Genomic DNA, 57671 nt, shown 5'->3' with positions numbered 1-57671 from the left:
TGGCAAATCTCCATGATTATAACGATCATATGGTTTTCCAGTTTCTGCTTGTATACTAAATTTTTCTATATAACTAATAAAATCTTCAAACCCCTGATAAAAATTTTTATTAGCAAAACTAGGTTTCATTACTTTTCCAAGATACTCAATTCCCCAATCACTAAAAACATCTATTGCCTTACCAGAGGTTGAAATATACCATTCATTACTCTGTAAACTTAATACTATAATCAATCCATTTTTAGCTAAATCAATTCCATAATCATTTTCATCATAATAATCATCAGCTAAATCCATCATACTTTTACCATTATTTAAATAAGTTGTTAAAATAACAACATCCATCTGATAATCATTAGTGATTTTAATAATTTTTTGCTCTAATAAATCTATTTGTTCAAGACTCAAGATATTTGCCATATCCACGACATTTCTCGACGACTCAACATTATTGATAGCTAATGATATCTGATAGACAATTGACTGAATCTTATATACTATATTTTCAACACTATCACTACCTTTAATTAGCATATTTATATCAATAGTATCATTTAAATATTGCCCAGCATTGCCAAAGGCATTCATATATTTACCATAATCACTACCATTACTAAAGTTGATTGCAAAAACTATACCATCTGTTTCTCCAAAATTCTCCTGATATAACTGATTTGCATAATCACCAAGATTAAAATCTTCTTGATTATTTTTAACTGACACAACTACAATATTGATCTTATATCGTTCATAAAAGTTCTCTGATAATTGCTCTAGTGAACTACATAAATATTTAAACGAATTACCATTATCATAAACATATTTGGATCCTGCATGAACTGGTGTAATAGTGGTAACAAAAAGAAGCAATACTAATAAAATACATTTAAATTTTTTCATCCTTTTATACCCCACCTAAAAAAATATAAATAATTATCGCAGAAATTGCAGTAATTATTAAAACTGATTTCCAAAATAGTTTCATATCAGCAGGTAGATCACCAATTAATTTACCTGTTTGCCCATTCATCATTAAAGGATAGATCTTATCATTCCATTTTAAATTTAAAATCCAAACTGGCAATAAATAATAATCAACATGTTTATTTTTTAATTGAATAGTTGAATGTTCAATTTGTGAGGTTGAATATCCTGTAACTGTAGAGCTAAAAATACTCTCTGTAGAATTTTTAATTCGCTTATTTGCCTTAGGTTCACTATCTTTACTACCTTCATCATACTTATCAGCAAAATAACCAGCTAAATAAGCAGTATCAAAATCTACTGCATCATTAAAATCAAATGGTTCAATTGACTGCATATATTCATCATCAATCTTAGAAGAACCATCAACAGGAACATTATTAAATTCTACTGTCCCTTCTCGAGTCAATGAATAATATTTAGTTTTTGTATAATGATATTCATCATCACTATAATGACTAATCCGAGTTGCTTTATATTGTTGTTTAACATCTGCAAGACAATGATATGTCCAAAACGGAACATAAATCCCTTTTATCTCATCAAGCGTACTGTCATTTTTAAAATTACGAGGCAAAAATGCTTTGCCTTTAAAAAAATTCAATAATTGTTCTTTTGCATCCTTCGAATCTAATTTAAATGGTATCACATAATTAGGCCTTAACTGTCCTGATACATTTTTATTCATGATTACTGGACTTGCACAGTATGGACAACTTGTAGCAATAGTCTCTTTATTACCAATTATTTCTCCCCCACAATTTTCACATGAATACATTACAATATCTTCATTATCCAAGGTATCATGTTCAAAAGCATCACTCCATTCCATTTTATCCTCTTGTGATTCTAGAAGCTGTTCCTTATACATTTTCAATGTTTCAACTTCAAATGCAGTATCACAATAAGGACAAACTAGTTTTTGATTATCACTATTAAAACTTATTTCACCACCACAGCAAGGGCAGCGATATACTGTCATTGTTGTCATCTTGACCCTACCTTTCTTCATTATAAAAAATTATTAAAGTTTTATCTTAATTGACCCCCTAATCTTTTTAAGTTATTTACTATAATTATAACTAAATACTATCTTAATGAGAATCTTTATTTTCTTTATTATATGATTAATTTTATATAATTTATTAATAGTTAAAAATTTTTACTATCATTATATTTGACAAATATTATTTAACAGATTAAGATATTCACATAGTTAGTCAAAACTAACTATTTGAAAGGATGAAAAAATGAAATTTATATATCACAGTATAAGTGATTACAATATATTAAATTATTACAATAAAAAGAATAACAGTATTGAGCTAAGTTTAAAAAATAACAGGTTAATTTTTAAACTATGATCATTACTTTAATATTTTTATTACTGTTAATCTTATTATTATTTTTTATTAAAGCTTATTTAAAAAAAATTGTTTATAAACGTTTTCACTAGTAATCATGTATTTTTAAAAACAGTATCCAAATAAAAAGGTCTCAAACTATTAATAGTTTTGAAATCTTTTTTTATTTCTATAATAACAAAAAACTGCTAACATTTTTATTTGTCAACAGTTTTATTAACATTATCAATTATCTATAAATCATCTTCAATAGCACTCGATTTTGCATATGCGGTTGATTTTGCTTCAAAAAAATCTGTTTTAATATTATTAGCATTACTATATATGCTAACCCATTTCATTGATTCCGGCTCTTTTTCAAATCCATCAAAAAGCGGTTCAAAATTTAATGAACGAGCCCGAAGATTACCTAAATAGTGAATATAATCACTGATCATTTCCATCGTTAATCCTTCGATATCATTACCCAAAACATATTGACCCCAAGCAATTTCCTCTTTAACTCCGCGTTTTAACATATCACGATATACTGCTACCTTATCAGGAGTAAAAAGTTCAGGTTCTTCTTTTTGCAGTTCAATGATCATATTTCTAAATAACCAAAGATGTGTATTTTCGTCACGATTTATGTATCGAATTTCTTGGGCAGAACCAGACATCTTGCCCATTCGTCCTAAGTTATAGAAAAACATAAAACCTGAGTAAAAATAAATTCCTTCTAAAATATAATTAGCCATGATAGTTTTCATTAAATGAAAACTATCTTTATGTTCAAGAAAAGCATTATACTGTTCACCAATAAATTCATTTCTTTTTAATAAATGCTCATCATATTTCCATTGGTATAAGATTTCATCTCTTTTGGCTGGTGAACAAATCGAATCAAGCATATAACTATAACTTTGAGAGTGAACAGCTTCTTGAAATGCCTGAATTGTCAAACAAAGATTAATTTCATTAGCAGTAATATATTCTCCAATATTAGGAAGATTAGCTGTTTGTAATGAATCTAAAAAGACTAAAAAAGACAATATCTTGTCATATGCTTTTCTTTCCTTATCATTTAATAATCGATAATCACGTATATCCTGGGTTAAATTGATTTCTTCAGGTATCCAAAAATTATTCATCGCTTGACGATACCAGTCACTAACCCAAGCATATTTCATATTATTAAAATCATTTAGATTTGTGGTATTACCATTAATCATACGTCTTTTTCTTACTTCTATATCACCACTTGCATTAAATAAAGCTTTTTTCTTTAATTCCATGATTTCCTCCTATGCACTACATGATTCACATTCTTCAACTTCAAGTGACTGACTTCGAACATAATAAATAGTTTTTACTCCATATTGCCAAGCTTGAAGGTATAAATCAAGCAGTTTTCTAAATGTAAACTCATTTGTCATATATAAATTAACCGATTGTGCCTGATCAATATGTCGTTGTCGAATTCCAGCAGCTTTAATTATCCAGCTTTGATCAATATGATGAGCATTTTTATAAAGCCAAAATGTTTTCGTATCCAAATCTGGGGCTACTCTAATAATCATACTGCCCTTCTTTTCTTCCATAAAATATTTTTTCATAATCGGATCGACGGCTGCACTTGTTCCAGCAATAATTGAAGTTGAACTGGTAGGTGCAACTGCTAAAAGATAACCATTTCTAAGACCATTCTGCTGAATATCTTTTTGTAATGTTTGCCAAGCATTACTTTGATAGTGACGTTTTTTAAAATAAGCACCAGTTTCAAAATCACTTCCTTGAAATAACTCATAGCTTCCTTTTTCTTTAGCTAAATCACAAGAGGCGGCTAATGCAAAATAATTTATTTTTTCATAGAGCTCATCGACAAACTCCAAATGTTCATCACTTTCAAATGATATTCCCTGCTTTACTAACATATGATGATAACCACTTGTACCTAAACCAATTGGACGATACTTTTGATTTGTTATTTTAGCAAAGGGAATTGGATAATAATTTAAATCAATTACATTATCTAATGCCCTAACAACTACCGATATTGTATGTTTTAATTTCTTATCATTTCTAACATCAAGCCTTCCTAGAGTCAATGAAGCAAGATTACAAACAACAAAATCACCAGGAACTGTTTTTTCAACAACAATCTTTTCACCATCAATTTCAATTACTTCATGAGGCAAAATTTCCATTGCTTTCATATTTTGGGCAATTTCTGTACATAAATTACTACAATAAATCATTCCTTGATGACTATTTGGATTCATTTTATTAACATGATCTCGATTAAATGTAAATGGTGTTCCTGTTTCCACTAATGATTTAATAATTAAACGAACAATTTCTTTAACTGTCATTACTCTTTTTGTAATTCGCTCATCCTCAACACATTCATAATATTTTTGCTGCCAATTTTCACCATAATAATCTTCTAAATAATATCCTTTGACTTCATGAATTTCATGGGGACACATTAAATACCATGGGGCATCAAGATCATTTTTAGCTAATTTCCAAAATAAATCAGGATAACAAACAGCTGGAAATATATCATGTGCCTTCATTCGGTCATCACCATTATTAGTTTTTAATTGTAAAAATTCTGGTAGATCTCGATGCCAGACATCTAAATATACAGCGGCTGCTCCCTGCCTTACACCAAGTTGATCAACTGCAGTAGCCGTATCATTAACCAGCTTTATCCAGCGAATCACGCCTCCTGCTGCTCCTTTAAAACCTCTAATACTGCTGCCATTAGCGCGTACTTTTCCAAAATACAAGCCCATACCGCCACCATTTTTAGAAACTTTAGCAAAGTTATCGATACTTTTATAGATTCCTGCCAATGAATCATCAACAGTATCAATAAAACATGAACTCATTTGATGAAATGGTTTTCTCGCATTAGACATAGTCGGAGTTGCCATGGTTACTTTTAAAGTACTTAAAATATCATAAAATTCTTTAGCCCATTTAACTCTATCAGTCTCTTTCATTGCTAGATGCATCGAGATCAACATAAACATTTCTTGGGGTTTTTCCAGTATCTCACGCTGATGATCTTGAATTAAATACCGCTTCATAATTAGTTCTAAACCACTGTATGTAAATAATTCATCACGTTTATCATCTAAATAATCACTTAATTTTTCAACCTCTACCTGTGAGTAATGTTCTAAGATATATGTACCATAATATCCCTGATTTGTTAGATACTGAATTTTATCATATAAACTTTCTATATTGTATCTAGACATCTTTTGCTTAACACGTCGATTGATTTCATAACTTAAAAACCGGGCTGAAATCATTTCCCATTTAGGAGCTTCTTTACTAATTAGCTCATTACTTGCTTTAGCTAAAAGCATTAAAGTATCTTGTAAGTCCATATTTTCTTTATAAAAAGATTTAAATTTCACTAATAATAATTGTAATGAATATTCACTTTGAGGATAATCATCTTGTATAGTTAATAATAATTTTTCTAAACCTTCATCTTTTAATAATTCTAACAGTTCATTTATAATCTTTCTTTGTTCAGTATGCTTTTGTCGATATAAAATATATGCTTTTGCTACCTGGAGATAACCATGTTTCATTAATGATTCTTCGACAAGATCTTGAATCATTTCAACATTTATTTGATCATATAATGATTGTTCGATATCTTTAATAATAAGTTCTAAATCATTTTCTTTAATTAATTGATCAAGGCTTTTGAATGCTTTTTCAAGTGCCTTTTTTATTTTATTGTTATCATAGTCTTGATATTGACCAGTTCTCTTCTGTATTATCATCTTCTCACGTCCTTAGGATGTCATTCTAGCATATATGATTTAACAGCTTCAATTAATATGCTTCTTATTAAAAAATATCTATTAATGATTTTAATAGATATCCTCAAATTAATAATTCTGTTCATAAAAATTTTCACATAGTCTCAATAAAAAATTACTCTTTTCATATTTATGATAACGATGAATCAAGATAATTACAATTATTCCTGCTACAAGTGCACAAAGCATATCAGTCATAGAATCATGAACTCCTGTTTTATAATGATTAATACAATCATTATTAAATAAAATCAGCATCATATACTCATAAAGTTCCCATAACATAGCAATTGCAAGATTTGTATTATTAACAAATAATACAAATATATGATAATCTTTAATTTTATTAATTCTTTTTTCTTTTTTAATCCTGCAAAATAAAATTATTGCTAATAATGATGCAAAGATCCCACTTGAAAAGTGTAATGCTTTATCAAAAAAAGGAAGACTATATCCATTAAAACAACTTCCAATCAATGAAGCAAAATAAATAAAAACTATGTTTATAATATATATTTCATCTGTTGCTGTTAATTTAAATAATTTAAATAATCCTGGAATTATCCATGGTGTCAATAATGCTATAACCCCCATAAATAAAGCAGTCGAATTATTATTTACATAATTTATATAGAAACCAAATATTGATGTGAGAATATATATCACGATACATATTCTTAATATATATTTATACTTACTTTTATTATTCATATCTATAATCACCTATCATTTTTATATTTAATCTTAGTATACCCATTTTAATCCCCTTATTACAACCCTTTTATCAATCACCTTTAATAATAATATACAAAACATCTAAATTTATGCTAATCCTAACAAAACTAGAATATTTATTAAAAATTAATCTAAAAAGTGCTAAAATATAAATAGATAATAAAGAAAGAAGGTCGTTTATATGAATAATTTAAGTGATGATTTAAAAAAGGTTCTACTAGCAGGAATTGGTGCAGCTGCTGTAACAATCGAAAAATCAAAAGACGTGATAGATGAGTTAGTTAAAAAAGGTGAATTAACTGTTGAACAAGGTAAAGTATTAAATAAAGAGCTAAAACATAATTTAGCTAAAAAAATGGAAAAACCTATATCAGTAGAAAAAGTCAGTAAAGATTTAGAAAAAATCGATCCAAAAGATTTAGAAATATTAAAAGTAAAAATTGAAGAATTACAAAATGGCACAAGTGAAACAGAATAATCAAAATACAATAAGTAGTAAACAGCGCCTTGTCCAAATTATTTGTATTTTAAAAAAACATCATTTAACTAAAGGAATTGATCCCATTAAGTTTAGAATTATATTAGAAGACCTTGGTCCTACTTTTGTAAAAATTGGGCAAATCATGGCTTCTCGTCAAGATATGTTTTCAGAGCGCTATTGTAAAGAATTAATTAAACTTCGTGATAATGTTGCTCCACTTGATATTCTAACTGTACGTAATGTTATTGAAAATGAATATGGCTGTAATTTAGAAGATGTTTTTTTAGAGTTTAATGAAATTCCTTTAGGAAGTGCATCAATTGCACAAGTTCATAAAGCAGTTTTAAAAAATGGAAAAGAAATCGTTGTTAAAGTCCAAAGACCTAATATTTATGAAACAATGGAACAAGATATTTCATTGATTCGTCGTGCTATCAAGCTACTTCGAATCAATGAAACATTAGGTAGTGTTGTTGATTTAAATATCGTTTTAGATGAATTCTGGTATACTGCTAAAGAAGAAATGGATTTTTTAAACGAAGCTGCATTTGCAAAACGGTTCGCTAATTTAAATAAAGATATTGCTTGTATTGGGACACCTGTTATTGAAACCGATTATACTACTAGTAAAATATTAGTGATGGAATATATTGATGGTTTAGAAATTGATAAATTCGATATTTTATTAAAAAATGGATATGATCGTAAAGAAATTGCTGCTAAATTAGCAGAAAATTATATAAAACAAATCGTTGATGATGGTTTCTTTCATGCCGATCCTCATCCTGGTAATTTACGGATTAGAGATGGCAAAATTATTTGGATTGATTTTGGCATGATGGGAATATTAAATGCTGTAGACAAAGCGTTAATGAAAAATGCTGTTATTGCAATTGGTAGTAGTGATGCCCAAAAATTAGCAGATGTTATTTTAACCTTAGGTAACCATGATAATCGTATTGATTATGCTTTGTTTTATGACGATATTGAAACATTTATGAATCATTATGTTAGTGCTAATTTAAAGGATATTAATCTAGGTGATGCTATTCAAGAAGTTTTTACGATTGCCCATAAGCATTATATTTCTATCCCTAAAGGAGTCAGCATGTTAGCACGAGGATTAGTGACTATTGAAAGTACTGTAATGCTGATCGATCCTGATATTAGTATTATTGAAATTGCTGCTAACCATGTATCTGGACATATGTTTAATCATTTTGATATAAAAAAAGAGCTATCTACTACTGGTAAAAAAGCTTATGATGCTTTTAAACATTCATTTGATCTCCCTATTCAATTATCAGAAGTTATTAATATGATTATGAAAGGTCGCATCAAAATTAATTTGAATATTATGGATTCTAGTGTACCTTTAAAATCTGTAAATCATATGGTAAATAAGCTTACTGTTGGAATAGTGAGTGCTGGTTTATTAATGGCTAGCAGTTTATTATGTACTACCCAAATGACTCCTAAAGTATTTGGGATCCCAGCTTTAGGTTTCATTGGATTTATTACAGCTGTAGGTCTTGGTATTTGGCTATTATATACTGTTTTAAAAGAAAGAAAACATCCAAAATGATTGATAATTAAAGAATCTATTTAGATTCTTTTTATCGACATTATTTTTAGGTGTAATAAATTAATACTTAACAAGGAGATAAAGACATGAAATATGATTTTAAAACTATAATTGATCGTAGTCATAAGGGTTCTAGCAAATGGGATATTATGAAAGAAACTAAATCTAATATTCCTAATAATATCGTACCATTATCTGTAGCCGATATTGACATCCCGTTAGCCCCTGAAATTAAAGATGGCTTAATTCAATTTTTAAATAATGATGTTGTTTTAGGATATACTAATCCGACTGATAGATATTATCAAGCTGTAACAAACTGGATGTTAAATAAACATGATTATAAAATTGAAAAAGACTGGGTCGTGATATCAAATGGTATCGTCCCTGCATTATTTGATGCTGTAGCAGCATTTACAAATATAAATGAAGGTGTGATTATTTTTACACCTGTATACCATCCTTTTTATCATGCTATTGAAACAAATGATCGTCAAGTCATTAAATGTTCATTAATCAATCAAGATACTAATTATACAATCGATTTTGATAAATTTGAAAGTTTAGCCAAAGACCCAAATAATACAATGCTAATTTTATGTAATCCTCACAATCCTATAGGCCGTGTTTGGAAAAAAGAGGAACTAGAAAAGGTTGCAAAAATATGTCTAGATAATAATCTTATTATTGTTAGTGATGAAATTCATCAAGATTTGATTATGCCTGGTTTTAAACATTATCCTATTGCAACTTTAAATGATAAAGTTGCAAATATTACGATTACTTGCACTGCTCCAAGTAAAAGTTTTAACCTAGCAGGTTTACAGGGATCAAATATTATTATTAAAAATCCTAATTTAAAAGATAAATTTATTATGCAGCAGGAAAAAAGAAGTTTTCATAGTTTAAATACAATTGCTTATGAAGCTACTATCCTAGCCTATGATAAAGCTGAAAATTGGTTAGAAGAGTTTAAAATATTAATTCATAAAAATTATCAAATATTAGTAGATTTTATAAATAATAATTTACCTATAGTAAAAGTCTATCCTTTACAAGGAACATATTTAGCCTGGTTAGATTTTAGAGATTATGGTTATCATTTTAAGGATCTAGAAAAGAAAATGATTAATGCTGATTTATATTTAGATGAAGGTTATATTTTTGGACAAGAGGGTGAAGGATTTGAAAGAATTAATATTGCTTGTCCAACTTCAGTTCTTTTAAAAGCTCTAGAACGATTAAAAAAAGAATTTGCTTAAAAAAATAAACCAGGCGTACAAACCTGGTTTATCTTATTATTATCTTTTATATTTTTTAAGTGCCTCTGGTTCCTCACCTTGATATATATGTTCTCTTGATGCAACGTTTACAGCTTGAATGGCTAAAATGAAAGCTGATGAAGCCGCTAATGTTAAAAGTTTATTATACATTTTTTTCATATCTGTCCTCCTTGTAAATAATTTTATTATATTTAATAATTTCCTACAAGTTAGTTGACGTAAAACACCCTGAATATAACGTAAGATTATAATTGCTTATTTTCAAGATAACCTAAAATAATTAATTGATCAATAACACTAATACTATATAAAACAATAGCAATCTGATTAAGATTTAAAACTAGTAATAATATAACTATTAAATCTATAATTAACATTCTAATAATACTTTTTATCTTAAAATATTTCTTTTCATCTTCTGATAATTTTTTATTTTGATGATCAACTGGACAAAGAAGCATTACAATAAAAAGATTAATTAAACAAACAAATAAGATACTATAAAAAGATATTACATTTAAATAAGGAAATAAAAGGACAAAGATTATAAAAAAGAATACATATGATAAAATACACCTAGTATATGTTTTACAATGATAACCGCCTGTATAAACACGAGTAAATCTAAATACACATTCATAAATAATAGCATCTAAAAAATGATTTGTAAAACCACCTACAATTAAAACTAAGATTGTACCAATCCAGGTTGAAATCATTAATTCAAAACCATATTCATATATTTCAATTTCCTTATTAATTATTTTATGTTTAATCAAATAATTAGTAATATATTGACTGAGTGTATAAATCATAAAGATCTCCTTTTATATATTTTTTAAATTACATACTTTACCATTCCAACAAAATAATCTAAAATATGTTAGAATGAATATGGGAGGTGGACTACTCATGTATAATATTACAATTATTGATGATAATCAACATGACCTTAATTCTATTTTTTCTTTAGTCAATGATTATTGTCAAATAAATAAACATGAAGTAAGGATTCAATGTTGTAATGACCCTTTACAAATAAAAGATCTAATAAACCAGGATCTTATCTTTTTAGATATTGATATGCCATCTATTAATGGAATTGAATTTGCAACTACTCTATCGAATAATACTATAATTATTTTTATAACTAATATGGAGCATTTAGTATTTGATTCCTTTAAAGTCCATCCATTTGACTTTATTAGAAAAAGAAGAATGGATAAGGAATTATTTTATGCATTAAAAGCAGTTTTTAAATTAATTAATGAAAAAAATAAATACTTGATCTTAAAAACATATCAAGGAAAAGCAAAAATAAAGATAAATGATATTTTATTTTGTGAAACAACTGATCATATAACAACTATTCATACAATTAATAAATCATTTCAAGTACGTAAATCATTGAAAGAGATCATAAAAATGATTAATTCTAATGACTTTTTTCATATAAATAAATCCTACTATGTAAATCTTGATTATGTAAAAGTATATGATTGTAAAAAAATCATCATGAATAATGATAAGATTATTTCTATTGGTAAAGATAAATATCATTTATTTATTGAGAGGTATTTATCATGCTAGTAAATCAAATAATAAATATAATTGAATCATTTATCGGTATTTATTTTATCGATAGATTATCTGACAAAAATTATAAATATCGCTACACCTATATTATTCTTTTTACATCTTTATCATACTTATTAGTAACTCTATATGATATTTATTATATAGATAATAATATCTTTTTAATTATCGATATTTTAGTTTATTATACTTTTGCTTCTCTGACTAGAAAAAACAGTTACTCTGTCAATATCTTTAATGCTTTTATGGTTTGGGTAATTTTGACTTTTTCTAATTCCTTAGCTATTTTTATTAGCAAGATTGTCTATTATGATAATTACCCTGGTATTACAATAGAAACTGCTATTGTTTCAAAAATAATATATTTTATAAGTGCTTATTATATTTCTAAAACAATTAAAAAATATCAGCATCATGCCAGTAAAACACTTTGGTATATTAATATCGTTCTAGCATGCTTAATTATTATTCATGTTGAGTTATTTGATATTATTTTTGAGACAGTTTCTTTATCACCTAATATTATTTTTGGATTACTTATTATAATGATTTTATCAATTGTCGTATTTTGTATTTTTAATGAATATTCAAAATATCAAAGGGAAAAACACTTTTTAGAATCGGAATTACAGCATCAAAAAGATAATTATCAAAATATTGTTGATAATGATAAAAAGATCAAGAAAATCAAACATGATTTAAATCATATTTTATTATCTACAATATATTGTATTGAAAACAATAATTCTCAAGAAGCATTAAATTATTTAAAGGAAAAATTGAATGAGACTAATTTAAAAAACGTTTATGATATTAATAATAAAGAATTTAATTTTATTTTAAATTATTATAAAGATAAAATAGATAAACATGGGATTGAATTAATCGTAACTAATCAAATGGAGATAACTCCATTTGATACAATAGATTTCTTTATTGTAATTGGCAATTTATTAGATAATGCAATTGAAAATATAAACCCTGATTATAAAAAGATCATTATTCATATTTATCAAGATCAGCAGTATACTACGATTATTATTAAAAATACTTATGATTCTAATAGTATTCTTAAAGAGGGTGCTGTTACATCTAAAAAAGATAAACAAAATCATGGAATTGGATTAAAGAGTATTAAAGGTATTATTAGACAATATAATGGTATATTAATAATTGATCATGATGATTTATTTTATAAGTGCATGATTAAAGTGCCAGTAAAAACAGTTAGTAAAAATAAACGAGCTTTGAAACTATAAATCAATTGTAATGGTAACAATAAATATCATGCATAAGTAAGCTTTATTTACATAAAATATAATGATGAGATTAAAAAAACTGATTAATAGATAATCAAAATAAAAAAACACCCAAGATTAAATTTGGGAAAGAATCCCTATATAGATAAGGAATATTTTAAACAAAGAAAACAAAAAGTACAAACACCAGTTGTTGCTGCTATAAATAGTGAAGAAATGCTTGAGCCATATGAGTGGGAAACTCTCATGTACGGTTCTTAGAAGAGGGAGTGGAAGTAATTCTACTCCCTTATTCGCTTACACATCAAAAAAACACAGAGAACTGACAAAAGATATGTTATGCAGTTATTCAGTAAAAGGTAATCTATGGGATAATGCATGTATAGAATCGTATCACTCGATAATAAAAAGGGAGTGGTTAAACCAATTTGGAATCATAAATTATGATCATGCATATAAATTGGTATTTAAATATCTGGAAAGATTTTATAACACAGTAAAGATATACTCGCATTGTGACTATCAGTCACCAAACAGGTATGAAGCGGACTATCAGTTAGCTTAAACTAATTAAAAATCTTATATTTAATCAGTCCGAAATATTGACATAGGACCACTTTGAAAAGACATATGGCTAGTCTTTGATTTTGAGCAATAAACATATATCGTACATCAGTTTTGCATAAATGAGCGATATCTCTAGTAGAAACATATCCGTATTCAGCTTTAGCCAATATAACAAGCTTAAACATCATAACACCATCGTACCCATGAGAATTTCTGTGAGAGAAATCGACATACATATTTAAGTTAACCTCCTCAGCAATTTCAATCAAAGTTCTACAAATATCATCCTGGGGAACATCCTTTTCAAAAGAAAAAGTAAAATCGAGTAGCATATATGGTTGATATGCGGTATAATCTGTCTTGTATATATTTGTATTTTGCATAACAAAATTATACTAGAAAAACGCACATCATGTGCGTTTTTGCGTTATTTGAAACTGTTTATGAGTTATTTACTCGTTACAGCCCCATATAAATAATGACTTTTAATATCACTTTGTAATTTAAGATCCATTAATATAATGTACTTGATCATATTTTATTAAAAATTATACATAACTATATTAATATTTTTTAAACATCTTAAATTATAATAAAATCAAGCTATAAACTCTCTGCTTGAAATCATTCATGTCTTTATATACATGAAACCAATTTCCCCGTATATTTTCATCAGCATTTGCCAAATGATTTAAAAAATTTACTTCTGTTATAATTTCTTTATCTATGCCTTGTTCCATTCTTTGCCTATCATCCCTAAGACAATTCATAATTGTTTCCGAAACAAATATATGATAATATTTATTCTTTTTATTTTTAAAAGTATAAAATTCCATCAACGATATAGATGGAGAATCAATTTTTCCCTTACTATCTTTTTTTATTTGTTCGCGTATTTTTTCATAATTAATTCCATTATAATTTCCACCATACTTTTTTCCAATTATAAAAATCAAATTTTTACAGCTTAAAGCTTCTTTTATGCAAATATCATGAGAATGTAAATTTAAATCAGATATATATCTAAAATCTTCATATTCACTCATGATTGGTGTTTTATTTAATTCAAAAATTCTATCTCTTAAAATAGATCTTTCATTCAACAAATCATTTACAGTAGAAGAAACAAAAATCTTTTCATCAGTCATTTTTTTATCATAAGTTTTAAAATTTCTCATAGCGCTTTTTATTTCAGAACTAGTAATAATATCACCATCGCTTACTATTAAACAATTATTATAATAGAAATTCAAATTTCTATTTCTTCTTTCTAAAGATACAAAATCTGTTAAGCACGGATGCAAGAAAAACAATTTATGATTAGTTAATGAGTGAGAGTTCAAAGAAATTATACTATAACCTTGTCTTGAAAAAAACATTTCATTTGTATGTTCTTTTATATATCCTAATAATCCAATATTATATAGAATAGAAAATGGTTGAAGACTTTGACAAGCAAGACAATTACGAGTACATCGACGAATATTATCTTTTGAAAGATTATATCTATCACATACATTCTTCATATAATTCAGACTAAACACATTTGTATTTACTCCCACAAGAACCTCTAGCAACTCATTAAAATCACATGACATAAATGGTTTTTGCTCTGCTAAATAATTTTTTAAATTTGCTCTAGCTGTTCTGTTAACTATTTGTCTCAAATAATGTTCATCTAAATAATTTAAATTATTACTAATTTCTTTACAAATATTCATAATATCACATGGTCTTTTCATTGAATGTCTATAAATATAATCAAAAATTTCTTCAGATTTATTTATATATTGATGATTAATTTTACTAAATCCAATAAATGCTTTTGACACATCATTTTTTAAAACAGATGGATTTTTTAATAACGCTTCATCTTCTGCTTTAATATACATTTCAAACATTTCCCTCAACTCTTGTTTGCTATAATCTAAATTCATAATATAACTTTTTACATTACGAAATGAATTTTGATCAAGTTTTTCAGCATCAATAAGTGCTTCATTTCTTAAAGTGAAATAAACTTTAATATGGTTGTTTATATTTTTTATATCATATGACATAATTGCTAATGAAAATTGTGCATACTGCCAAAATGAAGCATTTCTTGGACCAGTAGATGATTTTGTAGAACCAAATGGTGGATATTTATCTAAAGAAAAAGCTTGATCAATTTTATCAATAAAAAAACAAATACCATGATTTATTCTATCTAAATATAACAGTAATACATTAGTACTTCTTACTAATAAATTTAAATCATTTTTATCAAGTTGCAAAAGTTTTGAAAAAACATTTGTAATTGACAATGTTCTATTTTCCATTATAAATAATTTATTTAATATTAGCTCCACTTTATTCATATCATTAAAAGTGATTTTTTTATAATAAATATTACTTTCGGGATCCTGCATTAAAGTTATTACAAGAGCAAGTTTCCATATGTTTATCCACACCGAAAAATCCTCCAGATAATTATATATACTTTTTTTAATCGTAAGACTACGATCAAGAACAGAAACCATTCTATCAATAGGGTAACATAAAATTGATAAATCATTTTTATCACCGTATCCATTTTGAATCTTTTTTCTTTTCATTTTTATTAAAAAGGTTTTCCCTTGCCCTTTAATTCCACTAATTCCATGACTTTTAGATTTCTTTGATAAAAAATTATTAATTCTATTATTTACAAACAAAATATTTAATGCATCAGAATCCATTTCAATCGCATCCGCATCTGGTAACCATATACACATTTATAATCCCTAGTATATTATAAATGACCTATTTAGCAGTCATTAAATATACCTTCTCCTTTCTATCAACTTTTATTTCCGTAGTTGATTACGGTTATGTTTATATGTTAAATTGTTTTATGTGAATGTGGATTTGTATTTTTTCCTGTGGCTTTGGTTGGCTACTTCAAGGAGGTTTGAACCACTTGCATATTCCAAAATAACGATGAGTTAGATGGGTCTTTGAATTCGTATTTTGCACCAGGTTTTATGGTCTATGTATTGTGGATACCACAGACACATTTTTAGAAAGGATGATTACTTATGAACCTAGTTGGAATTGACATTGGAAAGAACTCTCACTTTGTAAGCATTATGGATAAGCTTACTGGTGAAATTATTCTTAACCCTATCAGCTTTAAAAATAACATTGAGGGATTTGATTCCCTTATGAAACTCTTAGATGCCTTTTCAAAGGATGATATTCTCATCGGTATGAAAGATACTGGTCATTACCATTTCGCCTTATCCTGTCTAAAGAATTCAATGTTGCTTTGATTAACCCTAAATCTACTGATCTAAATCGCAGATTAAATGGCGGTATTACTAAAAATGATAAATTAGATACTCTCAATATTTGTGATTTATTAAGTTCAAACAAACAAGATAAACCTTATCGTATAACACTAATTAATAAGTTTGATCTGTATGAACAAAAGCAGTTGACAAGACAGCATTATATGCTCAAGGAAGAAATAAATGTTCTTTCAAATCGTCTTCAAAAATCGATTGACTTAGTCTTCCCTGAATATAACACTCTTTTTAAATCTAAATACGGTTATGTTCATATGAATATTTTAAAAAAGTTCGGTAGCGCCCGCAGCATCTCTAATGCTGATATAAGGACTATTCGTAAATGTTTTGATATAACCGGAAGAGGACAACGTATTTCTTTAACGACGGAAAGATTAAAAGCCAAAACTAAAGAATCTATTGGTATTGATTCGTTTGCAGAAGAACTGCAAATCAAACATTTAGTAAAACAAATGACCAGATTAAAGGAATAGATAAAAAAATAGAAGAGTTCTCCGTCGAAAACAACTCTCCTATTCTCACCATACCAGGAATATCACATTTCTCTAGTACTTCTATTCTAGCGGAATTAGGAGGCGTTTGCAACTACTCAAAGCCCCCAAAAATAATAAAAGCTGCAGGTATAGCACCATATCATTATGAATCCAGTCAATTTGAAGCAAAACATAGTGCTATAGCTAAGTCAGAATCAAAATATCTGAGAAAAACATTGTATCAAATTATTTTACCTGTAATAAAATTCAACACAGTTTTTAAAAATTACTATGATTTAAAGAGATTACAGGGCAAGAGTCATAGATGTGCACAAAGTCACTGCATAAGAAAGTTATTAAGAATTATCTATCACCTAGAAACAATCGGTAACCAATTCAATCCAGAATTACTATGATAAAACATATTCACATTTCAATGATCTAACATAACTAAAAATCAAACAAATAAAATATTTCAAACTTTATATAAAAACACTTAATTTTTATATAGTTAGCTAGTATATACTTATTATACCATATTTCAGCCTGAAAGTGCTGATTTAGAGCCATTTTATTTAATTGTTTTCATAGAAAAAAGCTGTTAAATATTCATATTTTTTATGATGTTTTAATAGCTTAAAGTAAGCACAAAATAATCAATAATCTTTTCATATTCTCATTATAATTCATTTTTCCCTTGGATAGTAAAAATACCAAAACTAAATACATTTTATACTTCAACATAAACATCATTATCAACATTTTAATTGATTTATTATTTTTCTTTAAATTACTTTGACTATAAACCACTTTCATCATTTCACTATTACGGATTTTATGCAATTCTTCGTTAATCCTTTTTTTACCATATCCCGCTGCTAATTCATTTTGTAAAAGCATCGGAAGAGTATGATCAATAGTATATTGAGCCAAAGAAAATTCATATCCAAAAAGGTCATATTCTTTACAAATCTCTCTCTTTTCTTTCCAAAGATTTTCTAATTTTTCAAGTAAATCCTCTTTGTACTTTGTTTGTGTTAAACTACCATATGTCTGAACATAATTGTAAAGTGTATCATCAAGATAGTAAACTCTTTCCGCACATAAAAAAGCACGCATATTAAATGGTGAATCCTCTCCAATAAATAACTCTTCATTAAATTTTATATTGTTATTTAGAAGCATACTCCTCTTATACAATTTATTCCAAACAAACCATAAGAAACTTTGATTAGCTTTTCTAAAAATTAGTTTTCTCATTTCTTCTTTTCTAATTATTATTTCAGCAGGTAAATTAATCCTCCGTACTCGTATATCCCCATTAAATTGAATATAATTATATCCAGATATTACTACATCTATACATTCTCTTTCAGCTATTGTTACTAGTCTTTCAAGCATTTGTTTTTCAATGTAATCATCACTATCAACGAAAATCACATATTCTCCCTTTGCTTGAGAAAGTCCCTTATTCCTTGCCGCAGAGACACCTTTATTAGATGTGTGTATTACTCTAACACGTTTATCTTTATGTGCATATGAATCACATATATTACTACTTTTATCAGTCGACCCATCATTAACCAAAATCACCTCAATCCTATTTAAAGATTGCACAAGTATACTATTTACGCACCGTTCCAGAGATGCTTCTGCATTATATACCGGAATAATCACGCTAACTATTTTCATTGTTTTATCCTTTATCTTTCTCCGGTAGTGTCAAAAATTAGTATATCTAACATAGACCTACTACCAGTATTTTTTATATAAACAGTAAAAATGATTACTGATTTTATCATTGGCGACTCCCTTTCATATCTTTTAACTAAAAAAGTGAGCTATCCGTACTATACTTATTTTTTGATATTCTTCAAAATGATAAGGGATTTTCTAACTATCTTCTTCCAAAACAAAAAGGCGCAAGTTTATATGCCATTATGTCACATAGAACTGCTATTAATCAATATTTAAACTATGCTACAACAAAATTAAATATCCCTTTAAGTTCATTCAACTTTGGATATACATCAATAAGTTTAGTTGAAGTTTTTTTAAAATGGTGAAGAAAAACTTAATTGAAGTATTTCTACAAAAAATCAAAAGCTTGCAGTTATAAGATATTTCTATAAATATTCATCTAACCACAATATAGAATTGATAAGTTACTACAAAGAATTGAATGCTATTCCTGTAAAAAGTGATATCAAAAATAAGCAAGTATCTATTTTTTCCGTAAATGATCTTGAAATTATTTTAAAACATCACATCCCCATTATCTTCCTCATCAGTGATTACGTTTCACTGTTATAGATTATCTTCACTTTCGGACTACCTGATTATTACTCATAGTGATTTGCACTCTATAAACATTTCAGTCCTTCAGCATTTGCTACCTGTCAGATAGGGGAAATACTTTTCAGCACTTCCCCCTCCAAAGAACGGAACGTGCGACTTTCACCGCATTCCACTCACGCATCTATAACGTATAATATCCTATTACCATGGCTTTGTTTGATAACATAGCTTTTTTCGTCTCACTCGTCTTTCGCAATCCGCCTACCCACAACCTTGGGAATATATAGGGTTTACCTTGTTTCGATAGTTTAATAATTTGACATATTTAGACTCTGCCTATAGACCGAGGGTGTTTTGTCCTTCTCGTTACAGCACCATAGTAATTACCGTAACCCAACCCCTATACCTTTTTGGTTAAGGTATTTCAACCACTTTCACCTTTTCACGATTGACGACCCTTATAGCAGTTCAGTTACATTAATCATGTACATCTTTTCCTAGCAGTTGTATGATTGTGGTTATCACACTTTCCACATTGTCCCAAATTGCTTAACACCTTTCATTACTTACTAGGCATCAATTAGTAGAAATATCACAAGAAGGATGTGATAGCACTATATGTGCAATTAAATTATCGACTTTACAAGTCGCACACTATGACGTCTGCTGACTTCTTGTGATAAACCTTTTCCGACCAGTAGTACCATTACTGATTTTAAAGTTTATTGGGCTTCACTGTCCACAAGACCTCCCAGAGTAAGACATATATCTTTCTCTTCACAACCTCCTGATTTACTGTCTTGGTTTTACTTTTACCCTTTGGACTTCGGTTTGATTGGCAACCTCATCCACCATTTAGCCTCATCAGGTTTCTATTCGTAGGCTCAAAAGATTTGTTACACCACTTCCTTCACCCATGACATCACTATCAACGGCTTGTGGTTCACTACGCTTGGCGGTAAATACCCACAACTGGACTTTCACCAGTTAGATATATGCCATGCCTAGCACACCCACATAAGTAAGTTTATGTCGATATCAACATAAACTTACGTTTACCGTATTTCTGTCCATATTGGTACTGTTTTAGACAATTAAAGATTATTTCACAGCGTTTTTCCCACTTTCTTAATTTTTCATAGTCTACTTTCGTGATATGATATCACTTTGTCTTAGATATAAAAGATTTTATAATATTCATAAAGTAATTAAATACCGATGTCTTTCTGAAAATTAAAACTATTGTGCTCAAAAACAATATTGTCGAAAGTATTATATTAAAAATTAAGCTTAGTGCTCCTGATAACAATATAATATTATTTATAAATCTAATTACAAAAACTAGACAAAAAACTATAAGCAAATAATAAATCCATTGCTTAAAAAATTTAAACGGTTTCTTTTTTAATCCGTGTTTAAAAACAATATATGGATCATACCAAACATTAGTAACCACTCTTGTAAAAGTTGTTCCCAGCAACACTCCCAAAAGTCCCCAATATTTAGCAAACAAAATCGAAATTACAATATTAATAATTGCTGAAAAAATTGGTCTCCATTTACCGTATACAAAAAGTCCCATAGTTGATCTAAAAGTCCATATTGAATTCATCATACCATAAATGTATACATTCAAACAATGTATAAAAACAATCCAAAATTTTAAAGTATAGTCATCGCCAATCCATATTCCAATGAACGGTGATAAACAAGCTGTTAAAATAACAAAAGAACCACCATAAATTAAAAAATTAAGAAATGTAACCTTATTAAGCAATTCCTCATATCTACCTTCCTCCTCCTTAGCAATAAAATTTCCTATACTACCCGTCAAAGAATTACAAATTTGTGATAAAAGAAGTTGTACAGAATTACTAACCAATGTATAATTTGAAAAAAGGCCAACACTAATTATTCCATCGAAAACAGAAATGATTATATTATCCGTTCCATCCAATGCTGTACTACCAATTTTATAAATAAAAAGCGCCTTTATATTTTTAAATATGGTTTTCTTTTCTTGCTTGGATAAGTTCTCTTTTTTATATTTTCTCAAAAATCCATATTCTCTATCAGCATAAATTGATACTAATATATTTTCAAAAAATGTACATATGATTTGACATAAAAGATATATAATAAAATCATGAAGAAATAGCAATATTAAAATTTGTGCCAATGATCTAATTATATAAAATATCAAACGAAAAACATGCAAAACACTTTCTTTTTGATCTGCACTAAAAATAGATCTTTTATATGCAAAAAAATAGGAAAACACAGTGTTCGACAAATATAACAAATAAATCAATACCAAATTTGAAATATCTGATTGATTATAAATTATATTATTTAAAAAAGGAGTTATGCACAAACCGACAACAGCAACAATGCAACCTATAATTATATACGTTTGCTTGTAAAAATTCATTAATTTGGCAATCGTTTTTTCGTCATTATTCGCTATAGGCTTATACATATTATAAACAATTGCACTTCCAATACCCATCTCTGCCAAAGAAAGAACCGTCAAAATATTTGAAAACAAACCATTTACTCCTAAATATTCCCTACTTAAACAACGAATAAAAAAAGTTCTGACAATAAGACCCAATAAAACATTTGCAGCTTGGACTGTTACTCCTAATATAGAATTTCGAATAGAGTTTTCAATTCTTCCTTTATTATTCAATATCATCTTTCCTCTCGTTACTTTTATACTAACACTAATAGTTACCAAAACTTTCTTATTGCGTCAATGACTCATAAATTTCATAGAAGTATTCTTCTAAATCTACCATATGTTTCTCATCAGAAGTTAATCGAGATAACTCCTTAACACAAGAAATTACATCATCTATACTTGGTTGTCCATTATAATCAATAAGTCGAATATAATTAGACCTCTGAAGCCATTCCCAGCATCCTAAAATTTTATAATTATTTCCCCAAAAAGCAACACAAGGCGTATGACTAATATAACTTAAAATCATGCCGTGCAATCGATCTGTAATTACTACAGATGAGTATTGGAATTCCTTAATCAACTCATCTAATTTCTCATATAATTGATTCAAATTTTGAGTTTCTCCAACATGTGTATCTCTTTTTTTTACATCAAATATACTTTCTACTCTGGCAATCAATTCTGCCTTATAATTAGAATCCATACTATCCTCTTTATCTTGTCGAAAACACAAAACAATTCCAGAACGTTCTATTTCCAAAGATTCCAACCTTTTCATACTCATAACAATATCAGGCACTAAGACAATTTTTTCGAAAAAAATATCCTTGTACTTCTCATAAGAAAACTTCTCTCTTACAAAAATTTTCAAATCCTTATGTCGATTATAAATTTTCTTTGCTAAATATAATCTTACATTACCAATAAAGGAATCCGAAAAAGATATTGTTTGCGGGAAAATAACAATCTTATTCTCTGGAAAGTTTTTTATTATAAATTGCCTAGCAAATTCAATATCATCATACATATCACCCATATTACCACCACCTACGATAGTAATAATATCTCCCGGTACAATAATATCTTTCAACGCCTTCATTTTACAAAAAGTATCTGTAATCATAAATTCTAAAACTTCATAATTTGGAAAATATCTAGTCAAATATTGCTTTTGAGCAAGTGTTATAGCAACATCACCGAGATTTCCATAATTTGCAGCTAACGCGATTACTATTTTTTTCTTTCCTTGTTTTACATCAGGTATTTCTTTACATTTAGAAAGAAGATAACTTATAAACAATTTTAAACGTAATAACATCTTAACTTTTTCTCCCTGTAATATATTATTTTCTTGAAACAATAAGCCCCCAAATACCATCGGTTTTTAAAACAAAAATAACATACTTTTTCTCCCTTAGAGACAAATTTTAAAACTTTATTTAATGGTAACGAATGTAGTTCACAATTTTCAAATATAGGTTTGACCTCATTCTTGAATGCATTAAAAGAATCTAATCTCATAGCATTATCAATGCACTCCCAAATCATTCTTATATTAGCAAGATAAATTCGTTCATTATCTAATGCATCAACTTTCACTAAAAATTCTTTAATCTTATCAATTCTATTTTTTTCCATTTTATAGCGATTCTTGCGAAATATATGTGTCAATGAGCTAGAATTAACACAGTAATGATAAAGGCAACAATCTAATATTGAAATTTTTTTACAATATTTATACGTTTCTGCGTTAAAAAACAAATCTTCTGTGTAGACTTCTCTCTCCGAGACAAAGCAATCCTCTGAAATCACAGTTCTGTCAAATAGTCTAAGCCAAAGAAAATTAGGTATGGTTGTAGTATCATTAAGAACAGGATATACTCCTGGAAGTAATAATTTGTGGATAAATTCATTTTGTTCATATATATTTTTATCATGATGTAATTCAATTGAATTTGTAATACCATCTTTTTCTAAAAAATAGCAACATATAGATACTTCAGCACCAGATGTTATAATATTCTGATATTGTTTTGCAATATAATCTTCTTCTAAATAATCGTCACTGTCAATAAAGGTAATATATTTTCCTCTCGATGCTTCAAACCCTGCTTTGCGAGCAGTTGTGAGTCCTCCATTTTCTTTATTGATTACTTTCACACGACTGTCCCTTTTTTCAAATTGTCGGCAAAGCTTAAGAGATGCGTCCTTTGACCCATCATTCACTAGAAGTATTTCAAGATTATAATATGTCTGAGATAAAACACTCTCCACACAACGTTCCAAAAACTTTTGCATATTATAAACCGCTATAATGACAGAAATCAATTCTTGTTTATTCATAACTTTACCTTCCTAAGTAACAATTTATTGTAATAATCTGCGAACACTTTCTACATTTTTCGATAGCTCAAAAAGCTTTCCTCTTTCCTTTGCAGCAACTTTATATGATTTATATAGATTGGGATTTGTAATAATGTTCTCTATTCCATCTAAAAGATCTGCATCTGTATTTTTTGTGATAATTCCATACTCATTTTTACTACCTAGTATTTCTTCCATACCTGAACACATCGTTGTTACTATTGGTACACCTAAAATCAATGCTTCAATTACAGAAGTACTGTATCCTTCTCGATAAGAAGAACAGACATAAAGAGAAGCTTGCTTAATAATAGGATATGGATTTTCATAGAACCCAAGTAGCGTAATATAAGACTCTGCATTCTGCTCTTTTATAATTTTTTTCAACCTTATTTCCTCATTACCTCTCCCTATAATATACAGATGAACATTAATCTTTTTTCTAAGTTTTATGCAAATATTTACCAAACGCTCAAACCCTTTTACCTTAGATAATCTGCCCACAGTAACAATAGTAAACTCTTCTGAATTAAGTACTATTTCTAATTTTTCCTGAGCCTTTTTAATGATTTCTATATTATTAATAGGATTGTATACCACCCTACTTTGTATTTCATTCAACTCAGGAAAAACCTCAAAAAAACGTTGTCTTGCAGAATCCGCAACAAACACAGTATCTTTGTATTCAGACATACATTTTAAGAATTCTTTTCGATTTCGATAAGATTTTAGTATTACATTCTCCTCTGTCGGAGATGTATGTATCCAGTTAATAATCCTTGTTCCATCGGAGCACCCACTAACAATACGGGTGGTAGGTCCTTCTAAATACGAAATAATCACATCGTACTTTTCTTTAACTATTCTCTTAAAAAGAAAGGATGGATTAAAAATTTTAAAAAAATAGATATTTCCCCTAAACATCTTTGAAAAAACATATTTATACCGAATATTAGAATTAAGTTTAAAAATATGATTCCCTTCTTTAAAAAGACTCATAACTGTTATTTCATCATCTAATTCATAATGATTTACTAATTGTAGTAAAGCACGTTCCGCGCCACCTGAACCTAAAGTTGGAATTATAAATAAGATTTTCATTTTATACTACTGCCCTTCTTTCCTCAACCATATCATACTTTCCTACCAATATCCACTATATACTCCTCTTGTAAACTCACCTATTAAATCTGTATTAATATTCAAATAATAACTCATATATGGAGTATTTTTCACTTCAAACAAAAAGAAAATACTATACAAAACTATTAGTAAAATTTTCACTATCTTAATACTGTCCTTAGTAAAAACCTTTGAAAGTACATATGGATAAAAAAGTATGATGTAAATATGTAAATACATTGCTAATCGAGCAAATATCCAATTTCTTGCTGAAAATAAATAACAAATAGCATTTAGTATCATAATATTTGAATACACACGATATTCCATATCATTTTCATCAAAAATTTTCTTACCTAAAAAAGATATAAATACAGGAACTAACATTACAATAACTCTTAGATAATTTGCTCCCGAGCCAATGTCAGTTAACAATGAGTCACTATAATTTTCATATGCTGTTTTCTGTAATAATTGTGCAATCCATGGAAGTACAGAATTAATATTAAATAAAGCAAATGAAACTATACCTATTAACACTATAGTGCCACTTTTCCAAACTTTCCTACGAACAATAAAGAAAATGGGAATCATAAACAATGCCGAAGTGTGGACTGTTGACAAAATCAAAGCCACACAAATATATATGATAGGCTTATTTTTTATCAAACAATTTGTTAATAAAAATAATCCTACTACAACTATATACTGCCTAATACCATTCATCATACCTAAGTATAAACCAGATGTCATAAACAGCAACAAAGAGATACTAATGTCTTCACTATATTTGTTAATTACATAAAATACTCCACCTATAGTAATTATAGCTATAAATATTAAATATATTTGTGGATCCTGTGTAAATTTTCCCACTGAGGACATTATAAACGCATACCCTACTTCTTTTATATCTGTTCCGAATAAATTTCCAATTGGTAATGATTTGAATTTATTAAACCATGAAAGATAAAATCCAGTATCACCAATTCCAGACCTCATTCCAGCAAAAAATATTAATACTGCACTATATATAATCACAATCTTCTTTTCAATTTTTAATCTGTATCTCTGTGAACATATTCCATAGCAAAATAAAGTTAAAATGAACATCCCTATCCAAAAAATCATATACAACGCCTCTCTTATGTTCTCAGTGACAAGTAACAGTATAAAAAGATACCAGGAATAATCGCAGGTACCACAAATCGTTTCATTGGTACATTCCTTAACCAATGTTCTTCCTTATTGAGTAAACATTCTGCAACATAATGAATTGCAAATCTGAACTTATGTGCCACAGTTGCATTAGGATATGTCAAAATAAATTTTCTATAATATATATAACTATTTAAATTCTTTTTATATGATTTCATGATATTAGAAGTAAATCCATCTTCCATATATTCTACGATACATAACGGTTCGTTCAATATAAGCATATCGTAATTTAAATCTACCATATAATACTTATAGCAAGTAGGGAACAACCTCTCTTCCTCAAATTCCGGTGATTTAAAAGGACGTATTAACTCTGGACGATAAATCATTTTTTTATCTCCACTTCCATTCAACCTATTATAATAGTCATAAACCTTCATACTTTTTTTGTTTGGTAATGGTTTCCCAATTATATTTTTATCTGCCGTAATATCTAATCCTACAATACCAGCATATTGTGGGGTTTTATTTTTTTTCCAAAAATTCGTGATAAGTTCAACTGCATTATCTGTCATATAGTCATCAGAATCAATACATACAGCTAACTCAGTAAATATATTGTCATATGCCATATTATACCCACTGTGCATTCCACCGTTTTTTTTGTAGATATATGAAATAGGAATATGGTTCTCTTTTATCCACCCCTCAACAATTTCTTTTGTATTATCTGTTGAACCATCATCTATAATTAACCATTCAAAATCTTTAGAAGTTTGTCTTAATAAACTCTCATAACACTTGTTTAAACAATATGCCCTATTATATGTAAGTGTAAATACTGTAAGTAGTGCCATATTTATTCCTCTCTTAATAATTGTACAATCTCTTGTTTTTCTTTTTCTAATAACTGTAAACATGCTTTAATTTGTTGCTTGTTTTTTTCACAATTTAATGTAAGATCACAAAACTTTTTTATTATTTCTTCTCCTGTAACGGAATCTATAGAAATAGAATATCTTCCTAACCCTAAATCTTTCATAATGCCCACGCCCTTATTTCCGCCATATGTAATAGCTATTGCAGGTACACCTAGTGCAAGGGAAAAAATTATTGAATGAAATCTTGTACCAATGATATAATCAAACTCACCATATATTTTTTTCATTTGTGTACAAGTTAGCTCTCTATTTGAAAACACCGCATACTGGCATTCTTTTTTTAAGTTCTTTATCAATTCTGATATACATGTCATATCATTCTCATGACTCTTCTCATCATATACATGTTCAATAAAAACAGGAAAAAAATCATTATCTGATAGCCATTCAACTGAATGAACCAGACTTTCTTTATAATTTTGATATAATAAATCTGAATTTGCATATCCCGTAAATCTATAAGGTCTTGCTGTAATCGCAATGCATTTTTTTCTCCTATAGGAATTCCTTGTTCTATTAATTTCCTATTAGCATCAAAAGACTTATCTGGCTCTAAATGGAAAGCAATATCTGTAAACAAAAGAGAGTCTACTAAACACTCTTTTTTCAGTTGTTCCTGAGATATTTTTTCACGTGCCATTACCACCTTGCACTTTGACAATGTTTTATTCATCATTCTTTTTACAAATGGACTTTTAAATGGACCAAAGGAATTAGGTAAAATATACACCGTTTTTCCCAATGATAAGGCTAACCTAATATGGTATAAAAAGTAATAGATTTTATAGGTTTCAGATAGACCTCCATACGCATGCAGAAACCCACCACCTTTTACAAAACATGCACCAGCATCTCCAAAATCTTTCAATGAATATTGAACTGTTTTTTTATATAGTTTTTTTAATAAATTTCGTGTCCAACTATGTGTCAACGGCTCTTTTGTAAATATATCCCAAATTGCTACTATTCCCCACTTTAATTTTAATTTCCATGTATACTTTTCATTATCTAATTTTCTAAATTTTGTTGATGGATGCTCTAAAATCATATGTACATTCCCAATTCCTGCTTTTTGTGACTGTCTACTACCATCATGATTTGCGAGCATTAAGAATTTCCCTTTATATCCTGCAGCTTGGGCTAATGCAATCGTCTCCCAAATCAATGCTTGATCACCTCTATTTCTATCATCGCATCCTGGAAGAATTAAAAATTTATTCTCCATATCTTTAAACCCTCCAATCCTATTATCTTCAATTTATTCACATCTTAAATTATTTATAAACAAAATTCCCTTGCATTATTTCTATGTTTTATTACACAAGGATTTTCAATTGCAATGGAGTATCATGAAACATCACAATTTACAAAAGTATTTGGACCTATCACAGCATTATCACTAATCACAGTTTTTCCCACTACTGTAGAATTAACTCCAATCCCCCTATCACTAATTATTATTTCTGAATTAATTGTAATACAATATATATGGCCCAGAAATAGTCCTGCCCCTACATTTAAATCGGCAGGAAGTTTATCATGTTCTAATTTTCTCAAAACACATAACATTACTAAATGAAAATATTTTAATGGAAAAAATTTAGTAGCCAGTGCCCCCTGTGCCCATCTAAACGTTACTTAAAATAACAGTACTTCTCCATTCGGACTTCTTTTTCGACTTTCTATTAATCCTACGTTTTTCGTATCACTAATGAATTCTCCTTACTATTATTTAACCAATGCTTTTATTGTACATTCAACCATTTTTCTTTTATCAAATAACTTTTTCATCCTCTTTCTACCACAAATACTCATTTTTACTTTTTCATCAAAGGACAGTTGTATAAATTTCTTCATTACTTTATACAGACTATCTGAATTTTGTTTTTCACAGAGAAAACCATTAACACCATCTTCAACAGCTTCCTTACAACCATGTATATTACTTGTTATTAATGCTCTTCCCATTGATGCTGCTTCAAGTAGTGTATTTGCCATTCCTTCATGATATGAAGGTAAAACAAAACAATGACATCCTTCTATATACGGCTTTACATCTTCCTGATAGCCGTAATAGTTGATAATATCATTGTCTATATATTCCTTGATTATATTTTCATAATCATCTTCCATTGGTCCTACTATATAAAACTGAATATCTATATTTTCTTCCTTTATCTTCTTTGCTGCATACAGAAATTCATCAATTCCTTTTTCTTTCATTATCCTTCCGATAAATAAAAATCTGATTTCTTTTTCTTCTTCAGGATATTTTGTAAAGGGATATTCTTCAAGATTAACTCCTGCTCCATTTAAAACACATACTCTACCTTCTTCAGTTATTTTATTTTTAATAAATATATCTTTATTTTCTACATTTTCAAAAAATACAGTTTTTACTTTTTTTAGTGCTGTCTTATACATAAAGATAATCATTTTTTTTAATAGATTGTCACTTTGAAACATTGTTCCTAGACCAGTAATATTTACTGCGTAGTCTATATGTTTCATTCTTGCAATCAGACTTCCATAAATATTAGGTTTTATTGTATATGTAATGATTAGTTCTGGTTTTACATCTTTAATGACTTTTCGATATCTGTTTAATAATTTAAAATCAGTAATTGGGTTGATTCCTCTACGGTCTACAGGTGTATCAATAAATTTACAGCCCATCTGTATAAGAGGTTCTACTAATTTCCCGTTTGGTAGTGATATGTATACATCGTTATCTTTCAATAACTCCTGTATCAGCTCTTTTCTAAACTTATAAAGACCTACATCATTATTTGCTAGAACAAGTATTTTTTTCATTACTTTACCTTCCTAACTGGTATCCCCACATATGTGCCAGATTCTTCTATATCTTTAATAACTACAGATCCTGCACCCACGATTGTATCATTAATTATGCTTATACCCTGTATAATTTTTGTTCCAGTTCCTAATTCACAATTATTCTCGATATTTACATTTCCTGATACGTTAACTGAAGGATATATAGTAATAAAATTTTGCATACATACATCGTGCCCTATAGTACAACTTAAATTAATGTGATTAAAATTACCTAATCTAATATTTGTAGTCATAATTGTTCCTGAGCAGATTATATTGCCTACTCCCATTTCAACATGTTTTGATATAACTACATTTTTTGCAATTAAATTAGGAAATCTTATATTTTTATTATGCATTAATCGTTCAATAATCTTTCTTCTTATAATAGGATTACCAATTGCCACAATCACATTAATTTGCTCCGTTTTATCTAATAAAAAATCAACGTTTCCAATAACTGGAATACCATTAATTTTTTTTCCTAATATTAATCTATTATCATCAATAAAGCCAACTATATTAAAATCCCCTATCTCATCTATTACCCATGCAATTTCCTTTCCAAATCCAGATGCACCTACTATATAGACATTTTTCATAATTATTTATCTACTCCTACTATAAATACATAATTTGTAGTTGCTGACCCGCCTATATTCAGCATCATTGCATTCTTTACATTCCTTACCTGATAGTTACCGGCATTATTAGTTACCTGGCGATACAGATCCAGCATCATTCTTACTCCTGATGCCCCTACTGGATGACCACACCCAATCAGTCCGCCACTAGGATTGATTGGTTTTTTTCCAAAAAATGAAATAGTACCATCCTCTATGGCCTGATATTCTTCACCTGGTTCTGTTATACCAAAACAGGAAACAGCTGCGTATTCACTTGATGTAAAACAATCATGTGTTTCAAATACGTCTATATCATTTACAGTAAGACCAGCTCTTTGATATGCATCTACACATGCCTGTCTTGTCCACGGCAATATATATTTGGAATTTTTAGAATCTTCTATTTTTTTATCGAACTGCATAGGTGCTACTCTATGACCAAATCCTTTGATATCCGGCTTATTACTTTTAAAATTTTTTTCTTTATATTCTTCTGAGCATAAAATAACAGTTGCTGCTCCATCTGTCACCTGAGAACAGTCTGTTAAAGCAAGCCTACCTCCGATAATCGGATTAGACTGAGTCCCTCTGTTTTTAACCTGTATATCATCCATATACCAGTCCCTTGTTTGCGCTAAATCATTCTTTTTGGCGTTCATATAGTTCATATATGATATAGAAGATAATGCATTCATATATCTTTTTTCATCAAGTGCATATTTTTTGATTGTTTCATCTGCAAGTCTTGCAAACAATTTAGGAAATGGATAATCTATATTTTTTCCTTCATGTTCATAATATGAAGCTTTTCCTAAATAAGTGCCACCTACTTTCGAGTCAACAGTTTTCATAAGTTCGAAGCCAATAACCAGTGCAACATCATATGTCCTGTCTCTAATCTTGCTGCATGCTGCATCGATTGCAACTGAGCCTGATGCACACGCTGCTTCATATCTTCCCGAAGGTACACCATAAAAACAGGGATCCACCTCTGTCAGCAGTGCTCCTAAATGTCCCTGATCAATATAGTTTTCTGCAATAAAATTACCAACAAAAACAGCTATCTTGTTCTCTTTATTTAATCTAATAACATCCTCTTTAGTAAGTTTTACATTATGCATTGCATCAAAAATATTTTCCCTCAATAATGCAATGACATTCTTTCCCTCTTTAGACCAGTTTCTTTTAAAATCGGTCTGAGAACCTCCTAATATAAATACTTTATTCATGCTGTCCTCCTAATATCTTGCCTTTAGATACGGGCGATAATCGTATTTTGATTTTTCCGGCAGACAATTTATAATATCCTGATTATTAAATACTTCCAGATATTTGTCTTCTAAATATTTTTTTCCTAATTCAATTACTTTATCAATTCCCCCAAACAGATCTATCAGTGCAATTGGCGGAATCCATGAAAAACCGGTTGCCATAGCATCATCGCATGATGCTATATCTGTAGAAACTTCATATGAAATTTTTAGTGAATATGCAATATATTTTAGCAGCATCTGCTTACATATAACTGCTTCATGACTTTCATCATTCAATAATATCTCCAGTGCTTTATCATAATCAGCCGTCTGTACACTTTTAATCATTTCATTTGCGTAATAAAACTGATAATTATTTTTTAAGCGGTATTGTTTCTGCTTGATATCATAAACAAAGAGCAGATCCCTGTCTCTATCCTTAAAATACAATCCTTTATTTACTTTTCTGCCTAATTTTCCTTCGCTGATAAGTTTATTAACAAAAGAAGGTATTACAAAACATTCATTAAATTCATCATCGTTAGTTTCTTTTATATAATCAATGATTGATTTTGTAACATCAAGTCCCACAAAGTCAGCAGTAACCAGCGGAGGCATATTTCTTCCTGTAAAACAACCTAAAATTGAATCGACGTAATCAATCCCGCCTTCATCTTCATTTTCTTTTGCAAGATTTAATACTTCATTAATAAAAAAGAACCCTATCCGATTTCCTAGAAATGATGGTGAATCTCTTACTTCAACAACTGTTCTGTTTAAGGTTTTAGAAAGATATTCTTTTAACATTTTTGACAGTTCCCTTTGTTCTTCGTCATGTATGATAAGTTCACATAAGGTCAGATTATAAGGTGGATTAAACATATGTATTCCAATAAGTCTATTGGCTTTATCCCCTAATGATTTCGATAATTCTTTAATACTTAATCCTGATGTCCCAGTAGAAATAATTGCCTTTTCTTTTAGATAAGGCAGGATTTTTTGATACATGTCTTTTTTTACATCTATATCCTCTGTTAAAGATTCAAATACAAGATCTGAATCTGAAATACACATATCTAGATCATCATATGTAGCTGGTATAAGAGCATCTCTAATTGATTCTGATCTAATTGACTGAAATGCCTGTATCACTGCTTCTTCTGCCTTTTCTTTTGTACGACAGACTAAATATACTTTAGCAGCACCAAATGAAGCAAAGATTGCAGAAATATTTCTGCCCATAGTACCATTTGCACCTAATACTGTTACTGTATCTATCACCAAATTAACATTTGCTTTTAGCAAGCTGATGTTTTTTTTGTATAACGATTTATCAAAAAATATTTTTTTCTGTTGTGCAGATGTTTTGTTATCCTTCACCTTTAAACTCCTCCATTGTTGATGATGTATCACTTGATATTCCTTCTCTAAATATCACTGTCTTAACTGTTTTTATAATGATCTTTACATCCATAAAAAAAGAAACATGATTTACATAATAAATATCCAAATCAAATTTCTCTTCCCAGCTGATTGCATTTCTTCCATTTACCTGTGCATATCCTGTAAATCCCGGCCTTACATCATGTCGATGTTTTTGTTTATCGTTATATAAAGGCAGATATCTAACTAATAATGGTCTTGGCCCTACTATCGACATATCCCCTTTGATCATATTAACCAATTCTGGCAGTTCATCTAATGATGTTGACCTTAACAGTTTACCAAACTTTGTTAATCTGATTTCATCTGGTAATAGATTTCCATCACTGTCTCTTTTATCTGTCATTGTTCTAAACTTATACAATGTAAATATTCTTTCGTTTAACCCCGGTCTTTCCTGTTTAAAGATGACTGGTGATCCTAGTTTGATTCTTACTAAAATAGCTATAATAAGTAACAATGGACTTAATACAATCAAAGCTAATAATGATAATATAAAATCTAAAAATCTCTTAATAAATAATCTATACATTATTTATACAATCCTTTAATAATATTACACACTCTGTTCAAGTCATCATCAGTCATCTTGGTATCACTTGGTAAACATATTCCATTGTTAAACAGTCTTTCTGATATCTTGCCGTTATCAATATAATCACAATCATTAAATACCGGCTGTAGATGCATTGGTTTCCATACTGGTCTTGATTCAATATCATTCTCTTCCAGTGCAATCATTATATCAATTGGTCTTACCTTGCTTCTTTCATCTAATTCAGCTGCTGTCAACCAGCAGTTGGAATATGAATCATACATATCTCTAGGCATTAGGTTAAACCCTTCAAGATCTCCCAATTCTTTTTGATAATATTTATAAATATACCTTTTCTTCTCTACTCTCTGGTCTAATACCTTCAATTGTCCTCTGCCAATACCTGCTACAATATTTGACATTCGATAATTGTAGCCAATTTCCTTATGTTCATAGTGTCTGGCCTGTTCTCTTGCCTGAGTTGCCCAGAAGAGAACTTTCTTAGCTTTATCTCCTGCATCATCCGTATTGACTAATAACATCCCACCACCAGATGTAGTAATGATCTTATTGCCATTGAAACTAATGATACTGTAATCACCAAATGTTCCAGTACATTGTCCTTTATACATCGTACCTAGAGATTCTGCAGCATCTTCAATCAAAGGAACACCATAATCATCACAGATTGCTCTGATTTCATCAATATTGACAGCAAGACCATATAGATGAACTACAATTACTGCTTTAGGCAGATTATCTTTATACTTTTCCAATCCTTTTTTTAAAGCTTTTGGTGACATATTCCATGATTCATCACTGTCAATAAATACTGGAATTCCCTTTTCATAAACGATTGGATTAGCAGAAGCGCTAAAAGTCAGACTCTGACAAAACACAGGATCACCCTGTTTAATACCAATGCTTTTTAAGGCCATATGGATAGCAGCTGTCCCACAAGATAAGGCAACAGCAGCCTTAACATTTAATTTACTGATCATTTCATTTTCAAATTCATTAACATTCCTACCAAGAGGAGCAATCCAGTTAGTATCAAATGCTTCTTTAATAAACTCTTGTTCATAGCCTTCATCACTCATATGCGGTGAAGCTAAAAATATATGCGACATATTATTCCTCCGAAATAAAAATTCTAAGATAGCATCTTCTAATTTTAATCTTAAATATATGTCATAATCATTTATTAGATAACAAATATATTTTACTGTTAAACAAAAAAAGACCATAAAAACCCAATGCAACTATGTAATATTTTTAGTCACACTGGTGGTTTTATGGTCATTAAAAATCTGTAACATGCCCTAGTCAATGATTACGTCATAATAAATATTGAATGAAATCTATTAAATAGACTTCATATGAATTATAGAATAATATGACAAATTTTGCAATTAATTATTCTTTAATATTTATATAATGTATTTTAATTATTATTCTAATTAAATTGCTATTGCTCTATAACTTGATTTAACCTAAATTATTATATGTAATATAAAATATAAAAAATAGAGGGAAAACTCAATTATCCTAATCAAGTTTTCCCTCTATTTTTTATATACTATTTTAATATTTTCGCCATACCATCTTATTAACTACTCCAGTATATGACTGTATTAGTTTCACTACTTTAGTACTTACTTCTTCTATATAGGTTGGTACTGGTATTCCTATATCATTGCTTTCATTCATGTTTACTGCTAATTCTACTGCCTGAATTACATTATCGCCATTAATTCCTGCAAGTACAAAACATCCTTTATCTAATGCTTCGGGTCTTTCTGTACTTGTTCTTATACACACTGCAGGAAATGATTTGCCAATAGATGTAAAATATGATGATTCCTCTGGTAGTGTTCCACTATCACTTATTACTGCATAAGCATTCATCTGTAAGTTATTATAATCATGGAATCCTAACGGTTCATGCAATCTTACTCTTTTATCTAATTTAAAATTTCTCATCTCTAGATATTTCTTGCTTCGAGGATGACATGAATATAGAATTGGCATATCATATATTTCTGCCAATTTATTAATTGATGTAAATAGATCTATAAAGTTCTTCTCAGTATCAATATTTTCTTCTCTATGAGCACTTAGCAAGATATACCCTTGTCTCTTCAAACTCAGTTTATCTAAAATATTACTTGTCTCAATATTTTTAATATTTGCACTTAATACCTCAGCCATTGGAGAACCTGTTACATATGTTCTTTCCTTAGCAGTTCCCTCACTGTTTAAATATCTTCTAGCATGTTCACTATAACATAGATTAACATCAGCAATATGATCAACTATTCTTCTGTTTGTTTCCTCGGGTAAACATTCATCAAAACAACGATTCCCTGCTTCCATATGAAATATTGGTATATGCAGTCTTTTAGCACTGATAGCACTTAAACAGCTGTTAGTATCACCTAAAATAAGTAAAGCATCTGGCTTTATTTCTGCCATCAGCTTATAACTTTTTGCAATGATATTGCCAATTGTTTCTCCTAAATCATTACCAACTGCATCTAAATAATAATCAGGTGCTCTTAAACCTAAATCATCAAAGAAAACTTGATTTAAACTATAATCATAATTTTGTCCTGTATGAACTAGTATCTGATCAAAATATTTATCATTTTTTTTAATTACTTCCGATAATCTGATGATTTCTGGTCTAGTTCCAATGATTGTCATTAGTTTTAGTTTACTCATCTTATACCTCCTCAAAATATGTATCTGGATGTTTGGAGTCAAACTTCTCATTAGCCCACATGATTGTAATCATATCAGTTTCTCCAACATTAATGATGTTATGAGTATATCCTGTCGGAATATCAATTACTTCAAGTTTATCCCCACTTACATAATATTCAATTACTTCATCACTATAGATATCTCTAAACCGAATCAGTCCTTCACCACTCACCACTAAAAACTTCTCATTCTTGCTGTGATGCCAGTGCTGCCCTTTAGTTATTCCCGGTTTAGAGATATTGACACTTACCTGTCCATAGTCATCTGTCTTTAAAAATTCTGTAAATGATCCTCTTTGATCAATATTCATCTTTAAAGGATATGAAAACTGATCTTTAGGAAGATAGCTAAGATATGTACTGTACAGTTTCTTTTCTAAACTGTCTACTTTCATATTAGGTACATTTAGTGTACCTCTTGACTCTTTAAATGATTTAATAATATCAGCTAACTCACTCAACTTAACATTATAGATTGGATGGACACTGTAAATACCTTCTTTACATACTGTAGGATGTCCTTCAAGCGCATTTAAAAATTCCTCAATCACATCATCGATATAACATAGTTGCAATTCAACATCAGAGTCATTGATCTGGATATCTAATCCATTAGCAGTATTATAACACCATGTAGCAGTTACACTGTTATAATTAGGTCTACACCACTTACCAAATAAATTAGCTAAACGATAAATATATACTTGCGAATTCATTTTCTCATCGTGCTTCAACAAACACTCTTCGCCTTCTTTTTTACTTTTACCATAATCATTATCTCTAGTAGCTTGAATCGATGAACTAATCAAAATTGGGCAATGATTATTATGTTCTTTCAATAACAAACATAGAGTTTCTGTAAAAGAAGCGTTTCCTTTATAAAATTCACTAGTATCTTTAGGTCTATTTACACCTGCTAAATGAAAGACAAAGTCACAGTCCTTTGTATACTTCTTTAAATCATCAATATCATTATCAACATCATAAGTATAGATATTTTCGAGATCTATACTATGTGTTTTATCTTTACCATCTTTTATATTCTTTAATGTACTAACAAGATTCTTACCGACAAATCCATTAGCACCAGTTATTAATATCTTCATATCTTATACCCCTTATGTTATAACAGTTATTATATATTAACACTTTTGATCACATTAAATTTTTCAAAAATTACAAAACTTAACTTTTAAATAATACTTGATCCAATTTATTTAATGCTTTATTAATTATTATAGTTAACAATATGGTAAACAGTAGTGCTACACAGACAAATATATATTTATTTACTCTATTTAATCCAAAATACGACAATATTATAAAAGACAATCTTTGAAGTATATAAATACCAAAAATATTTTTACCAAAAAAGTCAAGTATTTTATTTTTTATTCTAAATTTCATTGAAAATAAAATAATAAATGATAATATAAATAATGAATTCAACGTAAAATAAAAAATATAGTTATATGGAAGAACTCTATAAATACATATATTTCCAAAATAACAAAAAATAGACATAAATAATAAAATTACATATAGTATGTTATTAGTTTGAACAAGATTTTCTATTTTTTCTTGAAATAAATAATAAAGCATACCATAAATATAACACATAATACTATCATACCACCAAAAATCCAGATATTTTCTAGCCATAATTATATATAATAACACAAATACAATATTAATTATAATTCCTGTATTTTTCCCTTTACTAATTTTAAAACTAAAATATGTAGATAAATATAGATATAATATTGCAAATATATACCAATTACTATTACCTACACTTTCCAACCCAATTAATGATTTTGCCATTTCTAATGAAGAGTACTTTTGTCCTAATAAAAATTGCACAATAATAAAAATAACAATAATAATATCAAAGTGTATAAGCGTCTTTAAAAAACGCCTTGAAAAAATTGATTGTACATATTCCTTACCTTTTTTATTAATTTGAAAAATTATTCCATATCCTGATAAAAATAAAAATAGTACAACTACCAATTGTCCTATTTTAGTATTAATCGATAAATAAGTTGTATCCAATAAATTTAAATCTTTAAAATAACCACTATTATTTATGTGAGATAAAAAGATTAAAATTACAAATATGCCTTTCCAAGACAACATATTTTCAGGTTTAATATAATCATTATAATAATCAACCTTACAATATTTTATTTTATAAACTCCTAAAATCATTAATAAAATTAAAAATATCAGCACTGCCTAATCCCCCTTTTCTTTATAAATTTATAACATTTCTTTTTATTTCATCACATATTAAATAATCTGGTAAGTTATTTACTTTTTTCCAATATAAAACCTCATTAATTTTTAATTCTCCAAACATTCGTTTCTGTTCTCGGATTTTCACATTATTAATGTATATACCAATTTTTTTGGTTTTTATAAAATTATAAATTATTTGTAAAATTCTTTCTTTGATTAGATATTTACCTTTTTTATCAATAATTAAATAATCAATATCCTTCCAACATGAAAGATTTTTAAAAAAAACATTGCTCTTAGTAGGAACAAATGCAAAATGTAATTCATTTTTTTCATATCTATTTTTAAGCATTAAAATTTGTTCATCAGTTATTTTTTCTATTATGACAATCAATTTCAAATCAGCTCTAAAATCATTAACATTTTTAGAAAAAATTTGTTTACATATTTCATGTGTTGGATTTTTCATATCATAATAACAAAATTCCTTTAGAAAATTTTTACTTACATTACAATCTTTTTCATTAATAATGTGATTATATAAATCGTCTACAGTTCTACATATAGGGAAATCAATTATTTGATCAATCCCTTTATATATACCTCTTTCCTTAAAATATTCTTTCTTATCAAATTGAAATAATAAAATTTTCTTTAATGCATTAGCATAATCAAATAACACACTAGAATAATCTGTAATCAAAATATCACATGCATTTAAAAATTCATATATTTCATAATTATCAGGAATTATTCGAAAATTAAAATTATTTGTATTTATATCTGCATCTAAAGGATGGAGTTTAAAATAAAAAATATAATCATTCCCTAATCTACTTAATAGATTTCCCATAATTTCATCATAATCTATATCTCTTTTATTTCCATTTGCTGCTCCTCTCCAAGTTGGCATGTATAAAATCACTTTTTTATTTTCAAAACCCAATTCACTTCTAACTTTATTTCTATAAACATAATCATAGAATATTTCATTTCTTGGGTATCCTACTTCTAAAATTTTTCCCGGCATAATCTTACAAATCATATAATCATTCTCTAAAATATTAGTTGTATGCATATTGGGTGATATTAAATATTGACATGTCAAAAAATCTCTTTCTATATTTTGTATTATAAATGGATCATTTGCCACTGATTTACCTAAACATTTCAATGGTGTTCCATGCCATGTATTAATATAAATTTGTTCGTTTTTTTTCACAAAATCCATTGGAAAAGTTACATTATTAAATAAATACTTGGAACTGTAAATCTTTCTTATATAATTTTTTGATTTATACTTTACAATACTTACTCTATCATCTAATAATCCTCTATTAATTAAATACTTTTTTATTTTTTCAGGAGATTCGGCAACAATAATAAATTTGTATAATGCATATTTCTGATTATTAAAAAAATATTTAAATAGGTAATATACATTACCTTGAAAATTTACTGCACTATATGATTCAAATAAAAATTGTTTCTCGTTAATTTTTATATTCCTATACTTTATATATAACCACCATTTACTATCATAAATGTATCTTATTTTTGTAAATAATCTATTAATTTTATAAACCATTTTATATTTTCCTTTTGAATCTATTTATAAAATCATTTATCAACAATTTTTCATCATTATTCATTGCTATAGTATAGGCAATTATTATATAGGCAAATACATAAATCAATATTTTAAATGCTAAAAATGTGAAACGACTTGTAATAAAATACTGATTTATAAATACTGAAATTACTATGAGAGGAATAAAAATAAATGTTATTTTAAAAATTTCTTTCCAAAATTGTTTTATATCTAATCCTATTTTAAATTGGTAATAATAATTCATCAATATCCCATGTCCAAGTACCAGTGAAACAGCTGTACAAATAGCACACCCTATTCCTCCAAATTTTTCAGCTAAAAAATAACTTGAAACAGCATTTAATATAGCAATAATAATATAACAAATAGAGCGAAATGCATGTTTATTCATAGCTTGTATTATATGAACTCCCATATTTTGAATTAACGGTATCGTTGCTGCTAAAATTACTAATAAAGCAATATAATATGCATTTATATAATCTTTTCCTCCCCACCATATTATAAATTCTTTTCCAAAAATAAAAAATCCTGATAATATTAAGAATAATAAAAAATATTGGATTCTTCCAATCTTTTTAAAAAATAAATTTATTGCTTTTAAATTTTTTTCTGTGACCATCTTTGTAACTCTCGGGAAAAAAACATTACTTATTGACCACGAAAATTGTTGATAATATGAATGAATTTGAGAACCTAATGAATAAACAGCTACTGTATTCTCTCCCGAAACAATGCCTAAAATAATCTTATCAGTATTCCAATATAATTGATCTACTACTGCTCCTAAAAATATAAAACCAGAATAACAAGAAATTTCTTTTAATAAATTAAAATCTATTTTTCCGAATTTAATATCTACTTTAAGTACTTTATGTACATATATACAATTAAATAAAATCAATAAAATATTTAATGTTAATGCTACAATTGACATACTAATTGCTTTATACCCATTCAACAATAATGGTATCATAATTATTGGATTTAATATTGTAGAAATTAATCCAGTAATTTTTAAAAATGTAAATTCTTCATATGAAGTAATTATTGATCCATATACACTACCAGGAAAACTGATAGCTAAACTAGCAATCATTATAATCATGATTATTTTTAATTGGTTTTGACCCTCAATTCCTGTAGAAACAGTAAAAAAATTTCCTGCATTAATTATTAAAAAAATTCCAATAATAATAATTACTATAGAAATTATAAAGAACAATTGAAAAAACATTCCATATAAATACTTAATCTCTTTTTCGCGCCCTTCAATTCTATATTTAGTAGAATAGCGAACCACTGCATTTCCTAAACCCAAATCAAATAAATTTAAATAGCTAATTGCTGAAGCCGCCATATTATACAGTCCATACTGCTGTTGTCCTAAATTTCTTAACATAAATGGCGTATAAATAATTGAAATAATAATCCCTGCAAACATTGATATATAAGACAATACTATACTCATTTTTAGACTTTTATTCAAAATATATCCTCCCTCTTTCATTAAGAATTACACATTCTATATATTTTTTTAAGCTGTTCTACAGTATTGTTATTTAGTGTTGATAATTTTGATTGAAACAGTTTTCTTATATCAGGATTCTCAATAAGATAAACTACTGCATTTGCAATACATTGATAATCAATATCCACTATTAAACCATTTTCACCATTCGCAAATTGTTCTTTTGCTCCATATACATCAGTTGTAATAACAGGTCTTGCTAGTATTCTAGCTTCGTTTGTCGTTGTACAATACCCTTCATATCTAGAAGGCTGGATATATATATCACAATTTTTCATATATGGATAAGGATTTTCTTTTAAACCTAATAATATAAACTTATCACTTAAATTATATTTACATATAAGATTTTGAATGTTATTTCTTTCTGTGCCTTCTCCTATTACATACCAGCAGAAATCAAAATTATTTTCATTCAATATTCTTGCTACTTCAACTGCCATATCAATTCCCTTTACTTTTTCTAAACGGCCAACAGTTACTAAAATTATTGAATCTTTTTTTAAAATATATTCTATTTTTTCATTTGCTAATTGCCTTATTTCTTCATAATCAATTAAATTATAAAAAATTTCAACTTTATTATCTTCTATTTCTACACACGATAAAAAGTCATTTTTTGTATCCTTTGAAACCGCATAAATTTTATCAAATTTTTTATAATATTTATTTAGGTATTGAGCATCCAATGTCGAAAACCGGCTATGTACCCAACTAATTTTCTTTTTTGCTTTAACTTTTTCTGCAACATAGAAAGTAGTAAAAGAGGCATACCCAAAATAATCAACTGCTAAATCATATTGTTTATCATACATAAAAAACTTACCTTTAACTTGTTCAAAATATTCGACATTTTCTCTTCTATTTTCACTAAGTTTATATTTTTCCCCAATTAATAATTTAAATAATGAAAATATTTTTATTTGCCTAAATAATCTTATACATGCATTTTTATACCCATAAAACACCCCCCACTCTGATTTGGGAATATCTAATACTTGAGTTTGTACTTTTCCTGGAATTTTATGTAAAAAGGCACCTGTATCATTAACGAGAAGAAGATCAATATCATAATTTTGATAATCTAGTTTATCTAATAAAGACAAAAGCGTCGTTTCTACACCGCCACAATTGAAATAAGGCATAACAAATAATATTTTTTTCTTCATACCCCTTACCACCTATTCATCAAAAATCTGATATAGCATCTCCATTTGTTTTTCATAACAATCATCTTGATAATTTAAATTATTGCTAAATTTTTTCATTAGATTCGGATTATCTATTAATTCCTTTAGCCCATCAAATATCGCTTCTTCAAAACATGGAACAATTTTACCACTTACCATATTTTTTATTTGTTCATTAGCACCAGCAAAATTAGTCGATAAAATAGGCTTGTAAAAAGCCCTAGCTTCGGCTAGCGCAATACCATATCCCTCATGTCTTGAAGGTTGAAAATATATATCACATTTACTTAAATAGCCGTATGGATTGATTTGCTGACCTAATAAAGTTATATCTTCTGTCAAATTTTTATTTTTTAATATACTTTTTAATTCCTGTTTTTGTGGGCCATCCCCAATAATCCACCATTTCACTAAATATCCATCTTTTATTAATCGTTCAATAACATTTATTCCTATATCAAATCCTTTTTGTTGATCTAGCCTACCAATCGATAATATATTTATTTTTCCATTTTCATAAACAAATGTATTTCCTGCCTTGGCTTCTTCAGCTAACTTATTCTTATTTACTATGTTATAAAAAATATTGAATTTATTTTTATATTCTGGAAAAATATTTTCCATCTCTAAAAGAATTTGTTTAGACACACAAAAAATATAATTATATTTCTTCAAAAACACTTCAAATGCCCTAAAATCTTTCATAGCCTTATCTGGTTCAAAATGTATCCATGAGATTTTTGTTTTTGCTTTGACTTTTTCAGCTATATAAAATGTATTTATTAATCCATATCCCATATAATCTATAGCCACATCGTATCTATCTTCTAAACAAGGAAATTTTTTTGCTATAGATCGATAATATCTAACTCTTTTTCTTTCATTAGAATCAGATGTTAATGATATAATTCCTCCTCTAAACATTTTTTTAATAAATGTAGCATATTTTTTCCCTTTTAAAGCATTTTTCAAGGCATTAGTTCGACCATATAAAATATCATATTCTTCATCTTTTGGAAGCTCCAATTCTATAACCCTTACATGAGAAGGAATTTCTTTTAATAAAACACCTTTTTTCTTTAATAATAACAATGTTAGAGAATACCTTTCTTTATCAATCATATCCAACAATGTAAGGAGTGATTTTTCTACTCCACCACACAGCATATATTCACCCATAAATAAGATTTTTTTCATTATTGATCCTCCACGTTGATGTATTTAATAACCTTACATGGTACACCTGCAACAACACTATTTTCAACAATATTTTTGTTTACAAAAGACATTGCACCTATAATTGACATTTTATGCACAACAATAGTTCCTAATAATGTACAGCGTGCCCCAATCCAACATCCCTCTTCAATTATTATAGATTCTATTGTTCCCTCACCAGCTCTTCGTTTATTGTTTCCAATTTTGTGACTACCAGTTATAACCATAACAGATGGTGCGAAATCACAATTATTACCAATTATAATTTTCCCATTTCCTTCCACTTTAAAATTTTTACCAATCCAGCAATTACTACCTATTTCAATCTTGACCTCTGTCCCACAATAAAAAGGTCCTACAACTTTAGTTTCTTTTCCTACTTTTATATTTGCAATTTTAAATAAATATCTTTTTAAAGCAAAGAATTTAGTCGTAGAAAAAAAATGATTAATTAAAAATAACGAAATTTTTCTTTTTAATTTATCCGTTGTTTTCATAATATAACTCCAAAAAACAATCTGTAGTATTTTTAACATTAAAATCCTGAGCTCGTTTTTTTAAATCCTTAAAATGTGCTTTTTCGCCTAAAATTTTCGTAATTGCTAGAACTCCATTTTGCACTACATTTTTATCATTGTAATTACCAATATTTATTCCATATTCATTGTTACATATTATTTCTATAGGCCCTGTAGTATTCGTTGTAACTATGGGACAGTTTACATTTAAAGCCTCAACAATTACATTACCAAATCCTTCTTCTATTGCAGTATGTAGAAAAACAGAACAATGAGCTATATATCCCATAGGATTTTTTACAAATCCTAAAAAATCAACTTTATCATTTATTCCAAATTCACTTACTAACTTTTTGCATTTTTCTAATTCTGACCCTATTCCTAATATTATTAATTTTGATGGTATATTTTTTTGTAACTCATTAAAAATTTTTATACCTAAAGCTCTATTTTTATCATATTCTATTCTGGAACTCATAATAATAATTGGCATATCACTTTTAAACCATTCATGATTTTCTAAATTCACATAATCATGTATAATTACTGGATTATATAATATAGAAAAATCTTTTCTTAAACCCAATTCTTTTTTCTCAAATTCACCTATATATTTAGCAACAGCAATCTGATAATCAGCTTTTTCAATAATTCGTCCTAAAATAAATTTAATAATTTTACTTTGTCTTTCAAATCCATGCTGACTTGCATAAATTTTTGTCTTATTTTTTGATAATTTTTTTGCTATTACCGATATGCAATTGTACCATCTGAATCCTGAATATAAAATATCTATATCTTTCTCCTTTTTCAAAAAATGTATAAGAGGAAAAATAAAAGTTCTTAATTTTGAATTAAAATTGACAATTTTCACTTTTTTATTTACCTGCTCTACTAATTCTCCCTCTAAAAAACCACACAGTATATATACATCATGACTTCTTTGAACTAATTCATTTGCATATCCCAAAACTACTTTCTCATATCCACCCATTTTTAGACTAGGTGCTATAAATGCTATTCTCATTTTTTCCTCCATAATTAATCTTATAAACTTATAATCTTAATATTTAACTAGTCATAAAAACTATTTTCAAATACCAAATAAACTTATTGTTTAATAGATTTAAAAAATTTTTCAATCTTATTACTAGTTTTTTATCTGCCAAATAATATTAAGTACTTTAATCAAAATCCTATATATTTCATAATTTTGTTAAAATATTTATGAAGCAATAGTGAACAACAAAAAACAAAAATCAGAGATAACAATAAAACTAACAAATTACTTAAAATACTATTTAATATTAAAAAATCACTAATAATAAATAAACTTTGAGAGATTATTTTAATTGCAATACTGTTTAAACACATAAAAAAAAGTGAATTTTGACCAACATATTTTAATATCTTACTATCTATTTTCATTGATATATTTATACATAAAACAATCCCTAATAACGCATTTGCATAAAATAAAAAAGGATTTGCATATTGATTTAATGCTATATCAACCCTTCCAAAATAACGATTTACAACAACACCTAAAACAAACAAAATTCCTAATATTACTAACTGGTATTTATCTAACAGTAAATTAATTTTACTTTCTTTTAATTTATATCCAAATAACATAAAAAAACTTGAAATAATTGCTGTATCAATATACCACGGTATATTGATTTTAAAAATGATAACATTTATCCATGCAAAAATATTAAAAATAAAAAAGTAAATTAATCCTTTTTTATTTCTAATTATAAAATAACATATTATTTCACATACAAATATGCATGGTATGAACCATAATCTTGATGGTGTTCCTGCTTGCTGTAATAGCATATAATATATACTACTTATAAAATCATAATTCTCACCTAAAAATAAATTTAAAAAATAATTAATAAAAATTATTACTATCCCAAAAATAAAAAAAGGTTTTAATAAATTCTTCCCTTTTTTCTTAACAAATTCAAAAAAAGGTAATTGAACTGAAAAAACAAAACCCGATAAAAAAAAGAACAGAGGCATATGAAATGCATAAATCAATGAATTGATTATTTCAGGACTTCCAATATGTCCATAATACATTAAACATATTCCCATTCCCTTTGAAATATCTACCCACGTTAATCTTTTTTTCATTTAAGTCGTCTCCTTTTTTTATTACTTGTGCAACTTACCAAATATATTGCAATTAAAACATATAATAATATTCCTATACTATTAACACTAAAAAACACCATTTCCCCCATACATACACCTATTGATGAAATCAATAAAGATAAATATTTAAAATTCCCAAAAAGTAATATACTGACTAAAAACAAAACAAATACAATTGTTCCAATAATACCAACATCACCTCTAAGACACCAAATAAGATTTCCAGGTTCTACATTTAAAGACATTTCTAAGCCTAAGGATGAATAGTTACTAATATATGGCATCATAAAACCTGATCCTATTAATTTGTTATTATTATATTTTTCTTCTTGCATTTTTTGCATTTCTCTTCTAGAAAATAAAATATCGGTTGTATCACCTTTATAAATATATTCTTTTAATTCTTCATCGACTGTAATTTTAATATATGAGTTACTGCTATATACTAAATAAGAGAAAAAACATATGCATCCAATTGTAAAATATATGAAAATTGTATGTTTTTTTAATACAAAATTAACAATAATTATTATAATTGATACAAATAAACCTGTCCTTGATGCAGTAAGATATTGCATAGATATAGTTATAATGATTAAAACTATATTCACATTAAAATTTCTAAAAACTAATTTTTTATTTAAAAGTAATGGAATATATAGAGCTGCTAAAATACTAAACATATTAACTTGATTGAAAACCCCTTGAAAGTTTTCATTAATTAATCTAAATTGTGAAAAAGGAATTAAAAATATACTGACTATGAAAAAGGGAGTCATACATTTTACTAGATAGTCTAACCAGTCAATTTTATCTTTCGTAAAATCAATTCCCATAATAACTGAGCAAAATACTAGTCCAAATGATAAAACCTTAAAAGTTGATGTTATAGGATAGCTACCAGTTATAAAGCTAGCTATAATTGTATAAACACAAAAAACAGAACAAAAAATACATATTAAATTTGATTTTGTTAGCTTTCTAGAGTATGTTTTTAAAATAATATACAATGATAATAAAATAAAAATTATTAACTTTATATTACTCAAAGAAAGAAGTGAAACTCCAACAGCTGTGCTTAATGCGCTTCTCATTGTAACAATTATCATATACTTAATCGCACCAATTACGCCGTATTTCTTTATCAATTTAAGTAAGCATATGTACATTATTAATCCAAAAATTGGATGCATTAAACTTAATAAAAATAAACTAATAATATATTCAGTTTCATTAAATATAATTTTATTATTTTTTAATTTCATTCTCTATCACCTTTAATATCTTATAAGTTTTTTGTGCCATATTTTCTATTGTATATTCTTTTATAATTTTTAAAGATTTAATTGATAAATTAACTTGTTTTACTGGGTTACTCAATATCTCATTTACCATTAATGAAATAGCATTAAAATCATCCGTTGGCACAATATAGCCATTACCATTAATTAATTCTAAACCTGCTATACATTTATTAGTGGTAATTATAGGAAGTCCATTAGCCATTGCTTCATTAATAACCAATCCCCATATATCTTCTCTAGTTGGTAAAACAAATAAATCAGCAGCTTTATAATATTCATATAAATTTTCTTTATTCATAAAATTTAAAAAATAAATTTTTTTTAAATTATTGTCTTTAATTATTTTTAAATATTCATCTGTAGGTTTACCGCCTATAATATATGTATAAATATTTTTATCAAAATTTTCTGCTGCTTTTAATAATATATCAATACCTTTTCTTGATATCATTTGTCCAACACATATGACTATTTTTCCATCTGGAAGATTTAATTTATTTCTTAAAATTTTTTTTTCATCAGAAGATATAGGCGCAGTTAATACATCACTTTTATAAAGAGAAGTAAATGGATAATTAAAAATATTATCTTTTTTAGCACCATAATGAATTAAATATTTTGATGTTGCTTTTCCACTACTCAGGTAATAATTAGCACTACAAATAAAATGTTTTTTTATTAAATAATTAATTTTTCTTTCATGTCTTATAAATCCTCCATCACTGCTTAAAATGAAGGGGATTTTTTTGAAACTTAAATATTTAATTGCTAACATTCCTGTAGGGGTACTATATCCACCTATGATTATACAATCAAAATTTTGTCTAATAAATTCTATGACCTCAAAGCATAGTGCTTTGTCATTTCCCATAGATCTTCCTTTTAAAAAAACTGCATTATAATTTTTATTTATATCACTAGTCCACTCTCTATTATCAGCTTTATTTTTTTCAAAAAGTACTGTCAAATCACAATACTTTCCTAGCTCATTAAAAAAATCAACACGATATGGTGAAGGAATATTTGTTAAAAATAACACTTTCATAAATCAAATACCTTTCGATATCCTGTTTCATTAATACTTTTTTTATTTTTATTTAATATGTAACTTTGAGCATTCTTACAATATATACTATATTCCAAATTATTTAAATGTAGATATTTCTTTAATATGTCTACAAATTCATTTCTATTACTAAGTGATACTACATTTCCACATTTGTTTTGATTAAAATCTAACCAAGGAGTTGTATCGCTTATTACAGGAACACATCCTGATAATAGTGCCTCACCTATAACATGTCCGTAATTTTCACCAAAAGTCGGAAAAAGAAAAATATCGTATTTTGCAAATATTTTGGGCACTTCCTCAGAATTTATTTCGCCTAAATACTGCCATTCAATATTTTTGGGAAGACAAATCAATGCCTTTTGACATTTATCCCAATATGCTATATCCTCTTTATTTCCATAAATATCAAAAATTATTTTTCCAGAATTTAAATTTTTTAATATATTAATCGCTTCTAAAAGATTTTTTTTCTGGCATATTCTTGATAAAAAAATAATCTTTAACTCATTTTCCTGTTTTATTCTAATATGTTTTATTACAGTATCTCTAGGAAGATCCTCTGCAATAATACATTTCGCATCTAAACCAATAACCTCTTTTAGTTCCTCTTCTTCAATCTCTGAAGTAACTGACCAAGTAATCCTCTTAAATAAGCCCAAAATCTTCAATAGATTCAAAAAAATCTTTTTTTTCCTACTTTTTAATGACAAAGCTCCCTGCGAAAAAGATCCCATAGAAGCGATAACTAATGGTTGTTTTATAATATTAAATCTTTTTAATATCATAACTTTTATCGCATATGAATTATATGGTCCACAACAATAAATCAAATCATTATTTTTCGCAATATTTTGTATTTTTTTTAATTTAAATTTCTCATCTTTAACATAATAAACATTTGCTTTACCAACTGCATTCCAATCATTAATAACAATATTATCATATGATTTTTTATCTCCATGATCTCTATCAGATGTCATAATATTAAAATTATATTCATTACCAAGAATATCTACTAAATTTACGATTGTTCTTACAGGTCCACCATCTTTATATCCTGGTAAATATCTACCCATTAATATTAAAATATTTTTCATGTTAGACCTCCTTTTTATCATCTATGACATGTTCATAAATTTTTGCATCAACTAAAAACCGATACCAATAAGCTTGCATAAAGGCAAATATCTTTCCCTCTTTACCATCTAAAAAACCTAATTTAAAATAATATCTATAAAAATAATAAAGATGTGCTCTTGTGCCTAAAGGCAATTTATAATATATTTTAAACTTAATAAATCTTTTAAACCTAGCTGATTTATTCAGATTTACCGATTTATTATTTTTATAAGAATCAAAGTAATCATTTACCTCTCTAGAAGAGTATTTGTTATGTTTATCTATCCATGTTGATAAATTCTTATAATCTTTATGATATGAGTCATTTTTAGTTTCAATTGCTTTTCCTTCAAGAAGCACAATATGTTCATCCATATTTCGGTCTTCCATGTAGCCTTTACCATTTTTAAAAACTATCATTTTTCTAAATGGATATATTCCGCCATGTTTTAATGCTTTGCCTAAAAAATTCACTTCAAAGCGTACTACAATACCATTAATATCTGAATTAATATTAATATTACAGATTCCCTCAATTTCTTTAGCGGCATTTTTAGAAATTATCTCATCTGCATCTAAGCGCATGATCCAAATAGTTTTAATATCTAAAATATTCATTGCATAAATAAATTGTTTAGCTTGATTCACAAATTCATGTTGAATCACTTCTGCTCCCAAAGATTCAGCAATTTCTACTGTTTTATCAGTACTAAAACTGTCAACTATCACAATTCTTTTAGAAATTGACTTAACGGAATTGATTGCATTAGCAATATTTTTTTCCTCATTAAAAGTTAAAATAATAGTTGTTAAATCAGCCATTACTTATTCTCCCATTTATTTATCTCATCTTTAACTAATCTAACTTCTAATAACTTATTTTTTACCGCCTCAATATCCATTAACCTTGTATTATTTGAATTAAATTGAGTAAATTTTGTCTTCTTAATTCCCTCAAAAAAGTATTTATCATAATTTAAATCTCTTTTATCTGCCGGAACACGATAAAACTCTCCTAAATCAATAGCATTGGCACACTCTTCATCTGTTAATAAAGTCTCATACATTTTTTCACCGTGCCGTATACCAATTACTTTTATTTCATTATTCGCCTTAAATAACTCTTTCACTGCCTTTGCTAATACCTCAATTGTACAAGCTGGTGCCTTTTGGACAAAAATATCTCCTGACTCTCCATTTTCAAAAGCAAATAATACTAAATCTACAGCCTCTTCCAATGTCATGACAAATCTTGTCATCGTTGGCTCAGTTAACGTTAACGGGTTATTTTGTTTTATTTGGTTAATAAAAAGTGGTACTACACTCCCTCTCGATGCCAATACATTTCCATACCTTGTGCACATTATTTTAGTTTTATTGGGATCAACAGTCCTGCTTTTTGCTACAATGACTTTTTCCATCATTGCTTTACTAGTTCCCATTGCATTGACAGGATAAGCTGCTTTATCAGTTGACAGGCAAACAACTTTTTTAACACCACACTCTATTGCAGCAGTTAAAACATTTTCTGTTCCTAAAACATTTGTTTTAACTGCTTCAATAGGAAAGAATTCACAGCTAGGTACCTGTTTTAATGCTGCGGCATGGAAAATATAATCTACCCCCAACATTGCATTTTTAATTGAATTAATATCTCTAACATCACCTAAATAAAATTTAAGTTTATTAAAAATATCAGGATATTTAGCCTGATATTCATGTCTCATATTATCTTGTTTCAACTCATCTCTTGAAAATATTCTAATTTCTTTTATATCGGTATTTAAAAAGCGGTTTAATACCGCATTCCCAAATGATCCTGTTCCCCCGGTAATCATTAACGTTTTATCTTTAAATATTGACATTATTTAAATCCTCCATTGACCTTTCTAAATAATTAATCAGTGAATCCTTATTAAAATTATTTTCCCCATATACATAAGCCTTTTTCTTATACTCTTCTATATCACTGGGACTTAGTTCAATAAAATTATTGCAAACTTTAACTAATGCATCGACTGAAATATTTTCACTAACTATACCTGCTTTTGATTCCTCGATAATTCTTTTACCTTCTCCACTAACACATCCAATAATTGGTACCCCACAAGCTAAATAGGTCTGTAGTTTTGCGGGAATAGTCATTTCAAATATAGGATTAGGTTTGAGGATTAAAAGCGCTGCATCAGCATCTTTTAAATACTTTGGTATTTCTCTTTCAGGGTGAAATCCATGAAATTTCACATTATCTTCAATACCGTATTCTCTTACCAGATTCATCAATCTTTCTTTACTTCTTCCTTCACCAACAAAATGCCAACATATTTTTTTGTTTTTCAACCTTTTAGCCGCTTCAATCGCCAAATCAATTCCTTGAGCTTCGCCAATATTTCCGGTAAAAACAATATTAAATTTATCTTTATCCAATATACTAGCTGCTTCAGCTGCTTTTACTACTGTTGCATATTGAGGCCAATATTTAACTTTATTTTTATCTTTAACTCGATCTTTAATCTTTGATACAAAACTGGGACTTGCTGTTAAAATAAGATCACAATACTTATAAATATAATTTACCATTTTATTCACTAATCCAATTATAATTGGATTGGTGATTCCAGTTACTGCTATAATATTCTCTGGCCATAGATCCTGAATATTAATAATAATTGGTAGATGTTTTTTCTTTTTAAATTTAATTGCCGGTAAAGCTACTGTAATTGGTGATACTTCAAATACATAGATTAAATCAAATTCTTTACTTTCCAAATCTCGTAGTTTTTTATTAGCCTCTTTAACAAAGCTAAAATAATTTCTAATTAAGTTAATTGATCCTGTTTTCCTAGCTCTCATTTTACAACGATATATTGGAATACCATTCCAAATCTCGTCACAATTTCTATCTTTACAATATCCTTCAAAATATTCACCTTTAGGATAATTAGGAAGTCCTGTCAATACCGTAATCTCGTGTCCTCGCTTTTTTAATTCTAATGCTAAATCATTTATTCTAAAATTCTCAGGATAAAAATATTGAGATATAATTAATATCTTCATCATATTTCCTCAGTCTTTTCAATCGATTCCTTTAATGAATATCGACAATACCTATCTTTATAGACACTTAACGACTTATCATATACCAAATTTCCAAAAGCCTTGTTACATAAACTACTGACTTTACCAGGGATTTTCGACCCCATGACCACTCCAACATTTAAAATTCCCAATATTTTAATCTTTGGATTAATATTTTTAACTATTTCTACCGTACTTGAATATTCATTATTTTGAGGATAAAAAATACCTTTATCATTATTCCTTATCAATAAACTTACAAACTCGCATAAATTTTCAATGAACAGCATACTTCTTTGATTTGAAACACTAGGAAATACAGGTAACTTTTTCGCTAATTTAGATAGCATTGGATAATTTCCTTTACTATTAGGACCATATATCATTGGTGGTCTAATTATTGCAAGATTAAAACTATCATCTTGTAAAAAAGATAATTTTACTTCTGCTTTTAACTTGCTGTCACCATAAAAATTATTTGGTGATGGCTCAGTTTCTTTAGTAATAACCTTTATTTTACCATAAGGAGCACTTTCACCATAAACAATAATTGAAGACATATAGATGAACTGTTTAATATTTGCCTGTTTTGCTTTTAAAGCCGTTTCATAAGCTAGATCACAATTTATTCGATAATATAATTTCTTTGTTTCTTCACTAACATTACCAATATCAGCATGAGCAATTCCTGCTACATGAAAGATTGAATCATAACCACTAAAATCATGTTTAATCCAATTTGGATCTAACATATTCAGAGTATCTATTTTAAAATCATTCGAATAATTTTTTTTAACATACATTTCAAATGATGTTCCAATATAACTTCCTGCTCCTGTTATTAATACTTTTTTCATCATTTGCACTTCCCTTTCATATTACCAGTTCCCCCCTCTATAACTCCATCAGATCTTAATACTGATGTTATAGTCCCAAAGAAACATTTTAGATCAAATAAAAAAGAGATACGTTCTACGTATTCTCCATCTAATTTAGCCTTTACTGGTATTTCTAGTTCATCCCTACCATTGATTTGAGCCCAGCCTGTAAGACCTGGCCTTATATCATTAGCATTATATTTATCCCTTTCTTCAATTAAATCATATTGATTCCATAATGCCGGTCTTGGCCCAATAATAGCCATTTCTCCTTTTAAGATATTGATGATTTGAGGCAGTTCATCTAAAGACGTTTTTCTTAAAAATTTACCCACTTTAGTAATAAACTGATCGGGATCTTTCAACATATGAGTAGGCATATCTTTAGGCGTATCAATATACATCGTCCTGAACTTTAATATATTGAAATACGATTTGTTGATCCCCACTCTTTTTTGTTTAAACAACACCGGTCCTTTACTGTCTAATTTTATCCATAAACATAAAATAACAAAAACAGGACTCAATACAATAAGTCCCCCCAATGACAGAATAAAATCAAGCACTCTCTTAATTCCTTTTCGATACATCCTATACCCCCGTTTCAAAACCATACTCATGATTATCATTAACAGCTGTTCCATCAGGAATATCACTGCTTGCATTTACTTTAATTCCAAAACCTATGACACAATTACTGCCAATACGAGTATATGAGCTAACTAATGTATTTGGCTTAACAACCGTACTGGAATATATGAGTACATAATCTTCAATAATGGCATCATGATTAACAGTTGCATTGGCAGCGATAATACATCCTTTACCAATAACTGCATTACTTTCAACTACGGCACCAGGGAATATGACAGTTCCTTTATCTATTGAAGCATATTTAGAAACTATGCTTGTTTTAGATATCAAAGAAATGATATTAAAGCCTTTTTTATGAGCCTGTTTAATCAGTTTCTTTCTTAATTTATTACTGCCAACCGCAATAAAAATATCTTTATACTCCTGATAATAACAGTTCATTTGATCAATCGTATCAATGACTTTACAATCATTGATTACTTCATTAAGATGATGATCATCTAGAAAAGCAATATGGTCATAACTCTCTCTTGCAATATCCAAACAGCATCTCCCATGGCCGCCACTTCCAACAATTAATAATTTATTTATCTTGATCTCCCCCCATAACAAAAAACTGCCCTAGCAGTTATATATTTTTAAATTAATAAAAAAGAATACAGTTCCCCCTACCCCAAAGAAGAACTATATTCAAATTACAAAATGTGCGGTAAACCAGCTCCATTTATTAAATTTTGCTTTTAATATTTAGCCCTACTAAGATCTGTCTATCCATAAATTCCATATCTAAGTAAGCTAATTTATTGTGTTTATCAATCTTAACTATATGATCTTGATAATACATTAATGGTCCATCTGTAACTATAGCTCGTTTATCTTCAATAAATGCTTGGGACATTTCTAAGATACCTTTACTATTGAGAAGTTTTTTAAACATTTCTATCTCTTCTTTTCTTAAAGCTGCTACACCATCTTCTTTAAGCTGTTTAATTAAACCATCTCTTTGATCTTCTAACCTATATAAAAAATCATCAAAATCACTCTGCTTCATTTCACTTCTAACAAAAATATATCCTGGAAATAACATCTTTAATGCATTCCCCTTAATATCTCGGCGATAATATTCCATTTGGGGAATAAATGCATTCAAACCTTTTTTAGTTAAGACCGAACACAATTTTTTTTCTTTTGCAACTAATGCAAATAACACATACCAGTTTTCTTCTATAACCATATCTATGACTTACTTATTACCTCCAAAGGAACTTTCATCAGTTTGCCACAAACATTATCTAAGAAAGCTAATCTTTTATGACGATCAATCTTTCTAATTAATTCTTCTTTACCTTTTAATGGTCCATCTTGAATAATTAATTTAGAATCAACTATGATTCCTATTGAATGCTTTATTAAATAATCCTTATTTAATAAAGACTCTAAGAGATTCTTTTCTTTGACAGTTAATGCATAAATAGTTTGTGTTTCATCCTGTAACATTTTCATCGTAGAGCCTAAATCTTTTTTAATTTCTTTTATCATTTCACCAAATTCTTGTTCATTAAATGATGTTTCAATAAAAAGATAATTAAGAAACATGGGAACCTCTAAAAAATCTTTTTTCCCTTCCTTACTTATCAGCTTTTCAATCTTAGGAATAAAAGCATTTATACCAGGTTGATTATTAAAATAAACTAATAATTGATTAATTTTATCTTTATTTACAAAAATAACATACCAATTCATCCTAATCCCCCCTTAAAATAAAAATAACTTTTAACCACAAAATTGTCATAAATTAAAGTACTCTACGAACGAAAAAATTTTCATAGTTACACACGCATTTTATCATTA

53 protein-coding genes and 1 pseudogene (1 of these 54 running past the window's edge) are annotated in these 57671 nt (G+C 27.9%); 8 read left to right on the top strand and 46 right to left on the bottom strand.

Annotated features, from left to right (window positions below; genetic code table 11):
- From ACLR9T_RS00780 to ACLR9T_RS00760, 5 genes are all read right to left on the bottom strand, one after another.
- A protein-coding gene (locus ACLR9T_RS00780; RefSeq protein ID WP_413107625.1) for a TPM domain-containing protein crosses the window boundary here: on the bottom strand, nt 1-900 show its 5' portion. 411 nt of this gene lie to the left of the window's left edge; 900 of the gene's 1311 nt are visible here — the first part of the coding sequence; it begins with the start codon at nt 898-900; its stop codon lies off the left edge, out of view.
- Between the two features lie 4 nt (nt 901-904).
- Complete coding sequence (locus ACLR9T_RS00775; RefSeq protein ID WP_413107624.1) at nt 905-1975, bottom strand: hypothetical protein; 1071 nt, start codon at nt 1973-1975, stop codon at nt 905-907.
- 606 nt (nt 1976-2581) lie between these two features.
- On the bottom strand, nt 2582-3622 hold the full coding sequence (locus ACLR9T_RS00770) for a ribonucleotide-diphosphate reductase subunit beta (protein ID WP_413107623.1): 1041 nt from the start codon (nt 3620-3622) through the stop codon (nt 2582-2584).
- A gap of 9 nt (nt 3623-3631) precedes the next feature.
- Nucleotides 3632-6139: a ribonucleoside-diphosphate reductase subunit alpha gene (locus ACLR9T_RS00765; RefSeq protein WP_413107622.1), complete on the bottom strand. Its 2508-nt coding sequence runs from the start codon at nt 6137-6139 to the stop codon at nt 3632-3634.
- Nucleotides 6140-6247: 108 nt separating this feature from the next.
- A complete protein-coding gene (locus ACLR9T_RS00760) occupies nt 6248-6889 on the bottom strand; it encodes a hypothetical protein (RefSeq protein WP_413107621.1) in 642 nt (213 codons plus the stop codon).
- 205 nt (nt 6890-7094) lie between these two features.
- Here ACLR9T_RS00760 and ACLR9T_RS00755 point away from each other — a divergent pair, with 205 nt between their 5' ends.
- The 3 genes from ACLR9T_RS00755 to ACLR9T_RS00745 all read left to right on the top strand — a co-directional run bounded on the left by ACLR9T_RS00755 (nt 7095) and on the right by ACLR9T_RS00745 (nt 10241).
- Nucleotides 7095-7391 carry a phasin family protein gene (locus tag ACLR9T_RS00755; RefSeq protein WP_413107620.1) on the top strand — a complete coding sequence of 99 codons (297 nt, stop codon included), beginning with the start codon at nt 7095-7097 and terminating at the stop codon, nt 7389-7391.
- On the top strand, nt 7369-8979 hold the full coding sequence (locus tag ACLR9T_RS00750; RefSeq protein ID WP_413107619.1) for an ABC1 kinase family protein: 1611 nt from the start codon (nt 7369-7371) through the stop codon (nt 8977-8979). Before ACLR9T_RS00755 ends, ACLR9T_RS00750 begins: the two co-directional genes overlap by 23 nt.
- Before the next feature lie 86 nt (nt 8980-9065).
- Nucleotides 9066-10241, top strand: coding sequence for a MalY/PatB family protein (locus ACLR9T_RS00745; protein WP_413107618.1), 1176 nt, complete (start codon nt 9066-9068; stop codon nt 10239-10241).
- Between the two features lie 39 nt (nt 10242-10280).
- Here the strand turns inward: ACLR9T_RS00745 and ACLR9T_RS00740 are convergent, their stop codons facing one another.
- Together ACLR9T_RS00740 and ACLR9T_RS00735 are read right to left on the bottom strand one after the other, a co-directional pair.
- Nucleotides 10281-10421 carry a cyclic lactone autoinducer peptide gene (locus tag ACLR9T_RS00740; RefSeq protein ID WP_413107617.1) on the bottom strand — a complete coding sequence of 47 codons (141 nt, stop codon included), beginning with the start codon at nt 10419-10421 and terminating at the stop codon, nt 10281-10283.
- Nucleotides 10422-10507: 86 nt separating this feature from the next.
- Nucleotides 10508-11077, bottom strand: coding sequence for an accessory gene regulator ArgB-like protein (locus tag ACLR9T_RS00735; RefSeq protein ID WP_413107616.1), 570 nt, complete (start codon nt 11075-11077; stop codon nt 10508-10510).
- Nucleotides 11078-11174: 97 nt separating this feature from the next.
- On the opposite strand from ACLR9T_RS00735, the gene ACLR9T_RS00730 reads away from it, so the two are divergent.
- The 3 genes from ACLR9T_RS00730 (at nt 11175) to ACLR9T_RS00720 (ending at nt 13682) form a co-directional block, all read left to right on the top strand.
- Nucleotides 11175-11852, top strand: a complete 678-nt coding sequence (locus ACLR9T_RS00730; RefSeq protein ID WP_413107615.1) for a LytR/AlgR family response regulator transcription factor — start codon at nt 11175-11177, stop codon at nt 11850-11852.
- Nucleotides 11846-13117: a GHKL domain-containing protein gene (locus ACLR9T_RS00725; RefSeq protein ID WP_413107614.1), complete on the top strand. Its 1272-nt coding sequence runs from the start codon at nt 11846-11848 to the stop codon at nt 13115-13117. The genes ACLR9T_RS00730 and ACLR9T_RS00725 overlap by 7 nt, the downstream gene beginning before the upstream one ends.
- Before the next feature lie 229 nt (nt 13118-13346).
- Nucleotides 13347-13682 (top strand): hypothetical protein, encoded by a 336-nt coding sequence (locus ACLR9T_RS00720; protein ID WP_413107613.1) that lies wholly within the window; start codon nt 13347-13349, stop codon nt 13680-13682.
- 1 nt (nt 13683) lies between these two features.
- On the opposite strand, the gene ACLR9T_RS00715 is transcribed toward ACLR9T_RS00720, so the two are convergent.
- Complete coding sequence (locus ACLR9T_RS00715; RefSeq protein WP_413107612.1) at nt 13684-14016, bottom strand: hypothetical protein; 333 nt, start codon at nt 14014-14016, stop codon at nt 13684-13686.
- Between the two features lie 255 nt (nt 14017-14271).
- Entirely contained in the window at nt 14272-16440 is a 2169-nt protein-coding gene (locus ACLR9T_RS00710; RefSeq protein ID WP_413107611.1) for a DUF4062 domain-containing protein, read from the bottom strand.
- A gap of 303 nt (nt 16441-16743) precedes the next feature.
- On the opposite strand from ACLR9T_RS00710, the pseudogene ACLR9T_RS00705 reads away from it, so the two are divergent.
- Together ACLR9T_RS00705 and ACLR9T_RS00700 are read left to right on the top strand one after the other, a co-directional pair.
- A pseudogene (locus ACLR9T_RS00705) lies at nt 16744-17486 on the top strand (IS110 family transposase).
- A complete protein-coding gene (locus ACLR9T_RS00700) occupies nt 17474-17902 on the top strand; it encodes a transposase (protein ID WP_413107679.1) in 429 nt (142 codons plus the stop codon). The pseudogene ACLR9T_RS00705 and the gene ACLR9T_RS00700 overlap by 13 nt, the downstream one beginning before the upstream one ends.
- A gap of 220 nt (nt 17903-18122) precedes the next feature.
- On the opposite strand, the gene ACLR9T_RS00695 is transcribed toward ACLR9T_RS00700, so the two are convergent.
- The 37 genes from ACLR9T_RS00695 to ACLR9T_RS00515 all read right to left on the bottom strand — a co-directional run bounded on the left by ACLR9T_RS00695 (nt 18123) and on the right by ACLR9T_RS00515 (nt 57563).
- Nucleotides 18123-19178 (bottom strand): glycosyltransferase, encoded by a 1056-nt coding sequence (locus tag ACLR9T_RS00695; RefSeq protein WP_413107610.1) that lies wholly within the window; start codon nt 19176-19178, stop codon nt 18123-18125.
- A 1768-nt stretch (nt 19179-20946) separates the two neighbouring features.
- Nucleotides 20947-22476, bottom strand: coding sequence for a lipopolysaccharide biosynthesis protein (locus ACLR9T_RS00690; RefSeq protein WP_413107609.1), 1530 nt, complete (start codon nt 22474-22476; stop codon nt 20947-20949).
- A 55-nt stretch (nt 22477-22531) separates the two neighbouring features.
- Entirely contained in the window at nt 22532-23569 is a 1038-nt protein-coding gene (locus tag ACLR9T_RS00685; RefSeq protein ID WP_413107608.1) for a polysaccharide pyruvyl transferase family protein, read from the bottom strand.
- Nucleotides 23554-24594, bottom strand: coding sequence for a glycosyltransferase family 2 protein (locus tag ACLR9T_RS00680; RefSeq protein ID WP_413107607.1), 1041 nt, complete (start codon nt 24592-24594; stop codon nt 23554-23556). The genes ACLR9T_RS00685 and ACLR9T_RS00680 overlap by 16 nt, the downstream gene beginning before the upstream one ends.
- Before the next feature lie 24 nt (nt 24595-24618).
- Complete coding sequence (locus ACLR9T_RS00675) at nt 24619-25716, bottom strand: glycosyltransferase (RefSeq protein ID WP_413107606.1); 1098 nt, start codon at nt 25714-25716, stop codon at nt 24619-24621.
- Between the two features lie 42 nt (nt 25717-25758).
- Nucleotides 25759-26868, bottom strand: coding sequence for an EpsG family protein (locus ACLR9T_RS00670; RefSeq protein WP_413107605.1), 1110 nt, complete (start codon nt 26866-26868; stop codon nt 25759-25761).
- 14 nt (nt 26869-26882) lie between these two features.
- Nucleotides 26883-27755, bottom strand: a complete 873-nt coding sequence (locus ACLR9T_RS00665) for a glycosyltransferase family 2 protein (protein WP_413107604.1) — start codon at nt 27753-27755, stop codon at nt 26883-26885.
- Nucleotides 27756-27757: 2 nt separating this feature from the next.
- Nucleotides 27758-28243 (bottom strand): polysaccharide pyruvyl transferase family protein, encoded by a 486-nt coding sequence (locus tag ACLR9T_RS00660; protein WP_413107678.1) that lies wholly within the window; start codon nt 28241-28243, stop codon nt 27758-27760.
- Nucleotides 28150-29064 carry a polysaccharide pyruvyl transferase family protein gene (locus tag ACLR9T_RS00655; protein ID WP_413107603.1) on the bottom strand — a complete coding sequence of 305 codons (915 nt, stop codon included), beginning with the start codon at nt 29062-29064 and terminating at the stop codon, nt 28150-28152. The genes ACLR9T_RS00660 and ACLR9T_RS00655 overlap by 94 nt, the downstream gene beginning before the upstream one ends.
- A gap of 122 nt (nt 29065-29186) precedes the next feature.
- Nucleotides 29187-29408, bottom strand: a complete 222-nt coding sequence (locus tag ACLR9T_RS00650; protein WP_413107602.1) for a hypothetical protein — start codon at nt 29406-29408, stop codon at nt 29187-29189.
- Nucleotides 29409-29567: 159 nt separating this feature from the next.
- The gene (locus tag ACLR9T_RS00645; RefSeq protein WP_413107601.1) at nt 29568-30653 is read right to left on the bottom strand and encodes a glycosyltransferase family 4 protein; all 1086 of its coding nucleotides are present in this window, start codon (nt 30651-30653) and stop codon (nt 29568-29570) included.
- Nucleotides 30653-31279, bottom strand: coding sequence for an acetyltransferase (locus ACLR9T_RS00640; protein ID WP_413107600.1), 627 nt, complete (start codon nt 31277-31279; stop codon nt 30653-30655). The genes ACLR9T_RS00645 and ACLR9T_RS00640 overlap by 1 nt, the downstream gene beginning before the upstream one ends.
- 2 nt (nt 31280-31281) lie before the next feature.
- Nucleotides 31282-32532, bottom strand: coding sequence for an acetyl-CoA acetyltransferase (locus ACLR9T_RS00635; protein ID WP_413107599.1), 1251 nt, complete (start codon nt 32530-32532; stop codon nt 31282-31284).
- 9 nt (nt 32533-32541) lie between these two features.
- A complete protein-coding gene (locus ACLR9T_RS00630) occupies nt 32542-33936 on the bottom strand; it encodes a 3-hydroxyacyl-CoA dehydrogenase family protein (protein WP_413107598.1) in 1395 nt (464 codons plus the stop codon).
- Nucleotides 33926-34531, bottom strand: coding sequence for a sugar transferase (locus ACLR9T_RS00625; RefSeq protein ID WP_413107597.1), 606 nt, complete (start codon nt 34529-34531; stop codon nt 33926-33928). Before ACLR9T_RS00625 ends, ACLR9T_RS00630 begins: the two co-directional genes overlap by 11 nt.
- Entirely contained in the window at nt 34531-35664 is a 1134-nt protein-coding gene (locus ACLR9T_RS00620) for a DegT/DnrJ/EryC1/StrS family aminotransferase (RefSeq protein ID WP_413107596.1), read from the bottom strand. Before ACLR9T_RS00620 ends, ACLR9T_RS00625 begins: the two co-directional genes overlap by 1 nt.
- A 454-nt stretch (nt 35665-36118) precedes the next feature.
- Complete coding sequence (gene wecB, locus ACLR9T_RS00615; protein WP_413107595.1) at nt 36119-37258, bottom strand: non-hydrolyzing UDP-N-acetylglucosamine 2-epimerase; 1140 nt, start codon at nt 37256-37258, stop codon at nt 36119-36121.
- Nucleotide 37259: 1 nt separating this feature from the next.
- Entirely contained in the window at nt 37260-38405 is a 1146-nt protein-coding gene (locus tag ACLR9T_RS00610) for an NAD-dependent epimerase/dehydratase family protein (RefSeq protein WP_413107594.1), read from the bottom strand.
- 79 nt (nt 38406-38484) lie between these two features.
- Complete coding sequence (locus tag ACLR9T_RS00605; protein WP_413107593.1) at nt 38485-39534, bottom strand: acyltransferase family protein; 1050 nt, start codon at nt 39532-39534, stop codon at nt 38485-38487.
- Between the two features lie 19 nt (nt 39535-39553).
- Nucleotides 39554-41128 (bottom strand): CDP-glycerol glycerophosphotransferase family protein, encoded by a 1575-nt coding sequence (locus tag ACLR9T_RS00600; RefSeq protein WP_413107592.1) that lies wholly within the window; start codon nt 41126-41128, stop codon nt 39554-39556.
- Nucleotide 41129: 1 nt separating this feature from the next.
- Nucleotides 41130-42641, bottom strand: coding sequence for an oligosaccharide flippase family protein (locus ACLR9T_RS00595; protein ID WP_413107591.1), 1512 nt, complete (start codon nt 42639-42641; stop codon nt 41130-41132).
- 20 nt (nt 42642-42661) lie between these two features.
- Complete coding sequence (locus tag ACLR9T_RS00590) at nt 42662-43852, bottom strand: glycosyltransferase (protein ID WP_413107590.1); 1191 nt, start codon at nt 43850-43852, stop codon at nt 42662-42664.
- 12 nt (nt 43853-43864) lie between these two features.
- Nucleotides 43865-45070 (bottom strand): glycosyltransferase, encoded by a 1206-nt coding sequence (locus tag ACLR9T_RS00585; RefSeq protein WP_413107589.1) that lies wholly within the window; start codon nt 45068-45070, stop codon nt 43865-43867.
- Entirely contained in the window at nt 45070-45588 is a 519-nt protein-coding gene (locus tag ACLR9T_RS00580; RefSeq protein ID WP_413107588.1) for an acyltransferase, read from the bottom strand. The genes ACLR9T_RS00585 and ACLR9T_RS00580 overlap by 1 nt, the downstream gene beginning before the upstream one ends.
- The gene (locus ACLR9T_RS00575) at nt 45572-46636 is read right to left on the bottom strand and encodes a glycosyltransferase (RefSeq protein WP_413107587.1); all 1065 of its coding nucleotides are present in this window, start codon (nt 46634-46636) and stop codon (nt 45572-45574) included. Before ACLR9T_RS00575 ends, ACLR9T_RS00580 begins: the two co-directional genes overlap by 17 nt.
- A 161-nt stretch (nt 46637-46797) precedes the next feature.
- Nucleotides 46798-47754 (bottom strand): acyltransferase family protein, encoded by a 957-nt coding sequence (locus ACLR9T_RS00570; protein ID WP_413107586.1) that lies wholly within the window; start codon nt 47752-47754, stop codon nt 46798-46800.
- Entirely contained in the window at nt 47751-49040 is a 1290-nt protein-coding gene (locus ACLR9T_RS00565; protein ID WP_413107585.1) for a hypothetical protein, read from the bottom strand. The genes ACLR9T_RS00570 and ACLR9T_RS00565 overlap by 4 nt, the downstream gene beginning before the upstream one ends.
- Entirely contained in the window at nt 49024-50124 is a 1101-nt protein-coding gene (locus ACLR9T_RS00560; protein WP_413107584.1) for a glycosyltransferase family 4 protein, read from the bottom strand. The genes ACLR9T_RS00565 and ACLR9T_RS00560 overlap by 17 nt, the downstream gene beginning before the upstream one ends.
- The gene (locus ACLR9T_RS00555) at nt 50121-51248 is read right to left on the bottom strand and encodes a glycosyltransferase (protein ID WP_413107583.1); all 1128 of its coding nucleotides are present in this window, start codon (nt 51246-51248) and stop codon (nt 50121-50123) included. The genes ACLR9T_RS00560 and ACLR9T_RS00555 overlap by 4 nt, the downstream gene beginning before the upstream one ends.
- A 1-nt stretch (nt 51249) precedes the next feature.
- Nucleotides 51250-52092, bottom strand: coding sequence for a glycosyltransferase family 2 protein (locus ACLR9T_RS00550; RefSeq protein ID WP_413107582.1), 843 nt, complete (start codon nt 52090-52092; stop codon nt 51250-51252).
- On the bottom strand, nt 52092-53135 hold the full coding sequence (locus ACLR9T_RS00545) for a polysaccharide biosynthesis protein (protein ID WP_413107581.1): 1044 nt from the start codon (nt 53133-53135) through the stop codon (nt 52092-52094). Before ACLR9T_RS00545 ends, ACLR9T_RS00550 begins: the two co-directional genes overlap by 1 nt.
- Complete coding sequence (locus ACLR9T_RS00540) at nt 53122-54327, bottom strand: glycosyltransferase family 4 protein (protein WP_413107580.1); 1206 nt, start codon at nt 54325-54327, stop codon at nt 53122-53124. The genes ACLR9T_RS00545 and ACLR9T_RS00540 overlap by 14 nt, the downstream gene beginning before the upstream one ends.
- On the bottom strand, nt 54327-55205 hold the full coding sequence (locus ACLR9T_RS00535) for an NAD-dependent epimerase/dehydratase family protein (RefSeq protein ID WP_413107579.1): 879 nt from the start codon (nt 55203-55205) through the stop codon (nt 54327-54329). Before ACLR9T_RS00535 ends, ACLR9T_RS00540 begins: the two co-directional genes overlap by 1 nt.
- On the bottom strand, nt 55205-55816 hold the full coding sequence (locus ACLR9T_RS00530; protein WP_413107578.1) for a sugar transferase: 612 nt from the start codon (nt 55814-55816) through the stop codon (nt 55205-55207). The genes ACLR9T_RS00535 and ACLR9T_RS00530 overlap by 1 nt, the downstream gene beginning before the upstream one ends.
- 1 nt (nt 55817) lies before the next feature.
- A complete protein-coding gene (locus ACLR9T_RS00525) occupies nt 55818-56432 on the bottom strand; it encodes a sialic acid O-acetyltransferase (RefSeq protein ID WP_413107577.1) in 615 nt (204 codons plus the stop codon).
- 115 nt (nt 56433-56547) lie between these two features.
- Nucleotides 56548-57054 carry a transcription termination/antitermination NusG family protein gene (locus ACLR9T_RS00520; RefSeq protein ID WP_413107576.1) on the bottom strand — a complete coding sequence of 169 codons (507 nt, stop codon included), beginning with the start codon at nt 57052-57054 and terminating at the stop codon, nt 56548-56550.
- Nucleotides 57055-57056: 2 nt separating this feature from the next.
- Entirely contained in the window at nt 57057-57563 is a 507-nt protein-coding gene (locus tag ACLR9T_RS00515; RefSeq protein ID WP_413107575.1) for a transcription termination/antitermination NusG family protein, read from the bottom strand.
- Nucleotides 57564-57671: the final 108 nt, after the last annotated feature.

The organism is Thomasclavelia sp., assembly GCF_047249845.1.
Classification (GTDB): Bacteria; Bacillota_I; Bacilli_A; order Erysipelotrichales; family Coprobacillaceae; genus Thomasclavelia.
This window is presented reverse-complemented; position numbering and strand designations above follow the sequence as displayed.

Excerpts from the sequence above, each read along its gene's own strand:
- ACLR9T_RS00610 (WP_413107594.1), bottom strand. The coding sequence starts at position 38,405 with ATGAAGATATTAATAACTGGTGCTAATGGATTTGTCGGTAAGAATCTT.
- ACLR9T_RS00770 (WP_413107623.1), bottom strand. The coding sequence starts at position 3,622 with ATGGAATTAAAGAAAAAAGCTTTATTTAATGCAAGTGGTGATATAGAA.
- ACLR9T_RS00645 (WP_413107601.1), bottom strand. The coding sequence starts at position 30,653 with ATGAAAAAAATACTTGTTCTAGCAAATAATGATGTAGGTCTTTATAAG.
- ACLR9T_RS00570 (WP_413107586.1), bottom strand. The coding sequence starts at position 47,754 with ATGAAAAAAAGATTAACGTGGGTAGATATTTCAAAGGGAATGGGAATA.
- ACLR9T_RS00530 (WP_413107578.1), bottom strand. The coding sequence starts at position 55,816 with ATGTATCGAAAAGGAATTAAGAGAGTGCTTGATTTTATTCTGTCATTG.
- ACLR9T_RS00655 (WP_413107603.1), bottom strand. The coding sequence starts at position 29,064 with ATGGAGAATAAATTTTTAATTCTTCCAGGATGCGATGATAGAAATAGA.
- ACLR9T_RS00760 (WP_413107621.1), bottom strand. The coding sequence starts at position 6,889 with ATGAATAATAAAAGTAAGTATAAATATATATTAAGAATATGTATCGTG.
- ACLR9T_RS00515 (WP_413107575.1), bottom strand. The coding sequence starts at position 57,563 with ATGAATTGGTATGTTATTTTTGTAAATAAAGATAAAATTAATCAATTA.
- ACLR9T_RS00540 (WP_413107580.1), bottom strand. The coding sequence starts at position 54,327 with ATGAAGATATTAATTATATCTCAATATTTTTATCCTGAGAATTTTAGA.
- ACLR9T_RS00600 (WP_413107592.1), bottom strand. The coding sequence starts at position 41,128 with ATGGTTTATAAAATTAATAGATTATTTACAAAAATAAGATACATTTAT.
- ACLR9T_RS00670 (WP_413107605.1), bottom strand. The coding sequence starts at position 26,868 with ATGATTTTTTGGATAGGGATGTTCATTTTAACTTTATTTTGCTATGGA.
- ACLR9T_RS00565 (WP_413107585.1), bottom strand. The coding sequence starts at position 49,040 with ATGAAATTAAAAAATAATAAAATTATATTTAATGAAACTGAATATATT.
- ACLR9T_RS00580 (WP_413107588.1), bottom strand. The coding sequence starts at position 45,588 with ATGAAAACAACGGATAAATTAAAAAGAAAAATTTCGTTATTTTTAATT.
- wecB (WP_413107595.1), bottom strand. The coding sequence starts at position 37,258 with ATGAGTAAACTAAAACTAATGACAATCATTGGAACTAGACCAGAAATC.
- ACLR9T_RS00730 (WP_413107615.1), top strand. The coding sequence starts at position 11,175 with ATGTATAATATTACAATTATTGATGATAATCAACATGACCTTAATTCT.
- ACLR9T_RS00665 (WP_413107604.1), bottom strand. The coding sequence starts at position 27,755 with ATGGCACTACTTACAGTATTTACACTTACATATAATAGGGCATATTGT.
- ACLR9T_RS00715 (WP_413107612.1), bottom strand. The coding sequence starts at position 14,016 with ATGCTACTCGATTTTACTTTTTCTTTTGAAAAGGATGTTCCCCAGGAT.
- ACLR9T_RS00725 (WP_413107614.1), top strand. The coding sequence starts at position 11,846 with ATGCTAGTAAATCAAATAATAAATATAATTGAATCATTTATCGGTATT.
- ACLR9T_RS00640 (WP_413107600.1), bottom strand. The coding sequence starts at position 31,279 with ATGAAAAATGTCTATATAGTAGGTGCATCTGGATTTGGAAAGGAAATT.
- ACLR9T_RS00585 (WP_413107589.1), bottom strand. The coding sequence starts at position 45,070 with ATGAAAAAAATCTTATTTATGGGTGAATATATGCTGTGTGGTGGAGTA.
- ACLR9T_RS00625 (WP_413107597.1), bottom strand. The coding sequence starts at position 34,531 with ATGTATAGATTATTTATTAAGAGATTTTTAGATTTTATATTATCATTA.
- ACLR9T_RS00675 (WP_413107606.1), bottom strand. The coding sequence starts at position 25,716 with ATGAAAATCTTATTTATAATTCCAACTTTAGGTTCAGGTGGCGCGGAA.
- ACLR9T_RS00635 (WP_413107599.1), bottom strand. The coding sequence starts at position 32,532 with ATGAATAAAGTATTTATATTAGGAGGTTCTCAGACCGATTTTAAAAGA.
- ACLR9T_RS00650 (WP_413107602.1), bottom strand. The coding sequence starts at position 29,408 with ATGTTATGTGTTTTGAGAAAATTAGAACATGATAAACTTCCTGCCGAT.
- ACLR9T_RS00755 (WP_413107620.1), top strand. The coding sequence starts at position 7,095 with ATGAATAATTTAAGTGATGATTTAAAAAAGGTTCTACTAGCAGGAATT.
- ACLR9T_RS00555 (WP_413107583.1), bottom strand. The coding sequence starts at position 51,248 with ATGAAAAATATTTTAATATTAATGGGTAGATATTTACCAGGATATAAA.
- ACLR9T_RS00740 (WP_413107617.1), bottom strand. The coding sequence starts at position 10,421 with ATGAAAAAAATGTATAATAAACTTTTAACATTAGCGGCTTCATCAGCT.
- ACLR9T_RS00720 (WP_413107613.1), top strand. The coding sequence starts at position 13,347 with ATGAGTGGGAAACTCTCATGTACGGTTCTTAGAAGAGGGAGTGGAAGT.
- ACLR9T_RS00545 (WP_413107581.1), bottom strand. The coding sequence starts at position 53,135 with ATGTCAATATTTAAAGATAAAACGTTAATGATTACCGGGGGAACAGGA.
- ACLR9T_RS00695 (WP_413107610.1), bottom strand. The coding sequence starts at position 19,178 with ATGAAAATAGTTAGCGTGATTATTCCGGTATATAATGCAGAAGCATCT.
- ACLR9T_RS00710 (WP_413107611.1), bottom strand. The coding sequence starts at position 16,440 with ATGTGTATATGGTTACCAGATGCGGATGCGATTGAAATGGATTCTGAT.
- ACLR9T_RS00775 (WP_413107624.1), bottom strand. The coding sequence starts at position 1,975 with ATGACAACAATGACAGTATATCGCTGCCCTTGCTGTGGTGGTGAAATA.
- ACLR9T_RS00750 (WP_413107619.1), top strand. The coding sequence starts at position 7,369 with ATGGCACAAGTGAAACAGAATAATCAAAATACAATAAGTAGTAAACAG.
- ACLR9T_RS00575 (WP_413107587.1), bottom strand. The coding sequence starts at position 46,636 with ATGAGAATAGCATTTATAGCACCTAGTCTAAAAATGGGTGGATATGAG.
- ACLR9T_RS00735 (WP_413107616.1), bottom strand. The coding sequence starts at position 11,077 with ATGATTTATACACTCAGTCAATATATTACTAATTATTTGATTAAACAT.
- ACLR9T_RS00520 (WP_413107576.1), bottom strand. The coding sequence starts at position 57,054 with ATGGTTATAGAAGAAAACTGGTATGTGTTATTTGCATTAGTTGCAAAA.
- ACLR9T_RS00535 (WP_413107579.1), bottom strand. The coding sequence starts at position 55,205 with ATGAAAAAAGTATTAATAACAGGAGCAGGAAGTTATATTGGAACATCA.
- ACLR9T_RS00620 (WP_413107596.1), bottom strand. The coding sequence starts at position 35,664 with ATGTCGCATATATTTTTAGCTTCACCGCATATGAGTGATGAAGGCTAT.
- ACLR9T_RS00560 (WP_413107584.1), bottom strand. The coding sequence starts at position 50,124 with ATGAAAGTGTTATTTTTAACAAATATTCCTTCACCATATCGTGTTGAT.
- ACLR9T_RS00745 (WP_413107618.1), top strand. The coding sequence starts at position 9,066 with ATGAAATATGATTTTAAAACTATAATTGATCGTAGTCATAAGGGTTCT.
- ACLR9T_RS00550 (WP_413107582.1), bottom strand. The coding sequence starts at position 52,092 with ATGGCTGATTTAACAACTATTATTTTAACTTTTAATGAGGAAAAAAAT.
- ACLR9T_RS00685 (WP_413107608.1), bottom strand. The coding sequence starts at position 23,569 with ATGTTATTACGTTTAAAATTGTTTATAAGTTATCTTCTTTCTAAATGT.
- ACLR9T_RS00590 (WP_413107590.1), bottom strand. The coding sequence starts at position 43,852 with ATGAAGAAAAAAATATTATTTGTTATGCCTTATTTCAATTGTGGCGGT.
- ACLR9T_RS00680 (WP_413107607.1), bottom strand. The coding sequence starts at position 24,594 with ATGAATAAACAAGAATTGATTTCTGTCATTATAGCGGTTTATAATATG.
- ACLR9T_RS00765 (WP_413107622.1), bottom strand. The coding sequence starts at position 6,139 with ATGATAATACAGAAGAGAACTGGTCAATATCAAGACTATGATAACAAT.